The 51372-nt window shown below is 71.2% G+C and carries 52 protein-coding genes; 20 read left to right on the top strand and 32 right to left on the bottom strand.

The genetic code is table 11. The features are described 5' to 3' along the window. Positions 1–39 precede the first annotated feature (39 nt). A complete protein-coding gene (locus VFO26_RS05000) occupies positions 40–2781 on the bottom strand; it encodes a hypothetical protein (protein ID WP_325113797.1) in 2742 nt (913 codons plus the stop codon). A 72-nt stretch (positions 2782–2853) separates the two neighbouring features. Continuing rightward, on the bottom strand, positions 2854–4509 hold the full coding sequence (locus tag VFO26_RS04995) for a hypothetical protein (protein ID WP_325113795.1): 1656 nt from the start codon (positions 4507–4509) through the stop codon (positions 2854–2856). 215 nt (positions 4510–4724) lie between these two features. Between VFO26_RS04995 and VFO26_RS04990 the strand changes: the two genes are divergently transcribed. Genes VFO26_RS04990 through VFO26_RS04980 form a run of 3 tightly spaced genes read left to right on the top strand, consistent with a single transcriptional unit; the run spans position 4725 to position 6520 of the window. Further along, positions 4725–5231, top strand: coding sequence for a sigma-70 family RNA polymerase sigma factor (locus VFO26_RS04990; protein ID WP_325113794.1), 507 nt, complete (start codon positions 4725–4727; stop codon positions 5229–5231). A gap of 52 nt (positions 5232–5283) precedes the next feature. Further along, positions 5284–5613, top strand: coding sequence for a toxin-antitoxin system HicB family antitoxin (locus VFO26_RS04985; RefSeq protein ID WP_325113793.1), 330 nt, complete (start codon positions 5284–5286; stop codon positions 5611–5613). A 7-nt stretch (positions 5614–5620) separates the two neighbouring features. Next, complete coding sequence (locus VFO26_RS04980) at positions 5621–6520, top strand: Kelch repeat-containing protein (protein ID WP_325113791.1); 900 nt, start codon at positions 5621–5623, stop codon at positions 6518–6520. Positions 6521–6746: 226 nt separating this feature from the next. Here VFO26_RS04980 and VFO26_RS04975 read toward each other — a convergent pair whose 3' ends face one another. From VFO26_RS04975 to queA, 7 genes are all read right to left on the bottom strand, one after another. Continuing rightward, the gene (locus tag VFO26_RS04975; protein WP_325113790.1) at positions 6747–8378 is read right to left on the bottom strand and encodes an ABC1 kinase family protein; all 1632 of its coding nucleotides are present in this window, start codon (positions 8376–8378) and stop codon (positions 6747–6749) included. 19 nt (positions 8379–8397) lie between these two features. Next, positions 8398–8733, bottom strand: coding sequence for a hypothetical protein (locus tag VFO26_RS04970; RefSeq protein WP_325113789.1), 336 nt, complete (start codon positions 8731–8733; stop codon positions 8398–8400). A gap of 33 nt (positions 8734–8766) precedes the next feature. Next, a complete protein-coding gene (gene secD, locus VFO26_RS04965) occupies positions 8767–10923 on the bottom strand; it encodes a protein translocase subunit SecD (protein WP_325113788.1) in 2157 nt (718 codons plus the stop codon). A gap of 132 nt (positions 10924–11055) precedes the next feature. Next, entirely contained in the window at positions 11056–11541 is a 486-nt protein-coding gene (locus VFO26_RS04960) for a hypothetical protein (protein ID WP_325113786.1), read from the bottom strand. Positions 11542–11556: 15 nt separating this feature from the next. Beyond that, entirely contained in the window at positions 11557–11946 is a 390-nt protein-coding gene (gene yajC / locus VFO26_RS04955; protein ID WP_325113785.1) for a preprotein translocase subunit YajC, read from the bottom strand. Further along, entirely contained in the window at positions 11934–13079 is a 1146-nt protein-coding gene (gene tgt / locus VFO26_RS04950) for a tRNA guanosine(34) transglycosylase Tgt (RefSeq protein WP_325113784.1), read from the bottom strand. The genes yajC and tgt overlap by 13 nt, the downstream gene beginning before the upstream one ends. Next, positions 13080–14045, bottom strand: a complete 966-nt coding sequence (queA, locus tag VFO26_RS04945; RefSeq protein ID WP_325113783.1) for a tRNA preQ1(34) S-adenosylmethionine ribosyltransferase-isomerase QueA — start codon at positions 14043–14045, stop codon at positions 13080–13082. It lies immediately after the preceding gene. Between the two features lie 25 nt (positions 14046–14070). Between queA and VFO26_RS04940 the strand changes: the two genes are divergently transcribed. Further along, complete coding sequence (locus VFO26_RS04940; RefSeq protein ID WP_325113782.1) at positions 14071–14535, top strand: hypothetical protein; 465 nt, start codon at positions 14071–14073, stop codon at positions 14533–14535. Between the two features lie 3 nt (positions 14536–14538). Here the strand turns inward: VFO26_RS04940 and VFO26_RS04935 are convergent, their stop codons facing one another. From VFO26_RS04935 to VFO26_RS04920, 4 genes are all read right to left on the bottom strand, one after another. Then, positions 14539–15438, bottom strand: a complete 900-nt coding sequence (locus tag VFO26_RS04935) for a UbiA family prenyltransferase (RefSeq protein WP_325113781.1) — start codon at positions 15436–15438, stop codon at positions 14539–14541. A gap of 282 nt (positions 15439–15720) precedes the next feature. Beyond that, the gene (locus VFO26_RS04930; RefSeq protein ID WP_325113780.1) at positions 15721–17118 is read right to left on the bottom strand and encodes a HAMP domain-containing sensor histidine kinase; all 1398 of its coding nucleotides are present in this window, start codon (positions 17116–17118) and stop codon (positions 15721–15723) included. A gap of 75 nt (positions 17119–17193) precedes the next feature. Continuing rightward, positions 17194–17898 (bottom strand): response regulator transcription factor, encoded by a 705-nt coding sequence (locus VFO26_RS04925; RefSeq protein WP_325113779.1) that lies wholly within the window; start codon positions 17896–17898, stop codon positions 17194–17196. Continuing rightward, complete coding sequence (locus tag VFO26_RS04920) at positions 17895–18389, bottom strand: hypothetical protein (RefSeq protein WP_325113778.1); 495 nt, start codon at positions 18387–18389, stop codon at positions 17895–17897. The genes VFO26_RS04925 and VFO26_RS04920 overlap by 4 nt, the downstream gene beginning before the upstream one ends. A gap of 112 nt (positions 18390–18501) precedes the next feature. Between VFO26_RS04920 and VFO26_RS04915 the strand changes: the two genes are divergently transcribed. Continuing rightward, positions 18502–19731: a cation:proton antiporter gene (locus VFO26_RS04915; RefSeq protein WP_325113777.1), complete on the top strand. Its 1230-nt coding sequence runs from the start codon at positions 18502–18504 to the stop codon at positions 19729–19731. On the opposite strand, the gene VFO26_RS04910 is transcribed toward VFO26_RS04915, so the two are convergent. Next, positions 19725–20573, bottom strand: a complete 849-nt coding sequence (locus tag VFO26_RS04910; RefSeq protein WP_325113776.1) for a 3-hydroxyacyl-CoA dehydrogenase family protein — start codon at positions 20571–20573, stop codon at positions 19725–19727. The genes VFO26_RS04915 and VFO26_RS04910 overlap by 7 nt on opposite strands. Positions 20574–20616: 43 nt before the next feature. Further along, on the bottom strand, positions 20617–20889 hold the full coding sequence (locus VFO26_RS04905; RefSeq protein WP_325113775.1) for a hypothetical protein: 273 nt from the start codon (positions 20887–20889) through the stop codon (positions 20617–20619). Positions 20890–21092: 203 nt separating this feature from the next. Between VFO26_RS04905 and VFO26_RS04900 the strand changes: the two genes are divergently transcribed. Beyond that, positions 21093–22004: a LysR family transcriptional regulator gene (locus VFO26_RS04900; RefSeq protein WP_325113774.1), complete on the top strand. Its 912-nt coding sequence runs from the start codon at positions 21093–21095 to the stop codon at positions 22002–22004. Between the two features lie 25 nt (positions 22005–22029). Here VFO26_RS04900 and VFO26_RS04895 read toward each other — a convergent pair whose 3' ends face one another. Beyond that, positions 22030–23196 carry a thiolase family protein gene (locus VFO26_RS04895; protein WP_325113773.1) on the bottom strand — a complete coding sequence of 389 codons (1167 nt, stop codon included), beginning with the start codon at positions 23194–23196 and terminating at the stop codon, positions 22030–22032. 62 nt (positions 23197–23258) lie between these two features. Between VFO26_RS04895 and VFO26_RS04890 the strand changes: the two genes are divergently transcribed. The 5 genes from VFO26_RS04890 to VFO26_RS04870 all read left to right on the top strand — a co-directional run bounded on the left by VFO26_RS04890 (position 23259) and on the right by VFO26_RS04870 (position 28392). After that, positions 23259–24686: an aldehyde dehydrogenase family protein gene (locus tag VFO26_RS04890; protein WP_325113772.1), complete on the top strand. Its 1428-nt coding sequence runs from the start codon at positions 23259–23261 to the stop codon at positions 24684–24686. Between the two features lie 63 nt (positions 24687–24749). Further along, positions 24750–25106 carry a zinc ribbon domain-containing protein gene (locus VFO26_RS04885; protein WP_325113770.1) on the top strand — a complete coding sequence of 119 codons (357 nt, stop codon included), beginning with the start codon at positions 24750–24752 and terminating at the stop codon, positions 25104–25106. After that, positions 25103–25669, top strand: a complete 567-nt coding sequence (locus tag VFO26_RS04880) for a hypothetical protein (RefSeq protein ID WP_325113769.1) — start codon at positions 25103–25105, stop codon at positions 25667–25669. Before VFO26_RS04885 ends, VFO26_RS04880 begins: the two co-directional genes overlap by 4 nt. A 138-nt stretch (positions 25670–25807) precedes the next feature. Continuing rightward, entirely contained in the window at positions 25808–26269 is a 462-nt protein-coding gene (locus VFO26_RS04875) for a hypothetical protein (RefSeq protein WP_325113767.1), read from the top strand. An 89-nt stretch (positions 26270–26358) separates the two neighbouring features. Further along, positions 26359–28392, top strand: a complete 2034-nt coding sequence (locus VFO26_RS04870) for a WYL domain-containing protein (protein WP_325113766.1) — start codon at positions 26359–26361, stop codon at positions 28390–28392. On the opposite strand, the gene VFO26_RS04865 is transcribed toward VFO26_RS04870, so the two are convergent. Both VFO26_RS04865 and queG read right to left on the bottom strand, forming a co-directional pair. Further along, positions 28355–28960 carry a HAMP domain-containing sensor histidine kinase gene (locus VFO26_RS04865; RefSeq protein WP_325113765.1) on the bottom strand — a complete coding sequence of 202 codons (606 nt, stop codon included), beginning with the start codon at positions 28958–28960 and terminating at the stop codon, positions 28355–28357. The two genes, VFO26_RS04870 and VFO26_RS04865, sit on opposite strands and share 38 nt — an antisense overlap. Then, on the bottom strand, positions 28957–29961 hold the full coding sequence (queG, locus tag VFO26_RS04860) for a tRNA epoxyqueuosine(34) reductase QueG (RefSeq protein ID WP_325113764.1): 1005 nt from the start codon (positions 29959–29961) through the stop codon (positions 28957–28959). The genes VFO26_RS04865 and queG overlap by 4 nt, the downstream gene beginning before the upstream one ends. A 78-nt stretch (positions 29962–30039) precedes the next feature. On the opposite strand from queG, the gene VFO26_RS04855 reads away from it, so the two are divergent. Continuing rightward, positions 30040–31026: a zinc-binding dehydrogenase gene (locus VFO26_RS04855; protein WP_325113763.1), complete on the top strand. Its 987-nt coding sequence runs from the start codon at positions 30040–30042 to the stop codon at positions 31024–31026. 52 nt (positions 31027–31078) lie between these two features. Here VFO26_RS04855 and VFO26_RS04850 read toward each other — a convergent pair whose 3' ends face one another. Next, on the bottom strand, positions 31079–32584 hold the full coding sequence (locus tag VFO26_RS04850; protein WP_325113762.1) for a M28 family metallopeptidase: 1506 nt from the start codon (positions 32582–32584) through the stop codon (positions 31079–31081). A gap of 152 nt (positions 32585–32736) precedes the next feature. Between VFO26_RS04850 and VFO26_RS04845 the strand changes: the two genes are divergently transcribed. Next, positions 32737–33036 carry a metal-sulfur cluster assembly factor gene (locus tag VFO26_RS04845; protein ID WP_325113761.1) on the top strand — a complete coding sequence of 100 codons (300 nt, stop codon included), beginning with the start codon at positions 32737–32739 and terminating at the stop codon, positions 33034–33036. Positions 33037–33321: 285 nt separating this feature from the next. Here VFO26_RS04845 and glpX read toward each other — a convergent pair whose 3' ends face one another. From glpX to VFO26_RS04825, 4 genes are all read right to left on the bottom strand, one after another. Continuing rightward, positions 33322–34281 (bottom strand): class II fructose-bisphosphatase, encoded by a 960-nt coding sequence (gene glpX / locus VFO26_RS04840; RefSeq protein ID WP_325113760.1) that lies wholly within the window; start codon positions 34279–34281, stop codon positions 33322–33324. 9 nt (positions 34282–34290) lie between these two features. Further along, on the bottom strand, positions 34291–35133 hold the full coding sequence (locus VFO26_RS04835; RefSeq protein WP_325113759.1) for a hypothetical protein: 843 nt from the start codon (positions 35131–35133) through the stop codon (positions 34291–34293). A 68-nt stretch (positions 35134–35201) separates the two neighbouring features. Then, complete coding sequence (locus VFO26_RS04830) at positions 35202–36476, bottom strand: hypothetical protein (RefSeq protein ID WP_325113758.1); 1275 nt, start codon at positions 36474–36476, stop codon at positions 35202–35204. Positions 36477–36481: 5 nt separating this feature from the next. Beyond that, positions 36482–37288, bottom strand: coding sequence for a metallophosphoesterase (locus VFO26_RS04825; protein WP_325113757.1), 807 nt, complete (start codon positions 37286–37288; stop codon positions 36482–36484). 71 nt (positions 37289–37359) lie between these two features. Here VFO26_RS04825 and VFO26_RS04820 point away from each other — a divergent pair, with 71 nt between their 5' ends. Further along, positions 37360–37737 carry a hypothetical protein gene (locus tag VFO26_RS04820; RefSeq protein WP_325113756.1) on the top strand — a complete coding sequence of 126 codons (378 nt, stop codon included), beginning with the start codon at positions 37360–37362 and terminating at the stop codon, positions 37735–37737. After that, positions 37734–38324: a phosphoribosyltransferase gene (locus tag VFO26_RS04815; RefSeq protein ID WP_325113755.1), complete on the top strand. Its 591-nt coding sequence runs from the start codon at positions 37734–37736 to the stop codon at positions 38322–38324. The genes VFO26_RS04820 and VFO26_RS04815 overlap by 4 nt, the downstream gene beginning before the upstream one ends. Positions 38325–38595: 271 nt before the next feature. Here VFO26_RS04815 and VFO26_RS04810 read toward each other — a convergent pair whose 3' ends face one another. The 5 genes from VFO26_RS04810 to VFO26_RS04790 are packed head-to-tail and all read right to left on the bottom strand — an operon-like array spanning position 38596 to position 42830. After that, entirely contained in the window at positions 38596–39798 is a 1203-nt protein-coding gene (locus tag VFO26_RS04810) for a murein hydrolase activator EnvC family protein (protein ID WP_325113754.1), read from the bottom strand. Beyond that, the gene (locus VFO26_RS04805) at positions 39798–40133 is read right to left on the bottom strand and encodes a hypothetical protein (protein ID WP_325113753.1); all 336 of its coding nucleotides are present in this window, start codon (positions 40131–40133) and stop codon (positions 39798–39800) included. The genes VFO26_RS04810 and VFO26_RS04805 overlap by 1 nt, the downstream gene beginning before the upstream one ends. After that, positions 40130–42136 (bottom strand): heme lyase CcmF/NrfE family subunit, encoded by a 2007-nt coding sequence (locus VFO26_RS04800; protein ID WP_325113752.1) that lies wholly within the window; start codon positions 42134–42136, stop codon positions 40130–40132. The genes VFO26_RS04805 and VFO26_RS04800 overlap by 4 nt, the downstream gene beginning before the upstream one ends. Before the next feature lie 3 nt (positions 42137–42139). Beyond that, positions 42140–42544, bottom strand: a complete 405-nt coding sequence (locus VFO26_RS04795; RefSeq protein ID WP_325113750.1) for a cytochrome c maturation protein CcmE — start codon at positions 42542–42544, stop codon at positions 42140–42142. Positions 42545–42590: 46 nt separating this feature from the next. Next, entirely contained in the window at positions 42591–42830 is a 240-nt protein-coding gene (locus VFO26_RS04790; protein ID WP_325113749.1) for a hypothetical protein, read from the bottom strand. A gap of 134 nt (positions 42831–42964) precedes the next feature. Between VFO26_RS04790 and VFO26_RS04785 the strand changes: the two genes are divergently transcribed. Beyond that, a complete protein-coding gene (locus tag VFO26_RS04785) occupies positions 42965–43780 on the top strand; it encodes a sugar phosphate isomerase/epimerase family protein (RefSeq protein ID WP_325113748.1) in 816 nt (271 codons plus the stop codon). A gap of 155 nt (positions 43781–43935) precedes the next feature. Here VFO26_RS04785 and VFO26_RS04780 read toward each other — a convergent pair whose 3' ends face one another. Continuing rightward, on the bottom strand, positions 43936–46872 hold the full coding sequence (locus VFO26_RS04780) for an ATP-binding protein (protein WP_325113747.1): 2937 nt from the start codon (positions 46870–46872) through the stop codon (positions 43936–43938). Positions 46873–46900: 28 nt separating this feature from the next. Then, positions 46901–47704: a hypothetical protein gene (locus VFO26_RS04775; RefSeq protein ID WP_325113746.1), complete on the bottom strand. Its 804-nt coding sequence runs from the start codon at positions 47702–47704 to the stop codon at positions 46901–46903. Between the two features lie 40 nt (positions 47705–47744). Between VFO26_RS04775 and manB the strand changes: the two genes are divergently transcribed. From manB to VFO26_RS04755, 4 genes are read left to right on the top strand one after another with little or no spacing between them, the layout of a single operon-like run. Beyond that, positions 47745–49100 carry a phosphomannomutase/phosphoglucomutase gene (manB, locus tag VFO26_RS04770; protein ID WP_349259044.1) on the top strand — a complete coding sequence of 452 codons (1356 nt, stop codon included), beginning with the start codon at positions 47745–47747 and terminating at the stop codon, positions 49098–49100. A gap of 40 nt (positions 49101–49140) precedes the next feature. Continuing rightward, on the top strand, positions 49141–49443 hold the full coding sequence (locus VFO26_RS04765; RefSeq protein ID WP_325113744.1) for a monooxygenase: 303 nt from the start codon (positions 49141–49143) through the stop codon (positions 49441–49443). Between the two features lie 2 nt (positions 49444–49445). Then, positions 49446–49913, top strand: coding sequence for a YbgC/FadM family acyl-CoA thioesterase (locus VFO26_RS04760; protein WP_325113743.1), 468 nt, complete (start codon positions 49446–49448; stop codon positions 49911–49913). Continuing rightward, positions 49910–50251: a hypothetical protein gene (locus VFO26_RS04755; protein WP_325113742.1), complete on the top strand. Its 342-nt coding sequence runs from the start codon at positions 49910–49912 to the stop codon at positions 50249–50251. Before VFO26_RS04760 ends, VFO26_RS04755 begins: the two co-directional genes overlap by 4 nt. Before the next feature lie 231 nt (positions 50252–50482). On the opposite strand, the gene VFO26_RS04750 is transcribed toward VFO26_RS04755, so the two are convergent. Beyond that, positions 50483–51208 carry a hypothetical protein gene (locus tag VFO26_RS04750; protein ID WP_325113741.1) on the bottom strand — a complete coding sequence of 242 codons (726 nt, stop codon included), beginning with the start codon at positions 51206–51208 and terminating at the stop codon, positions 50483–50485. Continuing rightward, positions 51205–51372: RNA polymerase sigma factor (locus tag VFO26_RS17900; protein WP_349259045.1), on the bottom strand; the 168-nt coding region annotated here is incomplete at its 5' end. The genes VFO26_RS17900 and VFO26_RS04750, both read right to left, overlap by 4 nt.

Below are 51372 nucleotides of genomic sequence, written 5' to 3'. Positions count from 1 at the left end.
GCCGCCGGGAATCTCCCGGCGGCCGCTCCTCCCTGTCCATCAGTGCTTCTTCCTGTTCTTCCCTCCTTGGATTGCGCGGAGCCATGCGCCTCCGCGCTGGTCGCTCCACGAGCCCTGCCCGGCGACCTGCAGGTACTCCGGGCTCTTGCCCGACTGCTCCTGCTCGAGCGCCTGGTGGGTCTTGTTCAGGTTCAAGGCCAGGGCGAGACCCGTGACCTCGTTGGACTGCTCGACCGAGCCACCGCCGCCCTTGCTCTTCACCCGGACGGGCTTGTGCTCGTTCGATGCGCCGAGCTGGATCGCCGCGGCGTCCGCGTCGGCGTCCTGCCGGTTCCAGGCACCCTGACCGGCGACTTGGAGGTAGGAGCCGCCGTGGCCTCCACCGGTCTGGTCCTGGTCGATCGACTGATCGGTCTTGTTGAGGTTCAGCGCCGCCGCGATCGCGGTGGTGCTGTTCGTCTGCGTGACGTCACCGTCGTCCCCACGGCTGAGCACTCGGGTGGACTTGTTCGTGTTCGACGGCTTCAGCTGGAGGGCGAACGCGTCGGCGTCCGCATCCTGGTGGCTGTCCGCCTCCTGTCCTGCGACCTGGAGGTAGTCCGAGCTACCGCCCGACTTCTTGCCGTCGGACTTCTCGTCCTCGCGGTACGGCGACTTCTTCGCACCGCCCTGGTCCTGGTCGATCGACTGATCGGTCTTGTTGGCGTTCGCCGCGATCCCGACTGCGGTCGCTGCGTTCGTCTGCTCGACGTCACCGTCGTCGCCCTTGCTGAGAACGCGGATCGAGGAGGCCGTGTTGCTCGGCTTGATCTGGATCGCCGTTGCATCCGCATCGGCGTCCTGATCGTTCTTGGCCGATTGGCCCGCGACCTGCGTGTAGCTCGAGCCGTCGTCCGACTTCTTGCCGTCGGACTTCTCGCTCTCGTACGGCGCCTTCATCTTCGCGCCGCCCTGGTCCTGGTCGATCGACTGATCCGTCTTGTTGGCGTTCAGCGCCGCCGCCAGAGCGGTGGTGCTGTTCGTCTGCTCGACGTCTCCGCCGTCGCCCGGGCTGAGAACGCGGATCGAGGAGGCCGTGTTGCTCGGCTTGATCTGGACGGCCTTCGCGTCGGCGTCGGCGTCCTGATCGTTCTTGGCCTCCTGGCCTGCAACCTGCGAGTAGTCGGAGCCCTGGCCATGGCCCGACTGGTCCTGATCGATCGACTGATCGGTCTTGTTGACGTTGGCAGCGATCCCGATCGAGGTCGCTGCGTTCGTCTGCTCGACGTCACCGTCGTCACCAGGGCTCAGGACACGGATCGAGGAGGCCGTGTTGCTCGGCTTGACCTGGACGGCCTTCGCGTCTGCGTCGGCGTCCTGATCGTTCTTGGCCTCCTGGCCCGCGACCTGCGAGTAGCTGGAGCCGCCGTCCGACTTCTTGCCGTCCGACTTCTCCTGCTCGTGGTACGGCGCCTGCTTGGCGCCGCTTTGGTCCTGATCGATCGACTGATCGGTCTTGTTGAGGTTCAGCGCCGCCGCGACCGCGGTGGTGCTGTTGGACTGGTCGACGTCTCCGCCGTCGCCCGGGCTGAGAACGCGGATCGAGGAAGCCGTGTTGCTCGGCTTGACCTGGACGGCCTTCGCGTCTGCGTCGGCGTCCTGATCGTTCTTGGCCTCCTGGCCCGCGACCTGCGAGTAGCTCGAGCCGCCGTCCGACTTCTTGCCGTCGGACTTCCCACCGGACATCCCGCCCGGCTGATCCTGGTCGATCGACTGATCCGTCTTGTTGACGTTCGCCGCGATCCCGACTGCGGTCGCTGCGTTCGTCTGCTCGACGTCACCGTCGTCACCAGGGCTCAGGACACGGATCGAGGAGGCCGTGTTGCTCGGCTTGACCTGGACGGCCTTCGCGTCTGCGTCGGCGTCCTGGTCACTCTTGGCCTCCTGGCCCGCGACCTGGGAGTAGCTCGAACCGCCGTCCGACATCTTGCCGTCGGACTTCTCGCTCTCGTACGGCGCCTTCTTCTCGCCGCCCTGATCCTGGTCGATGTCCTGGTCCGTCTTGTTGGCGTTCAGCGCCGCCGCCAGAGCGGTGGAGCTGTTCGTCTGCTCGACGTCACCGTCGTCGCCCGGGCTCAGGACACGGATCGAGGAGGCCGTGTTGCTCGGCTTGACCTGGACGGCCTTCGCGTCTGCGTCGGCGTCCTGGTCGTTCTCGGCCTCCTGACCTGCGACCTGCGAGTAGTCGGAGCCGTGACCCGAGCCAGCCTGTGACTGGTCGGTGTCCTGGTCGGTCTTGTTGTCGTTCAGGGCGGCCGCGCCGGCGGTCGCCGCGTTCGACTGGCTCAGATTGCCGTTGTCGCCAGGGCTGAGAACGCGGATCGACTGCGCCGTGTTGCTCGGTGCGATCTGCACCGCTTTCGCGTCGGCGTCAGCATCCTGGTCGTTCTCGGCCTCCTGGCCGGCGACCTGCGAGTACCCGGAGCCGTGACCCGAGCCAGCCTGTGACTGGTCGATGTCCTGGTCCGTCTTGTTTGCGTTTGCGGCAATGGCCGCCGCAGTCGTGGTGTTCGACTGCGAGACCGAGCCGTTGCTGCCGGGGCTGAGAACGCGAATCGACTGCGCGTTGTTCGTCGGCCCCGACTGGTAGGCGCTGCCGTTCCCGTCGGCGTCCTGCCCGCTGTCTGCGGACTGGCCGGCGGTCTGCTCAGCGCCTCCCGGATCCTCCTCGGCAGCGGCCTGCGCGACGCCGAACGACAGCGCGAGCATGAGCGCCCCGAGGAGTGTGGCAATGCGTTTCATCGATCGTTGCTCCTTCCGTAAACAGGTCCCGCGGAGCCGGCGCTCCACGGCATCGTCGAGACGGGAGGAGCGCTACCCAGGCGTATCGGGTATGCGGCTGCGATGCCCTGAGGGCGTGGCGATCCGGTCGATCGCGACACGCCTGGCCAGATCGAGCAGCGCGGCCAGGAACGGCAGAGCAAGGAAGATGGGGAGCCCACCGCTCGAAGAGCCGCCGCCCGACGAGGGCGCGGCGCTCGTGCCGGACGGTGCGGTCTCGGGCGCGGGTGACGCGGGTCCCTTGGTGCGCCAGCGGGGAGCCGTCTTCGCGCGCTTCGCTGCGGGCGTCACCTCCCGCGCCTCGGAACCCGCGCCGGAGGGGGCGGGGCGGAGCACCGGCGCGTCGAGCCCATGCCTGCCGAGTGCCGGGCGGCTGAGCTCAGGCTGCTGCCACGCGATACGGGGCGCGACGCCGAGGCGCGGTGCGAACCCGGAAGCGGGGGCGAGCGGGGCGGGCAGCTGGCGACCGAGGATCGGGGACGCCGTCGGCAGCTCGACGAAGCCCTCCATCCAGGGGAGTGCGGGCTCGGCGACGAGCCCGGAGAGGCCGCCTGCCTCGGCCATGGACGGTACGGACACAACCGGTGAGAGGACGGCTGGGAGGGACACGAACCCGGGAAGGGCCGAGGCGCCCGGGAAGCCGACGGGAAAGCCGGGGGCAGGGGCCGATCCCGGCGAAGCGGCGTTTCCGGAGGTCGTGCTGCGGGCTCCCCCTAGGCCGGCGCTGACCGCGACCGCAACGTTGGACTGGCTCACGGGCCCGTCGTTCCCGGAGCTTCCGACGCGAATGGAGACATTCACGTTGACGGGTTGATACTGACCGGTAGTTGCTCCCTGATACTGACCTGGATTCTCGCCGCAGTTCCAGATCCATGTCCAGTTTCTCGGCATGAATCCACCGCCGGATCCACTCGATGATATTCCAGAGAACGATGGCGCAGAGACGCAATCCCATTCCCAGTTCCACAGATCCGTGTCGTCGGTGGCCTGCGATACTGGGCTGACAGCGGAGGGCGATACTGCCCCCGCTTCCTGGCCGCCCTCGACGCTCTGCCCCGCCTTTGGCGAAGAGGTCGCGTTGGTCGTCGGAGCGGTGGCGGGAGCAGTGGACAACATCGCCGACGGGGCCGCCGCGGTCGAGACGGCTGCCGCCACATTCAGCTGCGTGACGGGGCCGTTGTCCCCTGGGCTCCCGACCCGGACGCTTACATTCACGTTGGTCGGGGAGGTCTGAACCGAGACCGCCGGCGGAGCCGTGGAGGCCGTCGGGCCGGGCGACGCAGTATCGGAGGTGGTATCGGCCACAACCGGCGTGGTATCGGGCGTTTCCGCCTCCTCAGGCTCCTCGGCGGCGTCCGGCAGGGGCGCCGAGCTGCCCGCTGCCTCGGGCTCTGCCACCTCCGGTGGCGGCACCTGGGTCGTCGAGTCGTCCGCCGGAGCCTCTTCGTCGAGAGCCACTGCGTCGAGGGCCTCGGCGACCTCCTCCGGGAGCCCGGCGGGCATCTCGGCAGCCGCGACGCCCGTCGCGTCGAGCGCCGGGGTGGATGTGGCGGCGTCGAGCGCGGAGGAGGCGGCCGCGACCGAGCCGTCGTCGGCCCGGCCGGGAGAGGGGAAGACCGAAGCCGCGCCCCCTACGAGCGCAGCGGCGACCACACAGGTCGCCACGCGCGCGCTGTCGATAGACGTCATCCTTTTTCATCTATGCATTGATTTCCATATTTCTATTCATCAGTTCGCCGAAATTCTCTAGACATGCCCACGCCGACGTTGTATGTTGGGTCCGGATGTGATCATCGATCAGGGTGGTGATCCGGGGGATGACGAACGAGGGCAGGAGACGGGGCTCGACGGCCGCGCTCCTTTCGGCATATCACCGTCGGGGAGATCGGAGCGCCCGTGCGCGCGTGATCGAGCAGAATCTTCCGCTCGTCCGCTCGCTCGCGCGGCGGTTCGCACGCCCGTCCGAGTCGATCGACGATCTCGTGCAGGTCGGGACGATTGGCCTGATCAAGGCCGTCGACGGTTACCGGGAGGATCGAGGCAGCGACCTCGGCGCCTACGCCGTCCCGACCATCGTGGGTGAGCTGCGCCGCCATGTCCACGACCGTCGCTGGCCGGTGCGCGTGGCGGGCAGGTCGGCGCCCGCTACGTCGCCGGTCGCAACGAGCCTGGACGAGCAGTCACTCGAGACCGCATCGGACTCGGAGCTCGAGCGGAGCGAGGACCGCCAGCTCGTCAGTGCGGGGCTCCGTGCCCTGAGTCCCCGCGAGCGCCGAATCGTCGCACTGCGCTTCTATCGAGATCTGAGCCAACAGAGCATCGCCGCCGAGGTCGGGCTCTCCCAGGTGCAGGTCTCACGCGTGCTGGCCTCCTCCCTGACGAAGATGCGCGAGCGCATCGAGGTCGGTTGAGATGGGCCGCGGCGTTGTGCGCACCGCCCGCAGGCCGTACACTCGCCGTTGGGTGAGCGCGCAACCATCCGCCTCCGAAGTCGACGAGGCGAGCCGCACGAAGACGCCGTCGCCGAGCGGACGCCTGCTGCTTCGCATGCCTCCGGACCTGCACGGCGAGCTCGCGCAGGCGGCGGAGCGAGAGGGGACCAGCCTGAACGGCTACATCATCGCGCGCCTCAGCGAGTCGGTGGGTCGCCCTGCGGGCGACGGCGAGTCCGGGACGCGGCACTCCTCCGTGTCACCCACGACGTTGACACGGCTCCTCGTGGCGAACGTCGTCGCCGTCACCGTGGCGGCCGCCGCTGCCGTCGTGATCCTGCTCGTGGCCTGGCTCGGTTAGCCGGCGGGTGCTCGTCGGCACGGCGTCGACCCTGGCGGCCGTCGCCGCCGCAGCGTGGGTTGCCGGGTCTCCCCTTCCGGAGCCGCGGACCGAGGTGGCCGCGGCGCCGCTCGGCGGGCGCATCGTGGTCGTCGGAGGATTCCTCTCCAGCGGCGGCAACTCGCGCCGGGTGGACGCATACGACCCCGACGAAGACAGCTGGGCGCGCCTACCCGACCTTCCCGTGTCGGTCGATCATGCGGCGGCGGCCTCGTGGCGCGGACGGTTGGTCGTGGTCGGCGGCTACGGTGCCGACCGGCAGCCGCTCCGAGCGGCGTTTCTCTTCGACGGCCGCCGGTGGCGCGAGCTCCCGCCGCCGCCCGAGGAGCGCGCCGCGGCTGCCGCCGCAGCGACCTCGAACGGGCGCGTGTGGGTCGTCGGCGGCCGCACGCGCAGCGGCCTGGCGTCGCGCGCGCTGACGCTCGACCTGAGGACGCTTCGCTGGCGCGTCGTTCGCGGACCCCGACCGCGCGAGCACCTGGCCGCGGCGGCGGTAGGCGGCCGTGTCCACGCGATCGGCGGCCGCCTGGCCGGCTACGACACGAATCTCCGCACCGTCGAGGCCTACGACCCGCGCGCAGGTCGCTGGACGCGCCTGCCGGACCTCCCCGACGCGCGTGGCGGGACCGGAGCGACGGCAATCGCCGGCCGGATCGTCTCGGTCGGCGGCGAGTCGCCCGGCGGCACGAACCGGACTGTGTGGGCGCTCCCGCGGCGAGCGGCCCGCTGGGCCCGACTCCCGGACCTCCCCACCCCACGCCACGGGCTCGGGGTGGTCGCGCTGAACGGCCGCGTCTGGGCGATCGCCGGCGGCCCGGAGCCCGGACTGACGGTCAGTGGCGCGGTCGAATCGCTCCCGATCCCCTGACGGGTCGGCGCCTTCGCCGCGATCGCTCCTGCTCTCCCGCGTGCGTCCGCGACGCCCGGCGGGCGAGGCACGAGAGGACCCGGGGCGCCGCTGAGCGTGCGGGCCGGAGGGGATAGTGCGACAGCACAGACCCGGAAGGCACGGTGCGCTCAGCGACGTCGGGCGCCCGGCGGAGGGCGGCCCCGCCGCCCGGGCGCCGGCGCCGTCCGGTCGCGTCAGAGGGGCGTCAGAGGCGGCCGCTGCGGAGAACGCCCCAGAGCAGCCACACGCCGAACACGCCCGAGAGCAGGAACCCGGCCACGGAGAGCAGGTGCAGCCCGAGAAGGTGGGGACCCGATTCGGCGAGCACGCCGATCAGCGAGGAGCCGACGAGCCCGCCGAGGATCACCAGCGCCACAGCGATCCGGTTCACCGACACGTCCATGTGATGAGCCAGGTCGTCGATGCCGGGATTCGAGATCTTCACGAGCATCTCGCCGTCGCGCAGCTCGTTGAGGATGTCGTGCAGCTGGCGCGGGACCTCGAGCGCGATCTCCGCGATGTCGCGTGCCTCGTGGCTCGTCCGGAGCGCGAGGCGCCGCGGCGAGAAGCGCTCGGAGATCAGCTGCCGCGCGTAGGGGCGCGCGACCTCGAACACGTTGAACTCCGGGTACACCTCGGCGGCCACGGAGCCGAGTGTCGCGATCGCCTTGTCGAGGATCACGAACCGGGTCGGCAGGCGCAGGTTCATCGCGTAGATCAGGGAGAGCCCCTCGCGGATCGCCTCGATCGGGTCGATGTCCGACAGCCTCGACCCGTAGTAGCGGTAGTAGAGCTCCTCGAGGCGCGAGCGGAGCTCCTCCTCCCGCTCGCGCGGGTACCGCACTCCGAGATCTGAGAGACGGCGCGGCAGCGCGGCGACGTTCTCCGTCGCGGCGTCGACGAAGAGGCGCGTGAGGCGCACCATGTCCGTCTCGGTCAACCGCCCTGCGAGCCCGAAGTCGACGAGTCCCAGCCGCCCGTCCTCGAGATGGAGGATGTTCGACGGATGCGGGTCGCCGTGGAAGAAGGCGTGGCGGAAGATCATCGTCATCCACGCGTCCGTCATCGTGGTGGCCAGCGCCCGCCGGTCCTCGGCCGTCCACGAGTCGAGGTCGAGATCGCGGATGTGCATGCCTTCGAGGCGGTCGAGGGTGAGGAGCCGACCGGTCGTGTACCGCCACCACACGCGCGGCACGGCGATCCGCTCGTCCCCGCCGAAGTTCCGCCGGAAGGTCTCCGCGTTGCGGGCCTCCTGCTGGTAGTCGAGCTCCAGGCGGATGGAGCGTCCGAACTCCTCGACGAGCTCGTTCGCGTCGATGAAGTCGAGCTGCCGCACGCGCTCGCGCGCGACGCGCGCCGCAGAGGCCATCAGCCTCAGGTCCGACTCGATCTGGCGCGGCGCGGACGGCCGCTGGACCTTGACGACGACCTCGGCGTCGTTCGGCAGCGTCGCTCGGTGCACCTGGCCGATCGAGGCGGCCGCGATCGGCTGCTCCTCGAAGTGGAGGAACGCCTGCTCGATCGAGAGGCCCAGCTCTGCCTGGACGACCCGCTCGACGTCGTCCATCGGGAACGGCGAGACTTCGTCCTGGAGCTTGCGAAGCTCGGTGATGATGTCCGGCGGCACGACGTCGGGTCGCGTCGAGAGCAGCTGGCCGAACTTGACGAACGTCGGCCCCAGCTCGTCGAACATCTCGCGGAGGCGCCTTCCCCGATCGCCGTCGGGCTCGCCGTCGGCCGCGCGGCGCCGGTCGAGGAGGTACCCGAAGCCGTGGCGGGTGGCGACACGGCCGATCTCGGTCGCGCGGCCGAGGCTGCGCTGCGGCCTGTCGTCCATCTGGGTCAGTGTCGCACGGCTAGGCGGCGCGGTCGCGCTCGAGCAACCGGAGCCGGTGCTCGAGCTGCGCGACGCGGAGTGCGAGATCCTCGACTTCCTCCCGCCGCGCGAGACCCGCGCGCGCGAGGGCACGCTCCACCGCCTCGTCCCGTCGTGCGCCCAGACGCTCGAACTCCGCTCGCCACGAGGCGGCCGTGTCCTGCACGGCGGCCCGCATCGACTCTACGTCGACCCCGACACGGCGCGCGAGATCGTCCGCCATCTCGTCTGCAGCCTCGAGCCCGAGGCTGGCCCACCCGATGCCGGCGAGGAGAAGCTCGGAGACCGAGCGATCGTCGTCCGCGGGCTCGCTCATCCCGGCCATTCTAGGGCCGCCGCGCGGCGATGCTCAGCGGGGGCGGCCGTGGGGCCGTCCGCTGCGGCGCTGCCGCCGGCGTTCGCGGCCTGCGGACGTCGCGGTCGCGGAGCCGTCGCCGGCTGGGGCAGCGGCCCGCGTCGGCGCGGGCGGCGCCGCGATCGGGGCTGCGGGAGCGGCGGCCGGCTCGGGAGCCGAGACCGGAGCGGTCTTGAACCCTCCGACCGAGGCTTCCTCGACGCCTGCGAGGCCGAGCTCCTTGCGGCGCTTGAACTCCGGCTGCTGCTCCTTGAGCACGACGAGGAACGGGGCGGCGATGAAGATCGTCGAGAAGGCGCTCACGCCGATCCCGATCAGGATCGCGAAGGCGAAGTCCTTGAGCGTGTCGCCCCCGAAGAAGAACAACGCGGCCACGGGGACGAGCGTCAGGAACGTCGTCACGAGCGAGCGGGGAATCGTCTCCCACAGCGAGACGTTCGTGATGTGCGCGAACGTCGAGCGCTTCATCAGCGGCATGTTCTCGCGAACGCGGTCGAAGATGATCATCGTGTCGTAGATCGAGTAGCCGATGATCGTCAGGAACGCGGCCACGGTCGCTGCGGTGACCTCCCGGCCGGTGAGCGAGTAGACGCCGATCGCGATCAGCCCGTCGTTCAGGATCGTGCGCAGGATCGGAACGGAGAATCGCCACTCGAACCGCGCTGCGACGTACAGCGAGATCAGCAGGAACGAGAGGATGATCGCGATGATCGCGCTGACCAGGATCTCCCGGCTGAAGCTCGCCGAGACGTTGCGGACACCGAACCGGTCGGCCTCGACCGAGCTCACGAGCGACGACTGCAGCTGCTGCACCTCGTTGATCGGCAGCGACTCCGTCCGGATCGCGAAGTTCTCGTACCGGCCATTCGTCGAGTCCCCTCGGCCCTGGATCACCGCGTTCGCCTGACCGACCTTCGCTGCCTGCTCGCGGACGGTCTCGAGCGACGTCGGAGTGGGCGTGGAGAAGGTGATCGCGGTGCCACCCTTGAAGTCGATGCCCAGGTTGAGCCCCTTGAACACGAGCGTGCCGAGCGAGAGCACGATCAGCACCCCGGCGATCGCGAACCAGACCCGCCGGAGACCGACGATGTCGAGGCGCTGCCAGCGCGGGATCTCCCGCTGCTTGGCTCCCATGAACCTGGGGTTGTCGAACCAGTCGAAGCCGGCGAGCAGGGCGAGGAGCGCACGGGTGACGAAGACGGCCGTGACGATCGAGATCCCGGTACCGAGCAGCAGGAGCAGCGCGAACCCGCGCACGCCCGACGTCGCGAGCACGAAGAGGATCATCGCCGTGATCGCGGTGACGACGTTCGCGTCGACGATCGTCGAAAAGCCCTTCGTGTACCCCTGGGAGATCGCGGCGCGGACCGATCGGCCGCCACGCGCCTCCTCTTTCACGCGTTCGAAGATGACCACGTTCGCGTCGGCGGCCACCCCCAGTGTGAGCACCAGACCGGCGACGCCCGGCAGCGTGAGCGTGACGTTGAAGAGCAGGATCGCCGCGTAGAGGAACGCGCCGTAGACACCGAGCCCGATCACGGCCACGACGCCGAGGAAGCGGTAGAAGAGGAGCAGGAAGATGCAGACGAGGATCAGGCCCGCGGCGAGCGCGACCTTCGCCTCCTCGAGCGAGTCCTTCCCGAGCGTGGCCGAGATCGCCGTCTGCTCGAGCGTGCGGAACTCCACGGGGAGCGCGCCCGTCTGGAGGACGAGCGCGAGGTCCTTCGCCTCGCCGATGTCGCCGAGGCCCGAGATCTGCGCGCCGTTCGACCCGGTGATCCCGCCCGGGTATTCCTCGAAGTCGACCGACGGCCACGACTTGATCTCGCGGTCGAGCACGATCGCGAAGTTCTGGAAGAACGGGCCCGGATCACCCTGACCGCCGCCGACCGTGTTGTAGAGGAGCTTCCCCCGCTGGGCGCCGTTCCTCGTGATCTCCTCGAAGGTGTCGGCACCCTCGCCGGTGAACTCCATCAGGACGATCGGCTCGCCCGTACGCGTGTCGAAGTCCTGGCGTGTCCCAGAGAGCTTCAGGTCCTCGCCCGTCATCTCCGGCACGTCCGGCGGCGTGAAGCGGAAGAGGTACCAGTAGTTCCTCGAGGGCTCCTCCTCGCCGACACCCGGGCACACCTCCTCCCCGACGCCGCACACCACGACGACGGTCTCGGGCGGGACGGCGAACAGCTTGTGCCCCGCAGGGAGCTTGCCGCCCCATTTCGCGAGCGCCGCGCGCTCGGATGCAACCGGGCCGCGGACGAGCTTCTTGCCCTTCGTCCGGAAGACTTAGTAGCTCTCGGGGTCGCCGCGCGCGGCGAGGGCCTGCTGGCCGGCGAGGAGGTCGTAGAGCTTCGGCGTGGCGATCGGCTGCCTCGTGCGCGCGTCGATCGACGGCGAGACGAGGTTCGCCTGGAGGTCGAACAGCTCCAGCTGCGCGGTCTTGCCGATGATCTCAGCCGCAGCGGCGGGGTCCCGCACCCCGGGGAGCTGGATCGAGATCCGATCGTCGCCCTCCGTTCGGATCTCGGGCTCGGCGACGCCGAGCTTGTCGACGCGGTTGCGCATGATCGACACCGAGCGGTCGAGGTCCGCCTGCGTCAGCTCGCCGTCGCGCGGCGGAACCGCCTGCAGCGTGACCTCGAGCCCGCCCTGGAGGTCGAGGCCGAGCGTCGGGCGCTTCTCGAGGGGTGAGCCGGGCACCGTGAGCAGCGCGATCCCGACCAGGGCCGCGACGACGAACGCGATGACGAGTGCTGCTGCCCGGCGGGTCATGTGCGGCCGTTCAGGTTAGCGGCGGTCGAGCGCAGCGGGGTGCTCCGCGCCCTCCGTGCTCACGGAATCCTCGGAGTCGACAACACCATCTTCACGAACCTCGGCCTCCTCGGAGGATTCGCCCAGCTCGTCGGCCTCCTCGTCCTCCTCCTCGGGCTTCACGACGCCCCCGACGGCGCGCCGCGCGATCCGCACCTGGATCCCGTCGGCGATCTCTACGATCAGGTCGTCCTCCTCGTCGACGTCCCGGACGATCCCGTAGAGCCCGCCGACGGTCAACACCTCGTCCCCGGGCTCGATCGAGGTGAGCAACTGCTGCTGCTTCAGCTGGCGCTGGCGCTGGGGCCGGATCAGGAGCACCCACAGCAGGACGAACATCGCGGCGAGCAGGATCAGGGTGGCCAAATTTCCTCCTCCGGGCCGGCGGCGAGGGCGGCGAGCGCGTCCGCGCGGTACGCCTCGAACGTGCCGCCGATGATCGCGTCCCGCGCGCCGGCGGTCAGTCGCAGTGTGAACCACAGATTATGCAGGGTGAGGAGGCGCAGGCCGAGGAGCTCTTGCTGATTCACGAGGTGGCGGACGAAGGCTCTCGAGAACCCGCATGCCGTGCAGGCGCACCCGGGCTCGAGCGGGCGCGGATCGCGCGCAAAGCGGGCGTTCCGCAGGTTGAGACGGCCGAGCGCGGTCAGGGCCGAGCCCGTGCGCGCGGTTCGCGTCGGCAGCACGCAGTCGAACATGTCGACGCCGCGTGCGATCACCTCCAGGATCCCCTCCGCGTCGCCGAGACCCATGAAGTACCGGGGCCGGTCGACCGGCAGCGCGGGAGCGGCCCAGGCCACGGTCTCGAGCATCCGGCTACGGCTCTCCCCCACCGCGAGCCCTCCGAGCGCGAAGCCCTCGAACGGGAGCCCGACGATTCCCTCGATCGAGCGTGTCCGCAGCTCCGTGTGGGTCCCGCCCTGGGCGATCCCGAATCTGAGCTGTCCCGGCGCCCGCGGGGCATCCACCTGGCGCTCGGCCCAGAGCTGGGTGCGCCGGACCGCCTCCTCGTGCTCGCGGACGGAGACGTTCGCGGGCGGGCAGATGTCGAGGCACATCGCTATGTCCGAGCCGAGGCGCCGCTGGATCTCGGCGACGCTCTCCGGGGTGAGTCTCTCGGTGCTCCCGTCGTAGACGGACCGGAACGTGACGCCCTCGTCGTCCACGCGGGCGAGGGTGTCCCTGAGCGAGAAGACCTGAAAGCCGCCGGAGTCGGTCAGGATCGGGCCGCCCCATCCGGTGAACGCGTGGAGCCCGCCCACCTCCTCGATCACGTCCTCGCCCGGGCGAAGATGGAGGTGGTAGGTGTTGCCGAGGATCACGTCGGCTCCGACCGACCTGACCTCGTCCGGCAGCAACGTCTTGACCGTGCCCTTCGTCCCCACCGGCATGAAGGCGGGCGTGCGGATCGCTCCGTGGGCTGTGTGGATCACCCCGGCGCGGGCTGCCCCGTCCGTCGCCTCGAGCGTGAAGCAGCCCACCCGCGCGAGCCTAGCCATCTAGAGCACGAGCATCGCGTCGCCGAAGGAGTAGAACCGGTACCGCTCGTGGATCGCGAGCGCGTAGAGCTCGCGCGTCAGCTCGACTCCGGCGAACGCCATCACGAGCGCCAGCAAGGTCGTGCCGGGAAGGTGGAAGTTCGTGAGCAGGGAGTCGACGCGCAGGAACTCGAACCCCGGTGTGATGAACAGCTCGGAGCGGCCCTCCAGCGGTCGTCCCCGCGCGATGGTCTCGAGCACCCGCGTCGTCGTCGTCCCCACCGCGAGGACGCGCTCCGCGGCGTGGATGCGCGCCCAGGCGGAGGGGTTCACGCGGTAGCGCTCGCCGTGGATCTCGTGCTCCTCGACAGTCCTCGTCGTGACCGGCCGGAACGTGTCCAGCCCGACGTGCAGCGTGACGCGCTCGTGGTCGAGCCGAGCGAGGAGCTCCGGCGTGAAGTGGAGGCCGGCCGTCGGCGCCGCCGCCGAGCCCGCGTCGTGGGCGTACACGGTCTGGTACCGCTCGGGGTCGTCCGGCTGCTCGCGGATGTACGGAGGGAGCGGGAGCTCGCCCGACGGCTCTCCCTCGAGCCGGATGCGCCACCTACCCTCTCCCAGCTCCTCCACGAGCTCGACGGGGGAGCCCTGTGACCCCCGGTCGCTCGCTTGCAGGCTCTCCCCCTGCCTCAGCCTCCGGGACGGACGGGCGAGCGCCTCCCAGGACCCCTCACCGAGCGGCTCGACGAGGAGCACCTCCACCTCCCCGCCCGTCTGCCGGCGCAGGTGCAGCCGCGCGGGCACGACGCGCGTGTCGTTGACGACGACGAGGTGGCGGTCGAGCTCACCGGGCAGCTCGGAGAACGTCCGGTGCCGGATCGCCCCCGTCGCCCGGTCGCAGACGAGGAGGCGCGAGGCGTCCCGCCGGTGCGCCGGATGCTGGGCGATCAGCTCGGTCGGGAGGTCGTAGTCGAGCTCGGAGGACCTCATCCTCCAGCGAGAGTATCCTTGGCAAATGGACGAACAGGTGCTGGAGAGAGCAAGACAGCGGGTCGCCGAGGCACGGACGGACGGCGTCGCACAGGCCCGGCTCGATGCGGCGTTGGAGCGCGCACGAGCAGAGGTGATGCGCCTCGCGCACGTCGCCGACGAGCTGGAGAGCGAGCTGCCGAGGCAGGTGGGGATCGCGGTGCGCGACGGGATCGCGCGGGAGGTCGTCCCGGTCAGCCGGAGCCTCGCGGAGATCCGTGGTGGGGTGAACCAGGCGCTGCGCAGGCTCGAGCGGCTCGAGCAGGAGCTGCTCGCGGAGCGGAACGCGCGGATCGACGATCTCGCGATCCTCGTCGACCTCGTCTCGGCTGGCTGGAGCGGCGTCGACCGCCGACTCCGGGTGCTGGAGGAGGGCCTCGAGGGCGCAGTGGTGCCGCTGCGGGCGGGCCGGGAGGCGCCGGCCGAGACCGACGCCGCCGCGGTCGCGTAGAGCTCAGTCGAAGGCGAGGATGACGGCGCAGGCGGCCGCCCACACGGCGACCGTCGCAAGCAACGGCAGGTCCTCGACGAGGAGCGCCTCGGGCTCCTCGCCGAGGCCCCGTCGGTGCAGCAGCAGCAGGTAGCGGAAGAGCCCGTGCACGACGAGCGGGAGGGTTGCGATCAGCCAGCGTGAGTCGTGGGCCGTCAGTGCGTAGCCCGCGTACGCGGCGATCGTGGCCGCCGCCACGATCGCGAGCAGCTGATCCACGAGCGCCGGCGTGTAGCCCGCGAGCGCGGGCCGTGCCCGGACGCCCTCCAGCCCGAGCTCCGCTCGTCGCTTGCCGAGCGCGACGAAGAGCGCCAGCAGGAAGGTGCAGAGCAGGAGCCAGTCGGAGATGGGGACGTCCACCGCGACCGCGCCCGCGGCGGCGCGAATGACGAAGAGGCCGGCGATGGCGAGCACGTCCACGAGCTCGACCGCCTTGAGGCCGAGCGAGTACGCGGCCTGCAGCGCTGCGAACCCGATCATGCACGCGACGGACGCCGGGCCCAGAGCCGTCGCGAGCGCGAGTGCGAGCACCGCGAGCGCGAGGGCGAGCGCGAGCGCGTGCCCGACCCCGAGCTCACCGCGAGCGATCGGGCGGAGGCGCTTGACCGGGTGCAATCGGTCCGATTCGACGTCGCGGATGTCGTTGACGAGGTAGGCGGCGCTCGAGGCCGCGCAGTACGCGACGAACGCGGCGAGCGCCGCGGCCCAGCGGCCCGCGTCGCCGAGCTGCGCCGCGAACACGATCCCCGCGAACAGCAGGAGGTTCTTCGTCCACTGCCGCGGCCGCAGCGACACGAACGCCGCGACCGCGGGCGTCCGCCACCGGGGGAGCTCGAGGACTGTCGCCTGAGCGGGCTCGCCCACGGCGAGACTCTACGGCGCGCGAGGCGGGCCCGTGCGCGGGACACGGTGTCAGACACCGAAACCTGTCAAGTGCCCGCTCCGGTCAGGGCTCGAAGGGACCCGCGGTGACACCGCGACGCCCGCCGCACCACGTCCGGTCGCGGAACCGAAGTCCCGTTCCGGCCGCACTCTTCCTGTGGATCAAGCGGCACACATTCGACACGGCTTGCCCTTGACACGGATCGGTGTCTGACACCGATCGCCGCCGGGCGCGCGCCCCGATCGCCGGCCGGGCCGGCGCGCCTACGCGACGCGCGCCGGCAACACGAGCCGGAACCGGCTGCCGCGGCCGGGCTCCGTGTCGAGCTCGATCCGGCCGCCCAGGGCCACCGCGAGCTCCCGGGCGATCGGGAGGCCGAGGCCCGTGCCCTGCGTGTCGTGAGAGACGAACGGGCTGAAGATCCGCTGGACGTCCTGCCGGGAGATGCCCGGCCCCGAGTCGGTCACGTCGACGCGTACCGCGCCGTTCGACGCCTCGAGCGCCACTCCGATGCTGCCGCCGTCGGGTGTCCATCGGAACGCGTTCTTCAAGAGGTTCGTGATCACCTGGAGGACGCGATCACCGTCCGTGATGATCGTCGGCGCCCGGTCCGCCCCCTCCAGCGCGTACACGATCTCGCGCCTTCGCGCTTCGTCCCCGAACGAGCCGAAGGCTTGCTCGACCAGGTGCCCCATGTCGACCTCCTCCGTCTGCACGGTGAACCGGTGGGCACGGAGCTTCGCGAGGTCGAGCACGTCGCCCACGAGCCGTTCGAGGCGGGTCGCCTCGTTCGCCACGACCTCGAGCGAGGCACTGACCAGCTCGGGGTCGTCGACGAGCCCGTCGCGCAGCGCGTCGACGTGGCCCTTGATCGCGGTGAGGGGCGTGCGGAGCTCGTGGGAGACCGACATCAGGAACTGCCGCTCCCGCTCCTCCGTGGCCGCGAGCCGAGCGGCCATCTCGTTGAACCGCTCGGAGAGATGCGAGATCTCGTCGCCGCCGCGCCCGACCGGGACCTGGACCGCATAGTTCCCGCGCGCGATCTCGTCGGATGCCCGTGCGAGCGCCTCCACGGGGCCGCTGATCCGCTGCGAGAGCCACAGCCCGAGGAGCCAGGCGAGCAGGCCGCCGATCGCGAACGCGGCTGCGAGCCGACCGACGAGCGGAGCCCACTGGTCGCGGACGACGTCCTGCGCCTTCGCCACCACGATCGAGCCGATCGCGGGCCCTTCGGGCTCGAGGCGAAGGGGCTGGGAGACGGCGATGAAACTGCGCGCGCGGCCGGGCGGCCGGAACTCGAACTGGCGAGGCTCCTCCGCGGCGACGACCTCCGGTGGCACCGACGCCTCGGGCAAGCGCGCGAGGCCGGACTCCTCGCCGGGGAACACCGGCGCGCCGACGTAGAAGAGCAGGTCTCCCGTCGCGAGCTCGAGCGCCTCGGGGGCGAAGTCCGGTGCCGGCGTCCCCTCCTCGGCGGCCCGCAGCGCAGCATCCCCGTACAGACGGGCGATGCCGCGCGCCTCCCGTCCCAGCTCCTCGTAGGACTGGTTGCGTGTGTAGGCCGAGAAGAGCTGCACCGCGATGATCGCGGAGACGACGCCGGCGATCACGATCCCGAGCAGGAACAGTGCCGGCAGCCGGAGGCGCAGCGAGCCGGGCATCAGGCTGAAGCGTACGTCGCGCCTCGGAGGCTGGGGCCGGAGCCGTGGCGCGGCCAAGTCGATGTCCCGGCGGATCTACGCCGTGGGGGCGGTCGTGCGCTCGGACGCGACCTTGTAGCCGACGCCCCACACGGTGACGATCGGCGAGGCGTCGCCGAGCTTGCGGCGGATCTGACGCACGTGGACGTCGACGGTGCGCGTATCGCCGGCGAAGGTGTAGCCCCAGACACGCTCGAGCAGCTGGTCGCGCGTGAGCACGATGCCGCGGTGGTCGAGCAGCTCCCAGAGGAGGTCGAACTCCTTCGGGGCAAGCTGGATCTCGTCGTCGCCGACGAGCACCTCGCGACGACCGGAGTTGATCAGCAGGTCGCCGTGGCGGATCTCGTCGCCTTCGTCGATCCGGCGGTCGGAGGTGGCCCGGCGGAGCACGCTCTTGACACGGGCGACGAGCTCGCGCGGGTTGAACGGCTTGGTGAGGTAGTCGTCGGCCCCGACCTCGAGGCCGATGATCTTGTCCACGTCCTCGTCGCGCGCGGTGAGCATGATGATCGGCACGTCCGAGCTCTTCCGGATCCGCCGGCAGATCTCGATCCCGTCCATGTCCGGGAGATTGAGGTCGAGCACGATCAGAGACGGCATCTCGGCCGCCACGGCATTGAGCGCTCCCGAACCCGTGCCGACCGCCCTGACCCCGTAGCCGGCGTTCTTCAGGTAGAGCGACACGAACGACGCGATCGACTGCTCGTCCTCGACGACGAGCACCGTCTGGGGCTGGCTCACGGTTGCACCGCCTTGGTGCCGATCACGGCCCCGACGAACGGAGGCGCGCCGAAGTCGGCAGATCCGGTGATCGCCGGCAGAGGCGCCGGTGCGGCGTCGCCGACGGCGTACGTCCCCGTCACCCCGGTGACGTCGGGCTTCCCCGTCATCGCCGCGTTCCCCTGGCCGCGGGCGGAGATCGAGAAGCCCTCGCCGCGGACCGTGATCCGGTAGCGGCCGCCCGGCACGTAGAAGTTGATCTCCTTGCCACGGGTCCACACCGTGCGGCCACGGGGGACTCCGTTCACGCGCGGGCTCCACTGGTCGAGCGGCGAGAGGTCGACGATCTGCACCTCTCCCCGCTCGAGCTTGCCGATCACGATGCCCTTGCCCCTGAGCACGACCGTGCCGCGGCCGTCCTCGATCGAGAGCGAGCCGGCCGGCCGCGCGGCGGCCCACCCCGCCGGGACGGCGAGTGCGAGAGCGAGCACGGTGAGAAGCGCGAGCCGCATGGGTGCCCGCAGTATCGGCACGGTGCGTGGGTTGGGGGTGAGACGGGCGTAAGGAAAGTGTAAGCCGCCGAGGCGACGTGACGGCCGGTCTCGGGAACGGAGCGCCGGGACGATGTGCAAGATCGCGCTCGTGGACGACCTCCTCGAGTTCGGCAAGCTGGTCCTCTTCGTCTCGGGCGCCCTCACCGTCGCGATCGCCGTGAGGGGGGTCGCCGGACGGTTGGCGATCCCGACGGCGGGTGCCCTGCTCGTGGCAGCCGCGGCGGCATCGGACCTCTTCGACCGCCTGTCGACCGTGCTCTCCTTCGAGGACGTCCAGCGCGTCGCGACGCTCGCACTGATCGTGATCCTCTTCGAGGGGGGCTCGAAGATCGGCCCCCGGCGCTTCCGGGAGGCGGCCGTGCCGATCGTCGCGCTCGGGGTGCTCGGCACGTTCGGCACGGCGGCGCTGATCGCGGTCGCCGCACACGTCGCGCTCGACCTGTCGTGGACCGTGTCCGGCCTGATCGGCGCCGCTCTCGCGCCGACCGACCCCGCCGTGACGTTCTCGGTCCTCGCGGGCAAGGAGGTGAGCGGCAGGTCGGGCACGATCCTCGAGGGCGAGTCGGGCTTCAACGACCCCGTCGGGATCGCCCTCATGGTCGGCATGGTCGAGCTCGCCACCCAGGACGACGGATCCTTCTCGACCGTCGTCGGCGAGTTCGCGGTGGAGATGACCATCGGTCTCGCGATCGGGATCGCGGGCGCGCTCGCGCTCGGTGCGGTGTCGCGCTACGACGTGCTTCCCGATCGGTCGCTCTATCCGATCGCCGTGATCCTCGCGGCGGGGGCGATCTACGGCACGGCCGCCGTCGCCCACGGCTCGGGCTTCCTCGCCGTGTTCGTGGCCGGGATCCTCGTGGGGGACGTCGAGTTCAGAGCCCGGGCCGACGTCCGCAGCTTCAACGCCGCTCTCTCCGATCTCGGTGAGCTCGCGGCGTTCGTCGCGCTCGGGTTGACGGTCGACCTGACGCTGATCGCCGACGAGGGTCTCTGGTGGCGGGGCCTGCTCCTCGCGGTCCTGCTCGGCTTCGTGATCAGGCCGCTGGTCGTCGGGCCGCTCCTCGCGGCGGTGCGACTCACCTGGGGCGAGCGCGGGTTCATCGTCTGGAGCGGGCTGAAGGGGGCGGTTCCCATCCTGCTCGCCTCGCTCGCCGTCGTCGGAGGCACGGACTACGCGCCCGAGCTGTACGGGATCGTGTTCGTCGTCGTCCTCTTCTCCGTCGTCGTCCAGGGCACGCTGGTCCCGACGGTCGCCGCGCGCCTCGGCGTGCCGATGGAGACGATCGAGCGGGATCAGTAGCCGTGGAAGCCACGGCCGGACTTGCGGCCGAGGAGTCCGGCGTTGCGCATGGCCACCAGTCGCGGCGGCGGAGCCATCCGCGTCTCCCGCAGCTTCTCGTAGAGCGCCTCGGAGGCATGGACGTGGACGTCGATGCCCACGAGGTCGAGGAGCGTGCACGGTCCCATCGGCCAGCCGGCGCCGTTCGTCATCGCCGCGTCGAGCGCCTCCGGGCTGACGCGGGCCTCGTCGAGGACGCGCACGCAGTCGTTGAGGAGCGGGATGAGGACCCGGTTGACGACGAAGCCCGGGGTGTCGTGGCAGGGGACGGCCACCTTCCCCAGGCGGTCGACGACGTCGAGCGCCGTCGCGACGGCGTCGTCCGAGGAGAGCTCGCCGCGGACGACCTCGACCAGCGGCATCAGCGGCGCGGGGTTGAAGAAATGCATCCCGACGACCCGCTCGGGCGAGGCGGTTGCGGCCGCGATCTCGGTGACGGAGAGCGCGGACGTGTTCGTGGCGAGGACGGTGTCCCGCCGGCAGAAGCGCTCGAGCTCGACGAACAGCGCGCGCTTTGCCTGGAGCTCCTCGACGATCGCCTCGACCACGAGGTCGCAGTCGACGAGCTCCGACACGTCGGTCGTCGTCCGCAGCCGCCCGAGCGCGGCGTCCCGCGCGTCCTGCGCGAGCCGGCCCTTCTCGACCTTGCGCGTGAGGAAGTGCCCGATGCGCTCGGTCGCGGCCGTGCCCAGCTCGTCGCTGACCTCTCTCCCGACGACGTCGAAGCCGGCCTCGATCGCGACCTGCGCGATCCCGGCCCCCATCGCCCCGAGACCGACGACACCGATCCGCCGTACGTCCACGGCCGGAGAATCTACAGGGAGGGCCGGGCTCGACCCGCGTGCTCTACGCGGCGGAGCGAAGCTGGCTCGAGCGGAGCCGCAGGAGCTCGGCGACGTCGAGGGTCACGCGGAACGGGTCGGAGATCACGGGGCCGCCCGTCGTGGGAGCGGCCGCCAGGAGATCACCGTCGACCTCCGCCACGATCAGCGGCACGTCCGGAAGCCGACGCTCGGCAAGAGCCTGGAGCCGATCGAGAGCCGGGCCGTCGTCAGCGCGGGCGCGTCGGATGACGATCGACCCACGCCCGCCCACCGCGGACGCGACGGTCGCCGGCACCCGCGAGCTCATCCCGGATACGTGCGGCGGGGGTCCTTCTCGTCGATCCGGGAGTCGCGCCCACCGACGAGCGCCAACGGGCCGACGAGGAGGAGGAAGAGAAGGAGTGCGATTTCCATGGCCGCATCATCGCTCGGCAGGTACTATTAGGGCAAGTCGAGGTTTTCATGGCAACGATTACAGAACCTGATCAATGGCTGGGGGTGGAGGTGCGGCATTTCGCCGCGCTCGACGCGGTCGCCCGCGAGGGCTCCTTCGGGCGTGCGGCCGAGCGGCTCGGCTACACGCAGTCGGCCGTCAGCCAGCAGATCGCGACGCTCGAGAAGATCGTCGGCGAGACGCTCGTCGAGCGTCCCGGCGGGCCCCGGGCCGTGTCACTCACCGAGGCCGGGAAGCTGCTCCTCCGGCACGCAGAGGCGATCGTCGCGCGGCTGGACGCGGCGCGGGCGGACATCACGGCCCTGCGCGCGGGTGAGACGGGAACGCTTCGCGTGGCGACCTACCAGTCGGTCGGCGCGCGCGTCCTCCCCGGTGTCATGCGGCGCTTCCTCGCCGACTGGCCGGGGATCGAGCTCGGGCTCTCGGAGCCGACGACCGACCCCGAGCTCTACGCCTCGATCGAGTCGGGAGCAGTCGACCTCGCGTTCGGGAGCCCTCCCCTCCCCGACGGGCCGTTCGAGGCACTGGAGCTGATGAGCGACCCGTTCGTGCTGCTCGTCCCGGTCGACAGCCCGCTCGCCGAGCGGTCGTCTGCATCGCTCGACGACCTCGGAGACCACGTGCTGATCGGGTCCAACACCTGCGCGAGCGGGCTCGTCGTCGAGGAGGCGCTCCGGGAGCGCGGCTACGACGTCGAGTACGCCTTCCGCTCCGATGACAACGGCACCGTCCAGGGGCTCGTCGCGGCGGGGTTCGGCGTCGCCCTCACACCCGTCCTGGCGGTTGCGCCCGGCGACGAGCGGGTTCGCGCGATCCGGCTCGTCCCGAAGGTTCCCCGCCGGAAGGTCGCGGTCATCTGGCACCGCGACCGGCACCGCTCCCCTGCCGCGCGTGCGTTCATCGAGATCGCCCGCGAGGTCAGCGCGGACGTCGAGCGGCAGCTCGTCGAGCCGTAACGCAGGCCGGGCCTGCTGCCGGTCGCTACAGGCGCTCGATGACGGCGGCGATCGCCTGGCCCTGACCGATGCACATCGAGGCGACGCCGTAGCGCGCCTCGCGCCGATCGAGCTCTGCGAGCAGCGTCGCCGTGATTCGCGCGCCGGTCGCGCCCAGCGGGTGCCCGAGCGAGATGCCGCTCCCGTTCGGGTTCACGTCGCCCGCCTCCCAGCGCTCGTGCAGGCCCGTGTCCTTCAGGAACTGGAGCACGACGGAGGCGAACGCCTCGTTGACCTCGATCACGGCGATGTCGTCCCAGTTCAGCCCCGCCTTCGCGAGCGCCCGCTCGCACGCAGGCGGGTTGCCGTGGAGCATGCGGTAGGGGTCGACGCCAGCGAGGCCGAAGGAGAGGAACCGGCCGCGCGGCTCGAGCCCGAGGCGGGACGCCGCGGCCTCGCTCGTCACGAGCATCGCGGCCGCGCCGTCGACGATCGCGCTCGAGTTGCCGGCGGTGACCTTGCCGTCCTCCTTGAAGGCCGGCTTGAGCGAGGCGAGCTTCTCGAGCGACGTGTCGCGGCGCGGGTTCTCGTCGACTCCGACGAGCACGGCCGCGCCCCCGGCGCCGACCTCCACAGGGACGATCTCGCGCTCGAAGCGGCCCTCGTCGATCGCCGCGATCGCGCGGCGGTGAGACTCGTACGAGTACTCGTCGAGGTCCTCGCGCGACAGCTCCCACTCGTCCGCGATCACCTCGGCCGAGATGCCCTGCGGGACGACCTCCCAGCGCTCGTAGAGCTTGGGAGAGAATCCCTCGAAGCCGTTCGCCGTGAGGTTCGAGCCCATGGGCACGCGCGACATCGACTCGACACCGGACGCGACGACGACGTCGAGGTGATCTGCCCGGATCGCTGCAGCCGCGTTGAACGCCGCCTGCATCGAGGAGCCGCACTGACGGTCGATCGACGTCCCGCACACGGTCTCGGGCCAGCCGGCGACGAGCGACGACATCCGCGCGACGTTCAGCGCCTGCTCGCCGACCTGGCTGACGCAGCCCATCTGCACGTCCTCGATCTCACCGGGATCGAGGTCGAGACGGGTCACGAGGCCGTTCAGGATCTGAGCGGCGAGCTCGTCTGCGCGCACGCCCGCGAGCGCGCCGTTGCGCCGCCCGATCGGGGTGCGGACGGCATCGACGATGAGGGCATCGGTCACGTGGCTCACGGTACCACCACGCCGCGCCGCACCGGCCCGCGCACGCCTCCTAGAATCCCCGTATGGCGGCAACCGCGACCGAGCGGAAGCTCCTCCTCGACGGCGAGTGGGTCGAGACCGGGGAATGGATCGACGTCGCCTCGCCGTACGACGGATCGGTCGTCGCGCGCGTCGCGAAGGCGGGCGCGGCCGAGACGCGGGCCGCGGTGGATGCCGCGGAGCGCGCGATGCGCGAGCCGCTCCCGGCCCACAAGCGTGCGGAGATCCTCGTGCGCGTCGCGGGCGCGCTCGGCAAGCGGGCGGACGAGGCGGCGCGGCTCGTCTCCGCAGAGGCGGGCAAGCCGCTCAAAGCCGCCCGCGTCGAGGTCGCACGCGCGATGTCCACGTACACGATGGCGGCGGTGGAGGCACGCAAGCTCGCCGGTGAGATGGTGCCGATGGACGCGTCGCAGGCAGGCGAGGGCAAGCTGGCCTTCACGCTGCGCGTTCCGGTGGGGGTCGTCGGCGCGATCAGCCCCTTCAACTTCCCGCTCAACCTCGTCGCGCACAAGATCGCTCCGGCGCTGGCCGCGGGCTGCGCCGTCGTGCTCAAGCCGGCCTCTCAGACCCCGCTGTCCGCGCTCCTCCTCGCCGAGCTCGAGCACGACGCGGGCCTGCCGCCCGGCTGGCTGAGCGTGCTCGTCGGCCCCTCGGGAGAGATCGGGGACGTGCTCGTGGAAGACGAGCGGGTGGCGCTGATCACGTTCACCGGATCCGGGTCGGTCGGCTGGGGTATCCGCGAGCGTGCTCCGAGGAAGCGCGTCAACCTCGAGCTCGGCAACGCGACGCCGGTCATCGTCGAGCCCGACGCCGACGTCGACGACGCCGCCGCGCGGTGCGCGGCGAACGCGTTCTCGTTCGCCGGGCAGAGCTGCATCTCCGTGCAGCGGATCTTCGTCCACGAGGAGGTCTACGACTCCTTCCGGGATGCGTTCGTCCCGCGCGTCGAGGCGCTTCGGCTCGGCGACCCGGCGGACGAGGAGACGGACGTCGGCCCGCTCATCAGCACGGCCGAGCGGGATCGCGTGCTGGCCTGGATCGAGGAGGCCCGCGCCGCGGGCGCGACGATCCTCACGGGCGGGACACGCGAGGGAGAGCTGATCGCCCCCACGGTCGTCGAGCGCCCGCCGGCCGAAACGCACCTCGCGTGCGACGAGGCGTTCGGGCCGGTCTGCACGCTCCAGCCCTACACCACGCTGGACGAGGCGATCGCGCTCGCGAACGGGACCCGCTACGGCCTGCAGGCGGGGATCTTCACGTCCAACCTCCGGGCCGCGCTCGCCGCCACACGCGCGCTCGAGTTCGGCGGCGTGACGGTCAACGAGGTGCCGACGTTCCGCGCCGACCAGATGCCCTACGGCGGCGTCAAGGATTCAGGCAACACGCGCGAGGGCCCGGCGTGGGCCGTGCGTGAGATGACCGAGGAGCGCCTCGTCGTCGTCCAGCTGTAGCGGAAGGGGGAACGGCCTCCGGGTCGGAGCCGTCTCCGAGGCGTCGCGTATCCTCAGCGCCCGATGCCGCTCTTCGAGAGGAAGCCGCCGTCGCCGGCGGCGAGCGAGCTCCGGCGCGAGCGTCGGGCGCTGCTCCTCCTGCGCGAGGAGCGCCTCCGTGACCTCGGGGGCCTGACGCTCGAGATGTACCGGCGTGACCACTTCAACGAGGCGCTCGTCGTCGAGCGCTGCGCGGAGCTCGTCGCCATCGAGGCGCGCGTCTCGGAGATCGACGCGCTCGTCAAGGGCGCCGGCCTCCGACGCCGGCAGCGGGCAATCTGCGCCTGCGGGGCCCCGCTGCTGATCGGCGCCCGCTTCTGCCCGAGCTGCGGCCGGCCGCTCGACATGGAGGCCGGCACCGGCGAGGACACCTCGGCGTGAGCGCCGAGCGATCGGCCTGCCCACGCTGCGCTGCGCTCGTCGCCGTCGGACAGGAGTACTGCCTCGAGTGCGGCCTACGGCTGCCGGGCAGACCCCGGCACGGCGCGCTGCCGACCGAGACGCGCGCCCTCCGGCTGAGGATCGGGGCTCTCGCGGGCATCGCAGCGGCCGGCGCCGCGATCGCGATCGCCGTCGTGGCCGACGACACCGGCGCCGAGAGCGTGCTCACCGCGACGGGGGGCAGCGTGACCGCCCCGACCCGGGCGGTCGAGCCGCGCACCCGCCTCGCCGTCTGGCCACGCACACGGAGCGGCTGGACGATCGTGTTGGCCTCGACCCCCAAGGCGAAGGGCCGTGACGGAGCGGTCGCGGTCGCGCAGCAGGCCCGGACACGCGGCCTCGGCCGCGTCGGAGTACTGGATTCGTCGCGCTTCGCCAGCCTCCGCCCCGGGTACTGGATGACGTTCGCCGGCCGCTTCCAGAGCGAGGCCGACGCGACCGGTTCGCTGCGGCAGGCACGAGCCGCGATCAAGGGCTCTCGTGTCCAGCGCATCGAGCCCTGATCTCTTGTCCGTCTGGACAACGATCGTGACTGAGTTTGTAACAGCGGCCGGAACTCGGTAGACTCGCCCCTGACAGGCCCGGGTCGCCCCTCGGAGGCCGCGACCGAAGGTGAACGACGGACGGGAGACGGAATCCGCATGGAGCCCAACCTCGCGCAATTGCAGTCGTGCATGTATCAGTACTCGCGGGCGATCTACCGCTCGATCAAGGATCAGATCGACCCGTACGTCGACCGACCGACGCGCCTCGAGTACCGTCGTGCCGTCCTCTGCGAGTGCGAGGAGACGATGTCGCGGCTGGCTCAGGACCCGCAGTACTTCGCCCGCCCCGACCGCGCGCTGTTCCAGGACATCCGCCGGTACTTCCCGATCACGTCGCAGGCGCACGTCGCCTGGGTGGTGAAGGAAGGGGTCTCGGCCGCGGTCGCGTTCATCGAGGCGCAGCTGGAGGCCGGGTTGCTCGACGGCGGAGTCAGCCGGTGCAAGGCGACCACCCGCAAGGGGAAGGCGTGCCAGCGGACGCCGCTCCCCGGCCGCGACTACTGCCCGTCGCACCAGCATCTCGAGCGGACGACGATCCCCGCCCGCGCGGCCGCGTAGCCACTCCGGCGCCCGCGGCCCGATAGTCTCGGCCTCGTGCACGTGGGCGAGATCGACCGGCACCACCTCGAACGGAACTGAGGACCGCCGTGTCGCACGACACCGACAAGCTCATCCGGCAGCTCTCGCTCGTGGCCTTCCTGATGGCCGAGCGCAGGCCGCTCACGGCGCGGGACGTCAAGGGGAACGTCGAGGGCTACTCGGAGATGTCCGACGAGGCCTTCGCCAGGCGCTTCTACTCCGATCGGGCCGAGCTGACCGCCCTCGGGGTCCCGCTCAACTCACAGCGCGACGAGTTCACCGGCGAGGAGCTCTACACCCTCCGCTCCGAGAACTACTTCCTCGACCACCTGGACCTCGAGGAAGACGAGCTCGCCGCCCTCCAGACCGCGCTCTACACGCTCGAGGGGAAGTTCGCCTACGCCGAGCCCCTGCGCCTCGCGCTCCAGAACCTCGCCCTCGGTAGGCCCGGGTTCCGACATGCCCCCACCGCGACGGCGGAGCGGGTGAGGGTCACCGCCCCCGACTACTCCCCGGAGCTCGGGGCCCGCCTGTCGAAGCTCGAGGCGGCGATCTCCAAGCAGCGGACGATCCAGTTCCGCTACTGGTCGCCCTCCCGGGACCGCGAGACCGAGCGGCGACTGAACCCGTACGCGCTGCGGCTGGACGAGGGCGTCTGGTACGTCGTCGGCCACGACCTCGACCGTGACGCGATTCGCACCTTTCGCGTCGCCCGCATCCGCTCCGACATCCGCTTCGCGACCCGGCGCGAGCGCGACTTCCGTCTTCCTGCCGAGTTCGACGTCGAGGCGCACCGCGTCCCGCGGCCGTGGCAGGTCGGCCCGAACGCGGGCACCGCGAGGATCGCGGTCCAGGGCGACACGGCCTGGTGGGTGCATCGCACGCTGGCCGATGCCGGGGACGTCGTCGACGGGGTCTTCGAGACTCCGTACTCGACGCTCGGGCCGCTCGCCTCGTGGATCCTCCGGCAGAACGGAAGGGCGGTGCCGCTCGAGCCGCCGGCGCTGTGTGACGAGGTCAAGGTTGCGCTTCGCCTCCTGCGCGAGCGCCACACCGGGGCCGCCCCCGCGCCTGCGCGCGAGCGCCGGGTGGAGGCTCGCCCCACCCCGGAACGACAGCCGGCGGGGCCGGTCGCGCCCGAGCGGTTCGGTGTGCTGCAGGCGCTCCTCGCCCATCTGCTTGCTGCCTGCGGCGACGCCCGCAGCGCCGACATCGAGGCCGGCGAGCTCGCCGAGCGCTTCTCGCTCCCGCGCGAGGAGCTGCAGGAGACGCTCTCCCTGCTCAACCTCGTGAACTTCGGCGGCGGCTGCTACACGGTCTACGCCGAGGTCGACGAGGAAACCGACCGGGTGCACATCGACAAGGAGCTCTACGGCGACGTCTTCCGCAAGGCCCCGAAGCTGACGCCGCTCGAGGCGCGAGCGATCCGGCTCGCGATCGAGTACATCGGGCCGACCATCGCCGCCGACGCCGACACGCCGCTCGAGCGCGTGCGGAAGAAGCTGGAGGAGACGTTCGGCCAGTTCGAGCTGGCTCCCGCCCCGGCGAGCCGCAGCGGCGACGACGAGGAGGCGCTCGTGCGCACGTTGTCGGACGGAGCCGAGAAGCGACGCGTCGTCGAGCTCGAGTACCTGAAGGAAGGCGAGGAGGAGCCCACGACGAGGCTCGTCGAGCCGTACACGATCGAGCGCGAGCTGCCCTACTGGCGCGTGCACACGTGGGATCGCACCGTGGGCGGCCCCCGCACCTACAGGCTCGACCGGATGCGGTCCGCCCGTCTCACGAAGGAGCGCTTCGAGCCGCGCCAGGGCTTCGACCCGAACTACCTCTTCGAGCCGGCCGTCGCGCGCCTCTGGCACGCTCCGCCGATCGCGCGCTGGAAGCTCGAGCGCGGGGCACGGGCCCTGACCGACAAGTCGGCGACCGCCCAGGTCACGTTCAAGACCGAGGAGTGGCTCCTCTCCGAGGTGCTCGCGGACCGCGGCGAGACCGTCGTGCTCGAGCCTGCCCCGATGCGCCGCGCCGTCGCCGCCCGCGCCCAGGCGCTCCAGACGGAGCTCGGCCTCACGGGGCGCCGGAAGCGGACGGCAGAGCCAGCCTGAACCGCGCCCGCGGTCCGGGCACCAGGACGAGCGAGCCGCCGTGCGCCTCCGCGATGCCGCGCGCGAGCCACAGCCCGACACCCGACGAGCCGGCTCCGCTCACTCCCAGCTCGAAGGGGTCGAGCGTCGGGTCGACGCCCGGCCCGTCGTCCTCCACGTCGACGACGACCCGCGCGTCCCGCTCCACCACCGCGATCGCGACGTGCGCTCCGTGCCGCAAGCCGTTGGCCACGAGGTTTGCGATCGCCTGACGGAGCCTGGTCGGGTCCGCCCGAGCCGTCGGGCGACCCTCGACCGACACCACGACGGTGTCCGTGGCGAGCGCGGACACGAGTAGACCGAGATCCACGAGCTCGATCCTCAGCGAGAGGAGTTCGGAGTCGGTCAGGAGCCGCTCGATGTCGCTCGCCGCCGCGGCGGCGAGCCCCACCAGGCGACGGCGTCCGCTCGGAGGCACGGTCGGCGCGGCCTCGGCCAGGGCGACGAGAGCCGCGACCGGGCTCCGCAGCTCGTGGGCCAGCAGGGCGAGGCCGGAGCTCTCCCCCGACACCCGGTCGGCTCCCGTCACGGGACGCGCTCGGCTCGGCGCGCGAGTGCTCGCTCCGCGGCGCTTCGCAGGACGGGATCGTCGTCGTGCACGAAGGGCTCCGCCAGCCGCTCGTGGCCCGGCCCCGGATGGTTGCCGAGGGCGACGAGCGCGTTCCGCCTCAGCCAGCGCGGGTCCTTGCGCGGGACGAACAGCCGCTCGTGCTCGGAGACGAGCTCGCGGCCGTCGCGCTGGAGCCAGTCGACGAGCGAGACGACGGGGTGGGCGTCCTCGGGCAGCTGCTCGGCGGCCCTCCGCTTCTCGACGCCGCGGTTCCAGGGGCAGACGTCCTGGCAGATGTCGCAGCCGTAGACCCGGTCCTCCAGCGCGTCCATCACGTCGTCGGGCATCTCCCCGGCCGTCTGTGTCCAGTACGCGAGGCACCTGGTCGCGTCGAGCACGCCGGGCTCGTCGAGCGCGCCCGTCGGGCAGGCGTCGATGCAGAGCGTGCAGCTGCCGCAGCCCGCGTCGAGCGGCGCCGTCGGCTCGAGCTCGACGGCGGTGATCAGCGTCCCGAGCACGACCCACGAGCCGTGCGTTCGCGTGATCAGCATCGTGTTCTTGCCGATGAAGCCGACACCGGAGCGCTCGGCGCCCGCCCGGTCGACATGATGGTTCGCGTCCACGAGCACGCGGTAGGAGCCGCCGAGACGCCGCCCGAGCTCCTCGAGCCGCTCGCGCAGCACGGCGTAGTGGTCGCGCCACGCGTAGCGCGGCAGTCGCCCCTCCCCCGGCCCGGGGCTCGGCCCCGGTGCGTAGTAGCAGAGCGCCGCCGAGACGACCGTGCGCGCGCCCTCGAGCAGGGTCTCCGGATGGCACGAGACGTCGGGTCGCGCCATCGTGAAGCGCATCGATCCGAACAGGCCGCGCTCGCGTCGCTCCCGGATGTAGCGCTCTGTTTCCTCGTACGGCGCCGCGACGGCCGCCCCGACGACGTCGAGGCCGAGCTCCTCGCCCAGCTGCCGCAGCTCGTCCGTCGTCATGCGGGAGCTTCTAACACAGCGATCACGCGCCGGCCGGCACGTGCCTCGTCGTGCTGGGAGCTCCCCTAGGATCGTGCCATGCTGGCGGCCCGGATCCACGAGGACGGCGGACCGGAGGTGCTCGTCGTCGAGGAAGTGCCGGACCCGGTCGCCGGTCCGGGCGAGGTGCTCGTGCGGCTCGAGGCGGCTTCGCTCAACCACCTGGACGTCTGGGTGCGGAAGGGGCTGCCGTCGGTGCCGAAGCCGCGAATCCTCGGAGCGGACGGCGCCGGCGTCGTCGAGGCCCTCGGCGACGGTGTCACCGGGCCGGCCGTGGGCGACCGGGTCGTGCTCAACCCCGGTGTCGAGCACGGCGACAGGATCACCGTCGTCGGCGAGCATTTCGACGGAACGCACGCGGAGCTGATCGCGATCGACGCCGCACAGGTCTTCCCGCTCGACGACGGGCTCTCGTTCGAGGTCGCGGCAGCGTTCCCGCTCGTCTTCGAGACGGCCCATCGGATGCTCGTCACGCGTGCGAGCGTGCGCGAGGGGGAGTGGGCGCTGATCTGGGGGATCGGGGGCGGCGTCGCCACGGCCGCCTTCGAGATCTGCCGGGCGCTCGGCCTGCGCACGATCGTCACCTCCGGCAGCGACGGCAAGCTCGAGCAGGCGCAGTCGTGGGGAGCGGACGTCGTCGTGAACCACCACGACGGCGACGTGGTGGCAGCCGTGAAGGAGGCCACCGGCAAGGGAGTGGACGTCGTCGTCGAGACCGTCGGGGACGCCACCTGGGCACGCACGCTCGCGGCCGTCCGCCCGACCGGCCGTGTGGTCGTGTGCGGCGCGACGAGCGGGCCCAACCCGCCGGCGCAGCTCCACCGCTTCTGGTGGAAGCAGCTGACCGTGCTCGGCTCGAGCATGGGCACCCGCGAGGACTTCCTCGGCGCGTACGAGATGGTGCGCACGGGACGCGTGCGCGTCCACGTCGACCGTGTCTTCCCGCTCTCGGAGATCCGCGCCGCCCACGAGCGCCTCGAGGCCGGCGAGCAGTTGGGGAAGATCGTGCTCGAGATCCCCGGCTGAGCGGCGGGCACGGGCGACCCGACGAGCGGGCCACCCGTGTCCGTGATCCGACCTACGAGCCCGCCGGTGCGTTCTCCGGTGCCGGAGGCTTGAAGTTGCCCTTGCCCTTCTTGCCGTTGACGAGCGACGTGTTCATCGCGTAGCTCAGCGTGGCCGTCGCGATCGCATCTGCGTTGACGTCGAGCGCGGACGGGTTCACGTTCGCGAACGTGTCGCACGCCGCGTGGTAGCAGGGGTCGTATTGCTGACCGGCCGTGCCGCCCCACAACGCGACCTCCGCTGCGGTCTTGATCCCCTCCGCACCGGTGAAGAGCCCACCGGCAGGGATCCCGTTCGCGATGAACGGGCCGTAGTCCGAGCGTCCGGTGAAGTCGGTGCCCTTGTACGGGAGGCCGCGACTCGTGTAGAACGCCTCGAAGGTCTCCTCGATCTGCGCCGAGCCTTCCGGCCCGGGCCCGGCTCCGACCGCGTCTGAGTCGTCGCCGTCGTAGATGAAGAAGACGTGGTTCGGCGAGCCGACCATGTCGAAGTTCAGGTACAGCGCGATCTTGTCGCGCTCCGCCTGCGAGAGGTTGTTCACGTAGTGCGTCGAGCCGACCAGGTTGGCCTCCTCAGCGCCCCACCAGGCGAACCGCACCGTGTTCCGCGGCTTCACCTTTGCCATCTGCAGCGCCGTCTCGAGGATCGCGGAGCTGCCGGAGCCGTTGTCGTTGATACCCGGTCCGGCATTGACCGAGTCCAGGTGGGCGCCGACCATCACCACGTTGTTCGGGTCCCCGCCCGGCGTCTCCGCGAGGACGTTCGACGTGGTCGCGATGCCCCGGAACGTGTCCGTCTTCAGGTGCAGCACGAGACCCGGTGTCACTGCGAGCGCCTGGCCCACGGCCTGGGTCACCGACGTCACTGCGATGTCCAGCGTGAAGGCGTTCCCGAGCGTGCCGTTCACGGGTCCGGGCGCGTTGTTGTAGATCACCACGCCGGAGGCACCCGCGTCGCTCGCGTTCGTCGCCTTGATCGCAAAGGTGCACCCGCCCCGGCTGATCAGGGCGATGTTCCCGGCAGGGAAGCCGGCGAAGTCCGCGGCTTCGCAGCCGGGTGTCGCGTCACCCGGAGGTGCGGCCAGATGCGTTACCGGCGCCGTAACGTCGCCGCTGCCGGAGTACGACAGGATCATGTTGGCGATCGGCCCGGTCGGTGGCGGAGCGACCTGCTCGAGCACGGCGGGCGACACCTCGATGAACGTCTGGAACTGGAAATCCTGCACCGTGACCGCGTACCCCGCCGCCCGCAAGGCGCCGGCCACGTACTCGGCCGAGGCGTCGTAACCGGGTGTGCCGGAGGTCCTGTGGCCCCCGTTGTCGTTCGCGATCTCCTGGAGCGCGGACTGGTGGGCGCGCACACCCTCGAGGGTGACGCACTCGGTCAGCTTGTCGACGGTGTTGTTGGTTCGGTTGGCGCAGGCTGCGGGGGCGGCGCCGGCAGCGGCCGACACGCTCAGCGCGGCGAGCGTCGCGAGCGCGGCGACGAGAGCCAGCGTCCTTGGCGTCGTTCGTGTCACAACATCTCCCCTTTCTCTGCACTACGGACAAAGCCGCAGGAGCGGCGGATCATGCGGGCCTACCCCGTCTGTGTCAAACAGGAACCCGCGACGCCGTGCGGGCGGCCCTGCGGTCGGATCGTGCGAGGCCCGTCAGCCGCTACCGTAGGGCCATGGTCACGAAGGACGACGTCGTCGAGGTGCTGCACGGAGTCGAGGACCCGGAGCTCGGGATGGACATCGTCGAGCTCGGTCTCTACTACGACGCGGAGATCGAGGGAGAGAACGTGAAGATCATCCACTCGCTCACGTCGATGGGGTGCCCTGCGGGGCCGATGATCCAGGAGTCGATCCACGACGCCGTTGCCTCACTGCCCGGGGTCGAGCAGGTCGAAGTCGAGTTGACGTTCGACCCGCCCTGGACGCCCGACCGCATGTCGGACGACGCGAAGTTCATCCTCGGGTTCGGCTAGCGCGTCACAGGCTCTCAGCCGATCGGGCAGGCAGGAGCACGAAATCGCTTGCACTCGCCTGCGCGATGGTCGACACTTACCGCAGAGGGCGCGGGCGTCACGCCTTCTCTCGGCCGCGGCCCAGCCTCGAGTCCCCACTGCCCCCCGCTCGAGGGAGACCGGGACCTGTGACACCCGCGCCCTCTTCAGTGTGACGCGGCAGAGCGCGTTTGCCTAGTCATCCATATCACTGATTCGAGGGAGCCTCCGGGCGGCGCGGTCACGCTCGTCTGCCGGATCGGGGGATCAGCCGAGCAGCCGCACTTCCTCGCGCCGCTCGCGGGCGAAGAAGTGGATGCCGTCCGTGAAGCGCACCCAGTTGCAGCGCATGCACATGATGAGCGAATGGGTGCGCGCGGAGTCCGCCATGAAGCGGACGCCGCGAAGCAGGTCGCCGTTCGTCACACCCGTGGCGACGAAGATCACGTCGCCCTGCGCGAGCTCCTCCTCCGTGAACACGTGGGCGACGTCCTCCACGCCCACGCCGTGGGCCCCTTCGATCTGGGAGCGGGTGGTCGGCCAGAGCTGCGCCTGCATCCCTCCCCCGAGGCAGCGGAGCGCAGCGGCCGTGAGCACCGCCTGGCGGGTCCCGCCGATGCCGATCGCGAGATGGTCGTTCGTGCCTCGGATCGCGGCGGAGATCGATGCCGTCACGGTCCCGTCCCCGACGAGCTTGATCCGGGTGCCGGCGCTGCGCAGCTCCTCGATCAGGTCGTGGTGGCGCGGCCGGTCGAGCACCAGGGCGGTGATGTCGAGTGGCTGGCGACCAAAGCTCTCCGCGACCTTCTGCACGTTCTCCGCGACGGGGCGATCGAGGTCGATCACTCCACGCGCCCGCGGGCCGACGGCGATCGTGCGCATGTACATGTCGGGCAGCTGCAGGAGCGCGCCCTCGTCTGCGACCGCGAGCATCGCCATCGCCCCGACGCCGCCTCGCGCCACGACGCCGCGACCTTCGATCGGGTCGAGGGCGAGGTCGACGCGTGCTCCGCCGGATCCGACCGTTCCGCCCGGCAGGACGAACTCGCCCGTCCGTGCGCCGATCACGATCCTCCCTTCGATCGGGAGCTCGTCCAGCGCTGCCTTCATGCCGCTCGCGGCCGCGTCCTCCGCCGCCTCCTCGTCCGCCCGGCCGAGCCAGCGGGCGCCGGCGAGCGCCGCCCACTCCGTGGCACGCGCGTACTGGGTGCACAGGCACTTGGCCACGCAGCGAGACTACGCGCTGACGAGCCGATCCGCGGTCGACAGCACAAGGTCCAGGACCTCGCCCATCGCCTGGTCGAGCGTGGCGTTCATGATCACGGGCACGTCGCAGCGACGTGCACGCTCGATCAGCGCGTCCTGGATGAGCCGGATCTCCGGCATGCCGTCGATGTACTTCTCGAGCGGGCGGAGCCCCTCGGTTGCATGGTCACGCACCCAGAAGTGGCTGCGGTGGAGGTCTTCGTCCTCGATCGCGACGAGGCACTGGACGACGATCGCCCCGTTCCGGTCGACGTCGAGCATCCCGGGCACGAGGTGCACGCCCTCCAGCACCATCGACCATCCCTCGGCCAGCGAGCGGTCGATCGCGGCCTCGACGCCGACCAGCACGTTGCGCGTCTGGTCGAGGAAGCCCAGCAGGCGTGCGTCGCCGGCCTCGTCCTCCTCTGCCTTCGTGAGCGCCAGGCCGGCCTCGAAGCTCGAGTAGTGCACCGACGGCATGAACGCGGGCGAGAAGAAGGCGCGCATCGTCTGGCGGATGAAGTCGGTCGATGTGACGCGCGTGATCCCGAGTCTGTGGGCGGCCTCGGTCGCGATGGTGGACTTGCCCGTGCCCGTTGCTCCGCCGACGAGGAGGATGATCGGGGCGTCGAGCTGACGCAGCGCGTGGAGGCGGCGGAGCCTTCGCATCGTGCGCGTCCCCTCGGCTTCGCCGAGGACGTCGCTCGCGAGCTCCGCCAGCCGGTCGAGGTCCAGCCGGTCGGTCCCGCGCTCGGCCATGTCGGCGTCCGCGCGCCGTGCCAGCTCGTAGGCGCGGGTGATGGTCAGCCCAGTCGCCGCGAGCGCGCGCGACATGAGCCCCTTCGACCACGGTGGCCCCTCGTCACCTCCGAGGGGAAGCGGTGCCAAGTAGCGGCGCTCGCTCACACCGTCTCCGGCACGAGCGCGACCGCCTCTGCCGCCAGACGGTCGAGCTCCTCGTCCAGCGGAGCCTCGCCCGGCAACGGCACGACGTCGTTCGCAGCGATCACGACGCGCACGCCGCGCCTCGTTGCCTCCTCCACGACCACGTCGACCGCTGCAGCCTTGAGCTCGACGACGAACACGTCCGCATCGGCGGCCGCGAGATCCTCGCGCAGGCGACCACGGTCGGCGAGGTTGCCCGACACGAGACTGACGCTCGCGCCGTGCGCCTCCTCGAGATGCGAGGCGAGCCGGGCGTGGTGCGTGGCCGGAGCCGTGCCGAAGAACGCCACCCGCTCGCCCGACACGGTCTCGAGCGGCCGCGGGCGGAGCACGGTGCGGATCAGCGGCGTCCACGGCCGGAGGTGCGAGCGCAGGGCGTCGGCGAGCTGCCCGTGCGGCGCATCCTCCTCTGCCATCGTGACGACGACGAGGTCGGAGATCCGCGCGCGATAGGTGTTCAGGTAGCCGGCCGCGACATCGACCGGCTGCGACGCGGAGACGACGAGCAGCCGCCGTCCGGCCGCGACCGGGGGCAGCGCCGCACCGCTCCCGTCGAGCACCACGAGCTCAGCGCCGAGCCCGCTCGCGACCGAGACGCCCTCGAGCACGTTCGACACGGGAACGGCGCCCGCGAGCCCACCGCCACACCTGCGGGCCCCTACCGTCGTCACGCCGGCGACGACCGCAGTCTCGAGGTGGTCGGACGCTGCGTGCCGTCCGTCCCGCGAGAGCTCGAGGAGTGCGTCGACGGTTGGCCTGACGAAGACGACCTCCGGGTCGGGCGGTCCTCCCCGGCCCATCGCGACGACGACCACCCGGTGCGTCCCCGCGAGACGGCGTGCCACGTGCCCCGTCACCGCGGTCTTGCCGACGCGCTTACCGGTGCCGATCACCGCGAGCGTCGGCACGCTCACGTGCTCGGCGGGCGGCGGATCGAAGCGGAAGTCCGGCCCCTCGTACGGGACGCCGAGCGCCAGAACGCGACCCGCGAGCGCGAAACGCTCCCGCGGCCCGAGCACCGGCTCGTCCGAGAGATCGAGCACGACGTCGGGCTGGTACCGCTCGACCGCGACCTCGACCGAGCGCTCGAGCGGAACCCCATACCCCTGATCGTCGCCTCGGAGCTTCTCGATGCCACCGACGAGCACCGCAGCCAGGACGACGTCCTCGATCTCCTCCAGGGCGGCACGGACCACGGGTGGGTAGTGCTCGCCGTCCACGATCGCGACCACTCGCCTCATCCTCTGGTCGTCACCTCCCGCTCGATCCGGCCGGTGTACTTCTCGTATTCGAACGTCTCGGTGGAGAACTGGATGATCCGTTCTTCACCGTGGAACGGATGCCTTCGGGAGATCGACACGTGGTGGCCGTTGACCTCCACCACGTTGTAACAGGGCCGCGTGTTTCCCCGGAGGCGGAGCGACGAAACCGTGCCCGTGGTGACGACGAACAAGTGCTCGAGCCGCCAGGCGTACGGGACGTGCTTGTGCCCGGAGAGCACGAGCTGCACGCCGGCGCGCAGGAGGCACTCGATCGCGTCGCCGGCGTCGTAGACGACGTTGCGCTCGCGGCCCGTTCCCGGCACCGGCAGCAAATGGTGGTGGAGGACGAAGATCCTCAGCTTCGAGGGCTCCGCGGCGAACTGCTCCTCGATCCACGAGTAGCGCCCGCGTCCGATCTGGCCGTGGTCGAGATCCGGCTCGGTCGAGTCGACCGCGACCACCGTGACGTCGTCCTTGCGCAGGACGGACCCCCGGCTCCCGAACAGGTCCTCGAAGTGGACATAGCCCACGTTCCGGGCGTCATGGTTTCCCGGTACGACCACGAAGGAGTCGCAGTCGATCGTGTCGAGGTACTGCCGGGCCAGCTGGTACTCGTGCTTGAAGCCGAACGTGGTCAGGTCGCCCGAGCAGACGACGATGTCGGGCTGCAGCTCGTTGATCTCCGAGATCGCGCGGTCGAGCAGCGCGGCTTCGAAGTACGGCCCTCCGCAGTGGAGGTCGGACAGGTGGGCGATCCGGAACGGGCGCTCGCCGACGGCCATCGCCCCGCAGTCTACGGGCCGCGGCGCGACCTCCGATAGGGCCGTCCGAGGCCGTCGCTACCCTCGACACGGTGCCCGAATCGCCCAAGGAAGCGGCTCCGTTCCAGGCATATCGCGGCACAGAGCCGCCGCGCTTCGTCAACGGCGCGGAGCGAGAGTGCGCCCGGATCCTCGACTGGTATGGGGTCCCCTGGGAGTACGAGCCCCGCTCCTTCGTGCTCGAGCGAGACCCGGAGGGCCGCGTCACGAGCGCGTTCACGCCCGACTTCTACCTCCCCGAGCAGGATCTCTACATCGAGGTCACGGTGATGAAGCAGTCGCTCGTGACCCGCAAGAACCGGAAGCTCCGGGAGGTCAGGCGGCTGTACCCCGACGTCCGGGTGAAGCTCTTCTACCGGCGCGACATCGAGCGCCTCGCACAGCGCTATCGGCTGAGGATCGCCTCGTGACTCCGTTGAGCGCCGCGGAGCGGCTCCGCGGCGAGGGGCAGCCGATCGGCGACGTCTACCTGCGTCGCGACGAGATCGCGGCACGGGTCACCGAGCTCGGTCGGGAGATCGGTGCCGCATACGCTCACTCGCTCCCCCTGCTCGTCGCCCCGCTCAAGTCGAGCACCGTGTTCCTCGCGGACCTCTCGCGAGCGCTCGAGCTCGACCACGAGTTCGACGTGATCGAGCTCGCGCCGTACGGCAGCGGCCGTACGGGAGGGGGCGTGCGGCTGCTGAAGGACCTCGACCGCCCGATCGAGGGTCGCGAGGTGCTGCTCGTCGAGGACGTGGTCGACACGGGGCTGACGCTCGGCTTTCTCACGCGCTGCTTCGCGGAGCGGCGGCCGGCGAGCCTCGCCGCCGTCACCCTGCTCGACCGCCCCTACCGTCGCCTCGTCGACGACATACCGCTCCGCCATGTCGGCTTCACGGTTCCCGACGAGCTGTTCGCCGGCTACGGCCTCGGGCTCGACGAGCGGTGGCGGGCGCTCCCCGACCTCCATCTCGTGGCCGTCGACGAGCTCCCCGCCGCGATCGACGCAGCCTGATTCCGCCCTCCTCGGGGCTACGTGCGGGTCGGGCCGTGCGGTGTCAGACACCGGTTTGTGTCAAGGGCAAACCCGTGCCGATTCTGCGCCAATCGCTCCACAGGCCGAACGGTAGGCACCGCCTCGCTTCGCGGGCCGGCCAGCTCCCGGAACGACGTGGCCGGGCGGGCCGACTTGACAAGGAGCAGTGTCTGACACCGACACGCCCCGCGCAGCGCGCCGCCCGCGACGGCGTTTCGCGAGCGGCGCCGAGGCTACGGCCGCGCGGCCCTCACAGGTACCCGAGCGGGTCGGTGGCGGAGCCGTTCACGCGCACCTCGAAGTGGACGTGCGGGCCGCTGGAGTTGCCCGTGTTGCCCGAGTACGAGACGACCTGGCCTGCCGCGACCGACTGCCCCATCGAGGACGCGAACGACGAGTTGTGGGCATAAGCAGTCGAGAGGCCGTTTCCGTGGTCGACCACGACGAGGTTGCCGTATCCGCCGAGCCATCCCGCGTGGATCACCGTGCCGGCGGCGGCTGCACGAACCGGCGTCCCCTGTGCGACGGCGATGTCGATCCCCTCGTGCATCCGCCCCCAGCGCCACCCGTAGCCGCTGGTGACCGGCCCGGACACCGGCCAGCCCAATACGCCGCTCCCCGAGGGCGCCACGATCGCGGGTACCGACGACTGCTGTTGCGCCTGGCGGATCCGCTCTGCGAGCGCCGCACTCTGCTGCTCGAGCGCGTCGATCTCCTCGAGCACCGACTCGCGATCCGCCTGGATCGAGGCCAGCGTCGCAGACTTGTCGCGTCTGGCCGCCACGAGGGCGTCGCGGCTCACGACCAGCCGCGTGACGACGCCGCGCTGCTCCGTCGTCGCGACCGCCACGACCGCCTCGACGCGGGCAGCCTCGACGCGTGCGATCCGCGTGCGCCGACGCGCGTCGGCGACCCCGTCCCGAGACACCTTCACGCGAGCCGCGATCCGCTCGTCCTGGCGTCCGATCCTGCCCAGCAGCTCGAGGTTGTCGAGGATGTCCGTGAAGCTCGACGTCCCCAGCACGAAGGAGAGCGCGTCGGGGCTGTCCGTCATGTAGAGCTCGCGCACGCGCAGCTCGAGCCGCCTGAGCGCGATCCGGTACTCCCCGCGCAGTCGCTCGAGACGCGCGGTCTGATCTGCGATCGTGCGGTCGAGGGCGGCGAGCTTCTCCCTGGCTCCGGCGAGCTGTCCCTCGAGCACTGCCAGACGCGCCTGCTGCGCGTCGACACCTGCCTGCAGCTCACGCACCCGACCCGCGACGGCGCTCAGCTCCTCGGTGAGGACGCCTGCCCGCCGCCCGGCATCCTCCGCCTCGCCGCGCAGTCGGCCGAGCTCACTGTCGACGCGGGCCTTCTCCGCGCCCGGGTCGCCCGCCGCGGTGCCCGCCGTGAGGAGCAGGCAGAGGGCCGCGAGGCCGGCGACAGCTGCCTCGAGGCCGGCTCGACGACCCATCACGCGCTCTTCGCGCTCCCCGCCGAAGTCCCTTCCCGGCCCGCGTCGAGCCGGTCGAGCGCCCGAAGCGCCTCGGCCGCGTCCCGCCGCAGCACGCCCACGACCCCGCGATAGTCGTCGTCCGAGATCCGCCCCGCCCTGTGGTCGGCCTCGAGCTCTCTCAGAGCCGACAGTGCCCGATCACGCTCCTCCTCGGCCGCGAGGCGCTCGCGCTCGGCGGCGCCGAGCTCGAGGAGCGAGTCGGACTCGGGCGCAGGCTCGCGCAGGAACGGGAGTGCGACCACGACGACGACCGCGACGACGAGCGCCGCGCCCAGCAGGAGCCACACGCTCACGTCGTGGCCGGCGTGTCCCGGGTCTCGCCCACGGGGGCGTAGCGCGTCGCGAGCCGGCGCTCCTCCCGCGCGTCCGGCCAGAGAGCGATCACCGACCCGAGCACGAAAACGAGCCCCGCGAGCCAGATCAGGTTGACGAGCGGCTTGACGAACACGCGGAAGAACACCGTGCCGTCCTCGTTCACCTGCTCCGCGATCACGAACAGGTCCTCGCCGGTGAGCAGGTCCGAGCGGATCCCGACCTCGTTGGAGACCTGCTGCTCGACGCTGTAGGCGTTCTTCCCCGCCGCGAGCGTCCCGAGCTCGTCACCCCCGCGCCGCACGTCGAGCACCGCCCTGATCTCCGTCGCGTTGGGGCCGTCCCGTTCGGTCAGCTCGCGGTAGGTGAGCGTGTAGCCGCCGACGCCGAGCGAGTCGCCCCGTGCCAGCCGGCCCTCGACAACCGAGTCGTACGCGCTCGACCCTGCGATGCCGATCGCGAGGAGCACGACCGAGGCGTGGACGACGTAGCCCCCGTACCGACGCCGGTTCCTCGCCACGAGACGGCCGAACGACGTCGCGACGCCCTCGCCCGTCAACGCCCGGCGCGCGGTGGTGCCGCGGACGAACTCGAGCGCGATCGTGGCGAGGACGAACACGGAGAAGGTGTATGCGATCAGGCCCGGGATCGACGACCCGGCGCCGAGGCCGATCAGGAGCACGCCGGTCGCGAGCGCGAACCCGGCGGGCCAGGCGAAGACCCGCAGGAGGCCCCCGAGCGACGCCCGCCGCCAGGCGACGAGCGGCCCGATCCCCATCAGCAGGAGGAGCGGCAGCCCGAAGATCCGCAGGAAGAAGTCGTAGTAGGGCCGCCCGACGACGACCGCCTCGCCGCGCACGGCCTCGGAGACCATCGGCCATGCGGTACCCCACAGGATCGTCAGGCAGAGCGCGACCAGCAGCAGGTTGTTGTAGAGGAACGTCGCCTCACGCGAGACGAGCGACTCGAGCCGCGCCGTCGTGCGGAGCTGCGGCAACCGAAGCCAGATCATCGCGGCCGAGAACACGACCGTGATCACGATGAAGCCGAGGAACCACGGCCCGATCGAGCTCTGGGTGAAGGAGTGGATCGAGCTCACGACTCCCGAGCGGGTGAGGAACGTCCCGAACAAGGAAAGACAGAAGGCGAGGCTGACGAGCGTCACGTTCCAGACACGGAGCATCCCGCGCTTCTCCTGGATCATCACCGAGTGCAGGAACGCGGTCGCGGCGAGCCACGGCATCAGCGCGGCGTTCTCGACGGGGTCCCAGGCGTAGTATCCGCCCCACCCGACCTCCTGGTATGCCCAGTGGGCGCCCAGCAGCTGTCCGACGCCGAGCGTCGTCCAGGCGACGATCGTCCATCGCCTCGTTGCGACGATCCAGCGCTCGTCCGTCCGCCGCGCGAGGAGGGCACCCATGGCGAACGCGAACGGCACGGCCAGGCCCACGTACCCGAGGTACAGGAACACCGGGTGGATCACCATGTACGGGTTCTGGAGGCTCGGGTTGAGCCCGGCCCCGTCGGCCGGGGCGGCGATCGTGTCGAACGGGCTCGAGACCGCCACGAGGAGCCAGGCGAAGCCGACCGCGATCCCTCCGAGCACGGGGGTCACCCAGACGACGAGGTCGCGGGCCCGCCGCCGCGCGAACCAGACGGCGAGCGCGGAGTACGCCGTCAGGACGAGCAGCCAGAGCAGGAGCGATCCCTCCTGCCCACCCCAGAACGCCGAGATCTTGTACTGCAGCGGCAGCGCTCGGCTGGAGTGGCCGGCGACGTACGCGAGCGAGAAGTCGTCGCGCACGAACCCCGCGACCAGCACGCAAGCGGCAACCAGCGTCGAGAAGAACGACGCGAGGAGCGCGTTCCGGGCCGAGAGCGCGAGACGGCGGCGGCCCAGTGCGGCCGCCGCGCCGCCTGCGACGAGCGCGTAGAGCGACAGGCCGAGCGTGACGAGAAGAGCGGCGCGGCCGAGCTCCGCCATGTCCTAGGAGGAGTCGGCGGCCTGGTACTTCGACGGGCACTTCGTGATCATCGACCCCGGGGTCGTCACGAACGTGCCGTCGGCTCGCTGCGTCCCGGTCACGACGACGTCGCGGCCGGGGCGGAAGAGGTCGGGCACCGAGCCCTTGTAGATCACCTTCACCCGTTGCTTGTCCGCGCCCTCGATGTCCTCGAGCGCGAACCGGAGACCCGCTCCGTGCGGGTCGCCGGTCGGGGCGCCCACGACCCGCCCTGCGAGCGAGACCTCGCCCGTCTTGGTGGCGAGCTCGCTCGGCGAGACGGACGGCGTGCCGCCGCCGGCGAGCGAGGTGTAGAGCAGGAAGACGGCGAGCACCGCCGCGACGGAGAGGGCGATGACCAGCCTGGCCGGGGACGTCGACCGCGCCATGCCGACAGTCTAGAGACGACGCGCCGAACGCTGCCCGGACGTGCGCCTACGCTTCGGCGGCGTCGCGCTCGCGGCGGCGCGGCACCTCGTAACCGTGGTCGACGCAGAGCGAGCCGGGCGCGTCCTCGGTCAGCGCATCGCAGTACCCCTTGCCGTACGCAGCCCGCATGAACGCAGAGGCGACCTCGAGGTTCCATTCGCTGATGTCGGCCGCCTCGCGCCAGAGGTCGGTCAGGCGGAGGTCGATGTCGAGCTCGAGAAGGTCGATCCGTGTGGGCTGAGCCATGCCCGCGAGGGTACGGGACCGATCGGACGACATCCGCGCAGTGCAGGCGAATCCGTTGGGTACGCGGATCCGGGCCCTGGCCCGGCCGGCGCGACTCCCCGCGATCGCCCGGGTGCCGGGGATAGAGTCGGCGGATGGGCAGGATCCGGGTGGGACCGGCGCGCGTGCCGGAGCGAGAGAGCCCCGAGCAAGCGGTCGAGCTCTTGCTCGAGCGCGGCTACGAGGCGTGCGAGATCGACTTCGAGTCCGGCTTCTGGATGGACTACCCCTGGGCCGAGCGACTCGGCGAGCTCGCCCGAGAGCACGACATCGCCCTCTCGGTGCACGCCCCGCTCTTCGGCTGGGTCGGTCACCTCGAGGCGAGCGGCCGGAAATGGGCGTCGGCGGTCGGGGGCCTCGACCGCAGTGCCGGGATCGCGGCCGCCTGCGGCGCCGAGGTGGTCGTCTTCCATCCCGGCTTTCTGCTCGGCCGGAGTCGAAAGGACGCGATCGACGCCGTCGTCGAGCAGCTCGCGATCGTCCGGGAGCGGCTGGAGGGAAAGGGCCGCGGGGTGCCGTTCGGTGTCGAGGTGATGGGCCGCGTCCGCGAGCTCGGCACGCTCGAGGACTGCCTCGAGATCAGCGTGCGCACGGGCTGGGTGCGCCCGGTGATCGACTTCGCTCACATGCACGCGACGAGCGACGGCGCTTTCGTCGAGCCCGAGCCGTTCCGGGAGGCGCTGGAGCTCGCCGACGCGGTGCTCGCTCCCGGGGCGCCGTTCCACATCCACTTCTCGGACATCGCCTTCGCGAACCGCAACGAGACGAAGCACCTGCGCTACGGCGAGGGAACGCTGCGCGCGGATCCGCTCAACGACGCGCTCGAAGGGTTCGAGCGGACGGCAACGGTGATCTCGGAATCGCCCGACGAGGCGTCGAGCCAGCTGATCCGAGCGGCGCTCACCACCTGACCTCAGGTCTGGCGCAGGGCCCCCTCCAGGTGTAGCTGAGCGAGATCAGGAGCTCCATCCCGAGGATCGGCGCCCACCGGGCGGCGACGCGACGATGACCCGTACAGGACCGAGCTCGAGACGACAGGCGAATGCACCATGCTTCGCCCGACGCGCTAGATGATCCGCGCCGCCCTCTCCGGCCGGAGGAGCGCGTCGAGCCGCTCCTCGAGGTCGACCGCCTCCTCCTCGCGTCCCTGTGCGCGCAGGAACCCCGCGAGCGCGGCGAGCGGCTCGGGCTCGCCGTTCCGGTAGTCCGTCTCCGCCAGCACGTCGAGGGCCTCCCGGAGAAGGAGCTCCGCCTCTGCTGCGCGACCCTGAGCCGCACGAACGAGGCCGAGCACCATCCGGACGTTCGACCGCGACATCATGTCCTGCATCCCGACGGTCTCCACCGCAGACAGGGCCCAGCGCTCGGCCTCCTCGACGTGACCTTGCGCGAGCACGATCTCCGCCAGCGTGCGCTGCGCCTCCACGATCTTCCCCCGCTCCTGGACGGAGAGGAGGATCCGCACGGCCTCCCGCACGAGTTGCTCGGCCCGGTCGAGGTCACCTTCCCGCCAGACGGCCACGCCCTCGAGCTGCCGTGCCCGAGCGGCATCGGGTGCCGCCCCCGTCTCGTCGAACAGGTCGTAGGCCGTGTGGAAGGCCTCCGCCGCCTCTGCGGAGCGTCCCCGGCGTAGCAGGATCGACCCACGGACGCGTGCCGCCCACGCGCGAGCCGAGAGACTGCCGCTCGAGTCTGCGAGCGTCGTGCCCGCGGCCAGGAGCTCCTCCGCCTGCGAGACGTCGAGCCGCGCATGCGCGGCCGCGGCCAGCTCCGTCAGCGCGAGGCTCTCCAGGTCGGCCCGGTCGGCAGCTCGGGCGAGCTCGAGCGTCTCGCCCGTGTACAGCTCGACGCTCGTGATGTCTCCCTCCCACCAGCCAATCGCGCTCAGCAGCGTGAGCACCTCGTACCGTGCGTCGCCGGGAGCCTCCGCGAGCAGCTCGTGCGCCTCCAGGCCGAGTCGGCGGGCGGTCGGCACGTCCGCGTTCCGGTTGAGGACGATCTCGGCGAGCTGGGTGAGGGCCAGCCCCTCGCAGGTGCGCTCCCCGGCCTCCCGAGCCAGCTCTCGGACCTCCTCCATCTCCACCGACGCCGCGGGCAGCTCCCACAGCCGCCACGCGGCGCGGGCGGCCTGGAACCTCCGCTGGAGGCTGGGCTCGAGCTCGATCGAACGGAGCAGCAGCCGCCGCGCGGTGCGGTTTGCCTCGCGCGCGAGAGCACGGCGGCCGGCACGCTCGAGCGCGTCGGCAGCCTCGGCACGGAGGTCGGCCGGAACCTGGCCCTCCAGCTCCGCGAGCAGCGCGGCAGCGCGCTCGAGGTGGTAGGCCTGCGCCTCCACGAGCTCGTCCGGGGAGCGCGACTGCAGCCACCCGGCGAACGTCCGGTGGAGCCGCGCCCGCTGGCCCTTGGCGAGGCCGCCGTATGCGACGTCGCGGATCAGGACGTGGCGGAAGCGGAACGCGACCTCGCCCGGGACGGTCGAGATCGGCTCCCTCGTGAGCAGCTGCCGGTCGACGAGGTCGGCCAGCGCGGCATCGACATCGAGCTCGGGGTCGAGCTCCGCGACCGCGCCTCTCCAGAACACGCGACCGACGAGGGCCCCGTGGCGCACGACCGACCGCGACGCCGGGGGAAGCCGGTCGATCCGGGACGCGATCAGCGCCTGCACGGTGTCGGGAATCCGCACGGCCGTGGCGTCGTGGCCCTGCTCGGCGAGCATCCGGATGGTCTCCTCGATGAAGAGCGGGTTGCCCTCCGTCTTGTCCAGGAGCGCCTTCCGCAGGCCGCCCGGCAGCGCCGCGTCCGCGACGAGCGCGTCGACGAGAAGCGCGGTGTCCTCCTCCGGGAGCGGCCCCAGGTCGATCGTGATGGAGCGGCGTCGGCCTCCTCCCCACCCGGGTCGCAGCTCGAGGAGCTCGGGGCGCGCGAGGCAGACGATCAGCACCGGCGCATCGTCCACCCGGTCGGCGAGATGCTCGATGAGATCGAGGAGCGGCTCCTCCGCCCAGTGGACGTCCTCGAAGCCGAGCACGAGCGGCTGGGCCTCGGCGAGCGACGTCGCCCATTCCTGCGCGGCCCAGGAGATCTCCTGCCCGCGTCGGCTGCCCGAGACGGTGTCGAGCACGCCCGAGGCGAGCCCGAGCAGGTCCGCGACGGCGTCGCTCGAGCAGGCCTCCCTGAGTTTCTCGAACGCCTCTTCCGGGGAGTCCTCGGGCGAGATCCCCGCTGCGGCCTGGACCATCTCTGCCAGCGGCCTGTAGGCGAGCCCTTCCCCGAAGGGAAGCGAGCGCCCCGTGAGCACGGTCGTGCGCTCGAGCCCCGCGAAGAACTCGCGGACGAGCCGGCTCTTGCCGATGCCCGGCTCGCCGAAGATCGTCACGAGCTGTGCCCGCCGGTCGCGAACGGCGCGAGAGAACGCGTTCTGCAGCAGGTCGAGCTCCTCCTCTCTGCCGACGTAGGGCGCCACGACGCTCACGGGGCGGCCGATCGGTCGCTCGGCACAGACGACCCGTCGGACCTCCATGCCCTCGCGCAGCCCCCTGAGCGGCGGCCCGTCTCTCGGCTCGGTCACCACGCGGCCGGCAGTAAGGCCGTGTGCCGTGGGCCCGATCAGGATCTCGCCCGGATCGGCCGACTGCTGGAGCCGGGCCGCGACGTTCAGCGCCTCGCCGGTCGCGAAGGTCGAGTCACCGTCCTCGACGACGACCTCTCCCGCCTCGATGCCGATCCGCACGGGGAGCTCGCCGTCGCCGGTCTCGACGATCGCCACGGCTGCGCGCACCGCGCGCTCGGCGTCGTCCTCGTGCGCCGTCGGGACGCCGAAGACCGCCAGCACGGCATCTCCTGCGAACTTCTCGATCGTGCCGCCGTACGTGTCGATGTGGGCTCTGACGCGGTCGAAGAACCCGGTCACCTTCCGCCGCGCGACCTCCGGGTCGCTCGCGGAGACCAGGGCCGTGGAGTCGACGAGATCGACGAACATCGCCGTCGCCAGCTTGCGCTCCATACCATGAGTCTAGGGTCGGCGGAGGGTGTCAGGCAGGGCGGCTAACCGCCCGTTTCGACGCCTCGCGGGAGCGTCCGCCGCCTCGACGCCTGTGGAGCACGACCCCGATCCCGCCGAGCAGGGCGGCCACCGCGACCGCGCCGGCGAGGACGGGGACGCTCGTCCCGCCGGCAGCGCTCGTCGGCTCTGACGGCTGCGCGACGCTTCCCAGGCCGCGTCGCGCGAGGATGCGCCCGACCGTGGCAGGGTCGAGCCGGGAGAAGCTGAAGCCGTCCTGGAGGACGCCCGTCGACGGCGAGAGCAGGAGCCGCACGCCCTCCGTCCACGGGCTCGCGATGCGCGAGCGAAGCTCGATCCCGACCCAGTCCTCCGCGCTCACGGGCGCCTCGAGCTCGCTCGGGCGCCCACGGAGCGACAGGTACGACGTCGGGTCTGCGGCGGGCCGGCCGTCGACGAGCGCAGCAGTCACCACCGGCGCGGGGTACGGCTCCAGGTCACGGGTCACTGCGGCGAACGCGGCGCGCGCCGCGTGGTCGAGGCGGTGGAGCTCTCTCTCCCCCGCATTGCCGGCGAAGGCGCTCGAGCCGTCGACCGGGACGTACCAGACGCGCCAGCCCGGGTCGTGCGGCGAGACGTGGAACGTGATCCGGTAGAACGAGCCCGGGGCCGGCGGCGCATCCGGTGCCTCGCCACCCCACGCCAGCAGCGTGTGCGGCGGCTCGTGGAGGCTGACACAACCCGATGCGCCGCAGACGGTGGCGCTCGCGATCCCCTTGGCGTCCGCCGTCGGGGCGCCGAGCAGGGCGAGCAGAAACGCCGCGAACAGCCTCATGCCCGCTTCTACCCCGCCGCCCGGGGCGGGGTTCCCTACGATGCCCCTCGTGCTCGACCCCAAGGTCTTCAAGGCGTACGACATCCGAGGAATCCACCCCACGGAGCTCGACGAGGACGGCGCGTACCGGGTCGGGCGGGCCTACGTCGAGCACTTCGAGCCGCGCACGATTGCGGTGGGGCGCGACATGCGGCTGTCGTCCCCCTCGATGGCCGCGGCGCTGATCGAGGGCGCCGCGGACGGCGGGGCCGACGTCCTCGACGTCGGGTTGATCGGCACCGAGATGCTCTACTACGCCGTCGGCGAGCTGGGGCTGGAGGGCGGCGTCTGCGTCACCGCCTCGCACAACCCCAAGGAGTACTCGGGCATGAAGATCGTCCGCCGCGGCGCGCTTCCCGTCGGCGGTGACTCCGGTCTCGAGGACGTGCGCCGCCGTGCCGACGGGGCGTTCGGCGAAGTGGAGCACCGCGGCGAGGTCCGCTCCGAGGACATCTGGGACGGGTTCGTCGACAAGGTGCTGTCCTTCGTCGACCCGCAGGCGATCCGGCCGCTCAAGGTGGTGATCGACGCGGCGAACGGCATGGCGGGGGCGATGCTGCCTCCGGTGCTCGCACAGCTCCCCCAGCTGGACGTGGTGAGGTGCTACTTCGACCCGGACGGGTCGTTCCCGAACCACGAGCCGAATCCGCTGCTCCCCGAGAACCGCGCGTTCGTGGTCGAGAAGACGCAGTCGGAGGGCGCCGATCTCGGAGTGGCCTACGACGGCGACGCCGACCGCTGCTTCTTCGTCGACGACACGGGGGAGTTCGTGCCCGGCGACTTCGTCACGGGCCTGCTCGCCCGGGCGATGCTCGCCAAGGAGCCGGGCGCGAAGATCCTCTACGACGTGCGCGCGAGCTGGGCGGTGCCCCGCGCGATCGAGGAAGCCGGCGGGATCCCGCTCGTGAACCGGGTCGGGCACGCCTTCATCAAGCACCGGATGCGCAAGGAGAACGCCCTTTTCGCCGGCGAGGTCTCGGCCCACTACTACTTCCGGGACTTCTCGCAGGCCGACACCGGCGTCGTCCCGTTCCTCGTGATGCTGGAGATCCTGTCGGAGGGCGGGCAATCGCTCTCGGAGCTCCTCGCGCCGTTCCGCGATCGGTATTTCATCACCGGTGAGATCAACACGCCCGTCGCGGACGTCGCGCTCAAGCTCCAGGAGCTGAAGGAGCGATACACCGCCGAGGGCGGGCGCGTCAGCCACCTCGACGGCATCTCTGTCGACTTCGACGACTGGCATTTCAACGTCCGTCCCTCCAATACCGAGCCGCTGCTGCGCCTGAACCTCGAGGCCCTCGATCCGGGGACCATGGAGCGGCGGCGCGACGAGGTGCTCGAGCTCATCCGCAGCTGACCGCATCCGACAGAGGCCGATCCGCGACCGAAAGGACGACATGCCCACTGTGCTGCAGTTCGACTTCTCGATGGCCGGGCCCTGGGGGGAGGAGATGGCGACCGCGTTCAAGGACCTCGCAGCGATCATCGAGCGCGCGCCGGGGCTCCGCTGGAAGATCTGGACCGAGAACGAGGACGAGGGAGTCGGCGGCGGCATCTACCTGTTCGAGGACGACGGGAGCGCGCTCGCGTACCTCGAGGAGCACACGGCGAGGCTCGAAGGGTTCGGTGTCAAGGACATCCGTGCGAAGCTCCTGCACGTCAACGAGCCCCTCACGGAGCTCACCCGCGGCCCGGTCTGAGCGTGGCGGCCGCGCCAGAGCTGGGCAGGCTGACCGATCGTCGGCCACCGTTCAAGTACTCGGCCCTGACGCGCGTGTGGTTCTCCGACACGGACGCGCAGGGGGTCGTCTACTACGGCCGCTATCTCCCGTACTTCGATCACGCGCGCACGGAGTACCACCGGCACCTCGGCGGCCTCGGGATGCACGGGGTCACCGGAGCCGAGCTCGTGATGCGCGCCTCGAACGTCGAGTACCACGCCCCGGCCCGGTTCGACGACCTGCTCGAGTGCTTCATGCGGATCAGCCGCCTGGGGCGGACGAGCGTCACCTACGAGGGCGTCGCGCTCCGGCTCCCCGACGACGCCCTCATGGTCACCGCGACGCAGACGCTCGTCCTCGTCGACCGCGAGACCCGGCGGCCGGTGCCCATCCCAGAAGGCGCGCGCACGCCGATCCGGGCGTTCGAGGGAAACGACCTGGTCGAGTGACGCGGCGCGCGGTCGACGTCATCGAAGAGGCCCTCGCGCGGCCGAACGACGCCGACGAGGCGCTGCGGGAGGTCGTGCGCGTCCTCGCCGACGAGCCGGGCATCGGGTGGGCCGGGATCGCGTTCGTCGAGGCGGGCGCGCTCGTGCTCGGGCCGTCTGCAGGGGTCGAGGACCCGTCGCGTCGGAAGCGCGCGACGATCAGCTTCAAGGGCGAGCCGGTGGGCGAGCTCCGCGTCGACGGCGACGCCGACGAGGCGCTCCTCGCACGGATCGCCCGGCTCCTCTCCGCCCATGTCCTCCTCGGCTGGGACACCGCCGGGGAGGCGTGGGAGCCCTGAGCGCCCCGGTCATCGAAACGAGGGTGCGCCCCATGGGGAAGCTGCCCCGGGGGGGCGGATCCGCCGGCGCGCCCGCCCGGGCAAGCCGGGCGGGCGCGGCGCGGCTTCCCCTCCCCCACACGCCTTGTATTCGGGGTCCTGCGGGCCGTCATCCCTCGTTTCAGGGATTGCCTCCCCCGAACGGGGTACCCTCACCCTTCCGCACTTGATCCCTCGAACGAGGATCTGCTCCTATCGCACGGCCGAGGCCAGCTGCACGGCCTCGTCGCGCTCGAGAGCTCCTTCGATCCTGAGCGTGACGCCGTCCCGGTCGACCAGCAGCGTGTTCCCGGCGAGCCATCCCTGGTCGTACTGGACGTCCCCGTCGGGCGCGACGAAGTACACGACGTGCGGCCCTCCCTCGAGCCAGATGCCCCGATCGCCGTCCACGGCGAGCTCCTCGACCGACGTCGAGGAGCCGACGAGCTTCTTCAGGAGCGCCGGGTCGTCGACGCTCCCGGGGAACTGTGTGAGCAGGAGCCTCACCCGCTCGCCCTCGCGCCAGATGTAGCTCACGCGGATGCCGGGGGCGACGCGGATGACGTCCGGAGCCGGCTCGTCGCGAGGAGGGTCGGCGAACGGGAAGCCGGCTCGCGAGCGGGCTGTCTCGAGCGGCATCTCGTCGCCGAGGATCTCCAAGCCGGGAGACGGCTCGATCGCCGGCAGCTGGTCGACCCTGACGATCCTGGCACCGCCGATCCCCAGCCAGTCGAGGATCGCCGTGCGCGCCGGCGGCACCGCGAGGACCGCGAGCAACGCGGCGAGCAGGACGACGAGCGCCACGGCGAGTCGCGGCCGATGCATCGTGGGCCGGGGGGCCGGCTCGGCGATCCGGCCGGCGACCGCCGCGGTCACGTCCGGCGCCTCCGGCCATTCGACTGACGCCGCGAGCGAGGTCAGCTCCCGCTCGAGGCTCATCGGGCGTCCTCGCCCACGACGGCGCGCAGTCGCTCGAGCGCGCGCGACGTCCGTGACTTGACCGTGCCCCTCCGGATGCCGAGCGCTGCGGCGGTCTCTTCCTCGCCCAGCTCGAGCAGGAAGCGGTGGATCAGCACCTCTCGGTCGCGCTCGTCGAGGCGGCC

Source organism: Gaiella sp. (genome assembly GCF_035710885.1).
Classification (GTDB): Bacteria; Actinomycetota; Thermoleophilia; order Gaiellales; family Gaiellaceae; genus Gaiella.
This window is presented reverse-complemented; position numbering and strand designations above follow the sequence as displayed.

What these genes read in the sequence shown, in the direction of transcription:
- VFO26_RS04780 (WP_325113747.1), bottom strand. Translation starts at nt 46,872, where the DNA reads ATGGAGCGCAAGCTGGCGACGGCGATGTTCGTCGATCTCGTCGACTCC.
- VFO26_RS04885 (WP_325113770.1), top strand. Translation starts at nt 24,750, where the DNA reads ATGCCGCTCTTCGAGAGGAAGCCGCCGTCGCCGGCGGCGAGCGAGCTC.
- VFO26_RS04890 (WP_325113772.1), top strand. Translation starts at nt 23,259, where the DNA reads ATGGCGGCAACCGCGACCGAGCGGAAGCTCCTCCTCGACGGCGAGTGG.
- VFO26_RS04960 (WP_325113786.1), bottom strand. Translation starts at nt 11,541, where the DNA reads ATGACCCGCCGGGCAGCAGCACTCGTCATCGCGTTCGTCGTCGCGGCC.
- VFO26_RS04915 (WP_325113777.1), top strand. Translation starts at nt 18,502, where the DNA reads ATGTGCAAGATCGCGCTCGTGGACGACCTCCTCGAGTTCGGCAAGCTG.
- VFO26_RS04825 (WP_325113757.1), bottom strand. Translation starts at nt 37,288, where the DNA reads ATGGCCGTCGGCGAGCGCCCGTTCCGGATCGCCCACCTGTCCGACCTC.
- VFO26_RS04785 (WP_325113748.1), top strand. Translation starts at nt 42,965, where the DNA reads ATGGGCAGGATCCGGGTGGGACCGGCGCGCGTGCCGGAGCGAGAGAGC.
- VFO26_RS04775 (WP_325113746.1), bottom strand. Translation starts at nt 47,704, where the DNA reads ATGAGGCTGTTCGCGGCGTTTCTGCTCGCCCTGCTCGGCGCCCCGACG.
- VFO26_RS04930 (WP_325113780.1), bottom strand. Translation starts at nt 17,118, where the DNA reads ATGCCCGGCTCGCTGCGCCTCCGGCTGCCGGCACTGTTCCTGCTCGGG.
- manB (WP_349259044.1), top strand. Translation starts at nt 47,745, where the DNA reads ATGCCCCTCGTGCTCGACCCCAAGGTCTTCAAGGCGTACGACATCCGA.
- VFO26_RS04835 (WP_325113759.1), bottom strand. Translation starts at nt 35,133, where the DNA reads ATGTCGCGCGCGCTCGCGGCGACTGGGCTGACCATCACCCGCGCCTAC.
- VFO26_RS04765 (WP_325113744.1), top strand. Translation starts at nt 49,141, where the DNA reads ATGCCCACTGTGCTGCAGTTCGACTTCTCGATGGCCGGGCCCTGGGGG.
- VFO26_RS04790 (WP_325113749.1), bottom strand. Translation starts at nt 42,830, where the DNA reads ATGGCTCAGCCCACACGGATCGACCTTCTCGAGCTCGACATCGACCTC.
- VFO26_RS04800 (WP_325113752.1), bottom strand. Translation starts at nt 42,136, where the DNA reads ATGGCGGAGCTCGGCCGCGCCGCTCTTCTCGTCACGCTCGGCCTGTCG.
- VFO26_RS04995 (WP_325113795.1), bottom strand. Translation starts at nt 4,509, where the DNA reads ATGACGTCTATCGACAGCGCGCGCGTGGCGACCTGTGTGGTCGCCGCT.
- queA (WP_325113783.1), bottom strand. Translation starts at nt 14,045, where the DNA reads ATGAGGTCCTCCGAGCTCGACTACGACCTCCCGACCGAGCTGATCGCC.
- VFO26_RS04940 (WP_325113782.1), top strand. Translation starts at nt 14,071, where the DNA reads ATGGACGAACAGGTGCTGGAGAGAGCAAGACAGCGGGTCGCCGAGGCA.
- VFO26_RS04750 (WP_325113741.1), bottom strand. Translation starts at nt 51,208, where the DNA reads ATGAGCCTCGAGCGGGAGCTGACCTCGCTCGCGGCGTCAGTCGAATGG.
- VFO26_RS04875 (WP_325113767.1), top strand. Translation starts at nt 25,808, where the DNA reads ATGGAGCCCAACCTCGCGCAATTGCAGTCGTGCATGTATCAGTACTCG.
- tgt (WP_325113784.1), bottom strand. Translation starts at nt 13,079, where the DNA reads ATGGCTAGGCTCGCGCGGGTGGGCTGCTTCACGCTCGAGGCGACGGAC.
- VFO26_RS04970 (WP_325113789.1), bottom strand. Translation starts at nt 8,733, where the DNA reads ATGAGCGAGCCCGCGGACGACGATCGCTCGGTCTCCGAGCTTCTCCTC.
- VFO26_RS04845 (WP_325113761.1), top strand. Translation starts at nt 32,737, where the DNA reads ATGGTCACGAAGGACGACGTCGTCGAGGTGCTGCACGGAGTCGAGGAC.
- VFO26_RS04975 (WP_325113790.1), bottom strand. Translation starts at nt 8,378, where the DNA reads ATGGACGACAGGCCGCAGCGCAGCCTCGGCCGCGCGACCGAGATCGGC.
- VFO26_RS04795 (WP_325113750.1), bottom strand. Translation starts at nt 42,544, where the DNA reads ATGGCGCGGTCGACGTCCCCGGCCAGGCTGGTCATCGCCCTCTCCGTC.
- queG (WP_325113764.1), bottom strand. Translation starts at nt 29,961, where the DNA reads ATGACGACGGACGAGCTGCGGCAGCTGGGCGAGGAGCTCGGCCTCGAC.
- VFO26_RS04920 (WP_325113778.1), bottom strand. Translation starts at nt 18,389, where the DNA reads ATGCGGCTCGCGCTTCTCACCGTGCTCGCTCTCGCACTCGCCGTCCCG.
- VFO26_RS04810 (WP_325113754.1), bottom strand. Translation starts at nt 39,798, where the DNA reads ATGGGTCGTCGAGCCGGCCTCGAGGCAGCTGTCGCCGGCCTCGCGGCC.
- VFO26_RS05000 (WP_325113797.1), bottom strand. Translation starts at nt 2,781, where the DNA reads ATGAAACGCATTGCCACACTCCTCGGGGCGCTCATGCTCGCGCTGTCG.
- VFO26_RS04855 (WP_325113763.1), top strand. Translation starts at nt 30,040, where the DNA reads ATGCTGGCGGCCCGGATCCACGAGGACGGCGGACCGGAGGTGCTCGTC.